Origin of the sequence: Aeromonas veronii bv. veronii (assembly GCF_000820225.1) — a bacterium.
In the GTDB taxonomy this organism is placed as follows: domain Bacteria; phylum Pseudomonadota; class Gammaproteobacteria; order Enterobacterales; family Aeromonadaceae; genus Aeromonas; species Aeromonas veronii.
On the sequence record NZ_CDDK01000024.1, the window covers coordinates 1 to 56,265 of the forward strand.

56 protein-coding genes (1 of these 56 only partly in view) are annotated in these 56,265 nt (G+C 59.1%); 19 read left to right on the forward strand and 37 right to left on the reverse strand.

Features of this window, described 5'->3' with window-relative positions:
- Positions 1–208: 208 nt before the first annotated feature.
- The 6 genes from BN1139_RS09780 to BN1139_RS09805 are packed head-to-tail and all read right to left on the reverse strand — an operon-like array spanning position 209 to position 5,036.
- Positions 209–1,387 (reverse strand): tetratricopeptide repeat protein, encoded by a 1,179-nt coding sequence (locus tag BN1139_RS09780; RefSeq protein ID WP_013724226.1) that lies wholly within the window; start codon positions 1,385–1,387, stop codon positions 209–211.
- A gap of 2 nt (positions 1,388–1,389) precedes the next feature.
- Entirely contained in the window at positions 1,390–2,052 is a 663-nt protein-coding gene (locus BN1139_RS09785) for an energy transducer TonB (RefSeq protein WP_005339371.1), read from the reverse strand.
- On the reverse strand, positions 2,049–2,450 hold the full coding sequence (locus BN1139_RS09790; protein WP_005339369.1) for an ExbD/TolR family protein: 402 nt from the start codon (positions 2,448–2,450) through the stop codon (positions 2,049–2,051). Before BN1139_RS09790 ends, BN1139_RS09785 begins: the two co-directional genes overlap by 4 nt.
- Positions 2,447–2,977 (reverse strand): MotA/TolQ/ExbB proton channel family protein, encoded by a 531-nt coding sequence (locus tag BN1139_RS09795; RefSeq protein ID WP_005339367.1) that lies wholly within the window; start codon positions 2,975–2,977, stop codon positions 2,447–2,449. Before BN1139_RS09795 ends, BN1139_RS09790 begins: the two co-directional genes overlap by 4 nt.
- Entirely contained in the window at positions 2,974–4,278 is a 1,305-nt protein-coding gene (locus tag BN1139_RS09800) for a MotA/TolQ/ExbB proton channel family protein (RefSeq protein ID WP_013724227.1), read from the reverse strand. Before BN1139_RS09800 ends, BN1139_RS09795 begins: the two co-directional genes overlap by 4 nt.
- Positions 4,275–5,036: a DUF3450 domain-containing protein gene (locus tag BN1139_RS09805; RefSeq protein ID WP_005357258.1), complete on the reverse strand. Its 762-nt coding sequence runs from the start codon at positions 5,034–5,036 to the stop codon at positions 4,275–4,277. Before BN1139_RS09805 ends, BN1139_RS09800 begins: the two co-directional genes overlap by 4 nt.
- A gap of 210 nt (positions 5,037–5,246) precedes the next feature.
- Here BN1139_RS09805 and BN1139_RS09810 point away from each other — a divergent pair, with 210 nt between their 5' ends.
- Positions 5,247–6,023 (forward strand): helix-turn-helix transcriptional regulator, encoded by a 777-nt coding sequence (locus BN1139_RS09810; protein ID WP_005339360.1) that lies wholly within the window; start codon positions 5,247–5,249, stop codon positions 6,021–6,023.
- Positions 6,024–6,082: 59 nt separating this feature from the next.
- Here BN1139_RS09810 and glmS read toward each other — a convergent pair whose 3' ends face one another.
- Both glmS and BN1139_RS09820 read right to left on the reverse strand, forming a co-directional pair.
- Positions 6,083–7,915 carry a glutamine--fructose-6-phosphate transaminase (isomerizing) gene (glmS, locus tag BN1139_RS09815; RefSeq protein ID WP_005355853.1) on the reverse strand — a complete coding sequence of 611 codons (1,833 nt, stop codon included), beginning with the start codon at positions 7,913–7,915 and terminating at the stop codon, positions 6,083–6,085.
- Between the two features lie 56 nt (positions 7,916–7,971).
- A complete protein-coding gene (locus tag BN1139_RS09820; protein WP_005355851.1) occupies positions 7,972–8,745 on the reverse strand; it encodes a DeoR/GlpR family DNA-binding transcription regulator in 774 nt (257 codons plus the stop codon).
- A gap of 122 nt (positions 8,746–8,867) precedes the next feature.
- Here BN1139_RS09820 and blrA point away from each other — a divergent pair, with 122 nt between their 5' ends.
- The 5 genes from blrA (at position 8,868) to creD (ending at position 13,883) form a co-directional block, all read left to right on the forward strand.
- Positions 8,868–9,542 (forward strand): beta-lactam response regulator transcription factor BlrA, encoded by a 675-nt coding sequence (gene blrA, locus BN1139_RS09825; protein ID WP_013724228.1) that lies wholly within the window; start codon positions 8,868–8,870, stop codon positions 9,540–9,542.
- Positions 9,539–10,960, forward strand: a complete 1,422-nt coding sequence (blrB, locus tag BN1139_RS09830) for a beta-lactam sensor histidine kinase BlrB (RefSeq protein ID WP_005355846.1) — start codon at positions 9,539–9,541, stop codon at positions 10,958–10,960. The genes blrA and blrB overlap by 4 nt, the downstream gene beginning before the upstream one ends.
- A gap of 81 nt (positions 10,961–11,041) precedes the next feature.
- Entirely contained in the window at positions 11,042–11,836 is a 795-nt protein-coding gene (gene blaOXA / locus BN1139_RS09835; protein WP_005355844.1) for an OXA-12 family class D beta-lactamase, read from the forward strand.
- Positions 11,837–11,909: 73 nt separating this feature from the next.
- Positions 11,910–12,389, forward strand: coding sequence for an Lcl C-terminal domain-containing protein (locus BN1139_RS09840; RefSeq protein WP_005355842.1), 480 nt, complete (start codon positions 11,910–11,912; stop codon positions 12,387–12,389).
- A 117-nt stretch (positions 12,390–12,506) separates the two neighbouring features.
- Positions 12,507–13,883, forward strand: a complete 1,377-nt coding sequence (gene creD, locus BN1139_RS09845; RefSeq protein ID WP_005355841.1) for a cell envelope integrity protein CreD — start codon at positions 12,507–12,509, stop codon at positions 13,881–13,883.
- Between the two features lie 52 nt (positions 13,884–13,935).
- Here the strand turns inward: creD and glmU are convergent, their stop codons facing one another.
- From glmU to mioC, 15 genes are all read right to left on the reverse strand, one after another.
- On the reverse strand, positions 13,936–15,297 hold the full coding sequence (glmU, locus tag BN1139_RS09850; RefSeq protein ID WP_005355840.1) for a bifunctional UDP-N-acetylglucosamine diphosphorylase/glucosamine-1-phosphate N-acetyltransferase GlmU: 1,362 nt from the start codon (positions 15,295–15,297) through the stop codon (positions 13,936–13,938).
- A 93-nt stretch (positions 15,298–15,390) separates the two neighbouring features.
- Positions 15,391–15,819, reverse strand: coding sequence for a F0F1 ATP synthase subunit epsilon (locus BN1139_RS09855; RefSeq protein ID WP_005339345.1), 429 nt, complete (start codon positions 15,817–15,819; stop codon positions 15,391–15,393).
- Between the two features lie 18 nt (positions 15,820–15,837).
- The gene (gene atpD, locus BN1139_RS09860) at positions 15,838–17,226 is read right to left on the reverse strand and encodes a F0F1 ATP synthase subunit beta (protein WP_005339344.1); all 1,389 of its coding nucleotides are present in this window, start codon (positions 17,224–17,226) and stop codon (positions 15,838–15,840) included.
- A gap of 33 nt (positions 17,227–17,259) precedes the next feature.
- A complete protein-coding gene (gene atpG / locus BN1139_RS09865; protein WP_005339343.1) occupies positions 17,260–18,126 on the reverse strand; it encodes a F0F1 ATP synthase subunit gamma in 867 nt (288 codons plus the stop codon).
- 43 nt (positions 18,127–18,169) lie between these two features.
- Positions 18,170–19,711 (reverse strand): F0F1 ATP synthase subunit alpha, encoded by a 1,542-nt coding sequence (gene atpA, locus BN1139_RS09870; protein ID WP_005339342.1) that lies wholly within the window; start codon positions 19,709–19,711, stop codon positions 18,170–18,172.
- Positions 19,712–19,726: 15 nt separating this feature from the next.
- Positions 19,727–20,260: a F0F1 ATP synthase subunit delta gene (gene atpH, locus BN1139_RS09875; RefSeq protein ID WP_005339341.1), complete on the reverse strand. Its 534-nt coding sequence runs from the start codon at positions 20,258–20,260 to the stop codon at positions 19,727–19,729.
- Positions 20,261–20,273: 13 nt separating this feature from the next.
- Positions 20,274–20,744, reverse strand: coding sequence for a F0F1 ATP synthase subunit B (atpF, locus tag BN1139_RS09880; RefSeq protein ID WP_005339336.1), 471 nt, complete (start codon positions 20,742–20,744; stop codon positions 20,274–20,276).
- Positions 20,745–20,798: 54 nt separating this feature from the next.
- Positions 20,799–21,041 carry a F0F1 ATP synthase subunit C gene (gene atpE, locus BN1139_RS09885; RefSeq protein WP_005307205.1) on the reverse strand — a complete coding sequence of 81 codons (243 nt, stop codon included), beginning with the start codon at positions 21,039–21,041 and terminating at the stop codon, positions 20,799–20,801.
- Positions 21,042–21,099: 58 nt separating this feature from the next.
- Positions 21,100–21,882, reverse strand: a complete 783-nt coding sequence (atpB, locus tag BN1139_RS09890) for a F0F1 ATP synthase subunit A (RefSeq protein ID WP_005339335.1) — start codon at positions 21,880–21,882, stop codon at positions 21,100–21,102.
- 8 nt (positions 21,883–21,890) lie between these two features.
- Complete coding sequence (locus BN1139_RS09895; protein WP_019445506.1) at positions 21,891–22,301, reverse strand: ATP synthase subunit I; 411 nt, start codon at positions 22,299–22,301, stop codon at positions 21,891–21,893.
- A 196-nt stretch (positions 22,302–22,497) separates the two neighbouring features.
- On the reverse strand, positions 22,498–23,400 hold the full coding sequence (locus BN1139_RS09900) for a ParB/RepB/Spo0J family partition protein (RefSeq protein WP_005355836.1): 903 nt from the start codon (positions 23,398–23,400) through the stop codon (positions 22,498–22,500).
- Positions 23,397–24,200, reverse strand: coding sequence for a ParA family protein (locus BN1139_RS09905; protein ID WP_005342341.1), 804 nt, complete (start codon positions 24,198–24,200; stop codon positions 23,397–23,399). Before BN1139_RS09905 ends, BN1139_RS09900 begins: the two co-directional genes overlap by 4 nt.
- 26 nt (positions 24,201–24,226) lie before the next feature.
- Positions 24,227–24,853, reverse strand: coding sequence for a 16S rRNA (guanine(527)-N(7))-methyltransferase RsmG (gene rsmG / locus BN1139_RS09910; protein ID WP_041202839.1), 627 nt, complete (start codon positions 24,851–24,853; stop codon positions 24,227–24,229).
- 21 nt (positions 24,854–24,874) lie between these two features.
- Positions 24,875–26,764, reverse strand: coding sequence for a tRNA uridine-5-carboxymethylaminomethyl(34) synthesis enzyme MnmG (gene mnmG / locus BN1139_RS09915; RefSeq protein WP_005355830.1), 1,890 nt, complete (start codon positions 26,762–26,764; stop codon positions 24,875–24,877).
- 508 nt (positions 26,765–27,272) lie between these two features.
- Entirely contained in the window at positions 27,273–27,722 is a 450-nt protein-coding gene (gene mioC, locus BN1139_RS09920; protein ID WP_005355827.1) for an FMN-binding protein MioC, read from the reverse strand.
- A gap of 396 nt (positions 27,723–28,118) precedes the next feature.
- Here mioC and BN1139_RS09925 point away from each other — a divergent pair, with 396 nt between their 5' ends.
- The 5 genes from BN1139_RS09925 to fhuB all read left to right on the forward strand — a co-directional run bounded on the left by BN1139_RS09925 (position 28,119) and on the right by fhuB (position 35,650).
- Positions 28,119–30,215: a TonB-dependent siderophore receptor gene (locus BN1139_RS09925; RefSeq protein ID WP_005355824.1), complete on the forward strand. Its 2,097-nt coding sequence runs from the start codon at positions 28,119–28,121 to the stop codon at positions 30,213–30,215.
- A gap of 79 nt (positions 30,216–30,294) precedes the next feature.
- Positions 30,295–31,941, forward strand: coding sequence for a multidrug ABC transporter permease/ATP-binding protein (locus BN1139_RS09930; RefSeq protein ID WP_005355821.1), 1,647 nt, complete (start codon positions 30,295–30,297; stop codon positions 31,939–31,941).
- A 46-nt stretch (positions 31,942–31,987) separates the two neighbouring features.
- Positions 31,988–32,752: an ATP-binding cassette domain-containing protein gene (locus BN1139_RS09935; RefSeq protein ID WP_005355817.1), complete on the forward strand. Its 765-nt coding sequence runs from the start codon at positions 31,988–31,990 to the stop codon at positions 32,750–32,752.
- A 34-nt stretch (positions 32,753–32,786) separates the two neighbouring features.
- Positions 32,787–33,671: an ABC transporter substrate-binding protein gene (locus BN1139_RS09940; protein WP_013724232.1), complete on the forward strand. Its 885-nt coding sequence runs from the start codon at positions 32,787–32,789 to the stop codon at positions 33,669–33,671.
- Positions 33,668–35,650 carry a Fe(3+)-hydroxamate ABC transporter permease FhuB gene (gene fhuB, locus BN1139_RS09945; protein WP_005355802.1) on the forward strand — a complete coding sequence of 661 codons (1,983 nt, stop codon included), beginning with the start codon at positions 33,668–33,670 and terminating at the stop codon, positions 35,648–35,650. Before BN1139_RS09940 ends, fhuB begins: the two co-directional genes overlap by 4 nt.
- 72 nt (positions 35,651–35,722) lie before the next feature.
- On the opposite strand, the gene mnmE is transcribed toward fhuB, so the two are convergent.
- The 8 genes from mnmE to BN1139_RS09980 all read right to left on the reverse strand — a co-directional run bounded on the left by mnmE (position 35,723) and on the right by BN1139_RS09980 (position 41,989).
- Entirely contained in the window at positions 35,723–37,084 is a 1,362-nt protein-coding gene (gene mnmE / locus BN1139_RS09950; protein WP_013724233.1) for a tRNA uridine-5-carboxymethylaminomethyl(34) synthesis GTPase MnmE, read from the reverse strand.
- A gap of 99 nt (positions 37,085–37,183) precedes the next feature.
- Positions 37,184–38,830, reverse strand: coding sequence for a membrane protein insertase YidC (yidC, locus tag BN1139_RS09955; protein WP_005355794.1), 1,647 nt, complete (start codon positions 38,828–38,830; stop codon positions 37,184–37,186).
- 5 nt (positions 38,831–38,835) lie between these two features.
- Positions 38,836–39,084 (reverse strand): membrane protein insertion efficiency factor YidD, encoded by a 249-nt coding sequence (yidD, locus tag BN1139_RS20985; RefSeq protein WP_010672280.1) that lies wholly within the window; start codon positions 39,082–39,084, stop codon positions 38,836–38,838.
- The gene (gene rnpA, locus BN1139_RS09960; protein WP_005339313.1) at positions 39,051–39,410 is read right to left on the reverse strand and encodes a ribonuclease P protein component; all 360 of its coding nucleotides are present in this window, start codon (positions 39,408–39,410) and stop codon (positions 39,051–39,053) included. Before rnpA ends, yidD begins: the two co-directional genes overlap by 34 nt.
- On the reverse strand, positions 39,410–39,544 hold the full coding sequence (gene rpmH / locus BN1139_RS09965) for a 50S ribosomal protein L34 (protein WP_005307156.1): 135 nt from the start codon (positions 39,542–39,544) through the stop codon (positions 39,410–39,412). The genes rnpA and rpmH overlap by 1 nt, the downstream gene beginning before the upstream one ends.
- A 270-nt stretch (positions 39,545–39,814) precedes the next feature.
- Positions 39,815–40,549, reverse strand: coding sequence for an amino acid ABC transporter ATP-binding protein (locus tag BN1139_RS09970; protein WP_005339311.1), 735 nt, complete (start codon positions 40,547–40,549; stop codon positions 39,815–39,817).
- A 12-nt stretch (positions 40,550–40,561) separates the two neighbouring features.
- A complete protein-coding gene (locus BN1139_RS09975) occupies positions 40,562–41,230 on the reverse strand; it encodes an amino acid ABC transporter permease (RefSeq protein WP_013724235.1) in 669 nt (222 codons plus the stop codon).
- On the reverse strand, positions 41,231–41,989 hold the full coding sequence (locus BN1139_RS09980) for an amino acid ABC transporter substrate-binding protein (RefSeq protein WP_005339308.1): 759 nt from the start codon (positions 41,987–41,989) through the stop codon (positions 41,231–41,233). It lies immediately after the preceding gene.
- A gap of 311 nt (positions 41,990–42,300) precedes the next feature.
- Here BN1139_RS09980 and dnaA point away from each other — a divergent pair, with 311 nt between their 5' ends.
- From dnaA to gyrB, 4 genes are all read left to right on the forward strand, one after another.
- Positions 42,301–43,671 (forward strand): chromosomal replication initiator protein DnaA, encoded by a 1,371-nt coding sequence (dnaA, locus tag BN1139_RS09985; protein ID WP_005339307.1) that lies wholly within the window; start codon positions 42,301–42,303, stop codon positions 43,669–43,671.
- Between the two features lie 83 nt (positions 43,672–43,754).
- On the forward strand, positions 43,755–44,858 hold the full coding sequence (gene dnaN / locus BN1139_RS09990) for a DNA polymerase III subunit beta (protein ID WP_005339306.1): 1,104 nt from the start codon (positions 43,755–43,757) through the stop codon (positions 44,856–44,858).
- A gap of 2 nt (positions 44,859–44,860) precedes the next feature.
- Positions 44,861–45,964, forward strand: coding sequence for a DNA replication/repair protein RecF (gene recF, locus BN1139_RS09995; protein ID WP_005355788.1), 1,104 nt, complete (start codon positions 44,861–44,863; stop codon positions 45,962–45,964).
- Positions 45,961–48,372: a DNA topoisomerase (ATP-hydrolyzing) subunit B gene (gyrB, locus tag BN1139_RS10000; protein WP_005355782.1), complete on the forward strand. Its 2,412-nt coding sequence runs from the start codon at positions 45,961–45,963 to the stop codon at positions 48,370–48,372. The genes recF and gyrB overlap by 4 nt, the downstream gene beginning before the upstream one ends.
- A gap of 112 nt (positions 48,373–48,484) precedes the next feature.
- Here gyrB and BN1139_RS10005 read toward each other — a convergent pair whose 3' ends face one another.
- Both BN1139_RS10005 and BN1139_RS10010 read right to left on the reverse strand, forming a co-directional pair.
- Positions 48,485–49,435 (reverse strand): helix-turn-helix domain-containing protein, encoded by a 951-nt coding sequence (locus BN1139_RS10005; RefSeq protein ID WP_005355781.1) that lies wholly within the window; start codon positions 49,433–49,435, stop codon positions 48,485–48,487.
- 91 nt (positions 49,436–49,526) lie between these two features.
- Complete coding sequence (locus BN1139_RS10010) at positions 49,527–50,297, reverse strand: MBL fold metallo-hydrolase (RefSeq protein WP_005355780.1); 771 nt, start codon at positions 50,295–50,297, stop codon at positions 49,527–49,529.
- A 280-nt stretch (positions 50,298–50,577) separates the two neighbouring features.
- Between BN1139_RS10010 and BN1139_RS10015 the strand changes: the two genes are divergently transcribed.
- Together BN1139_RS10015 and BN1139_RS10020 are read left to right on the forward strand one after the other, a co-directional pair.
- Positions 50,578–50,991 (forward strand): Hsp20 family protein, encoded by a 414-nt coding sequence (locus BN1139_RS10015; RefSeq protein WP_005339298.1) that lies wholly within the window; start codon positions 50,578–50,580, stop codon positions 50,989–50,991.
- Positions 50,992–51,083: 92 nt separating this feature from the next.
- Positions 51,084–51,524 carry an Hsp20 family protein gene (locus BN1139_RS10020; RefSeq protein ID WP_005355779.1) on the forward strand — a complete coding sequence of 147 codons (441 nt, stop codon included), beginning with the start codon at positions 51,084–51,086 and terminating at the stop codon, positions 51,522–51,524.
- A gap of 71 nt (positions 51,525–51,595) precedes the next feature.
- On the opposite strand, the gene BN1139_RS10025 is transcribed toward BN1139_RS10020, so the two are convergent.
- Positions 51,596–52,846 (reverse strand): valine--pyruvate transaminase, encoded by a 1,251-nt coding sequence (locus BN1139_RS10025; RefSeq protein ID WP_005355778.1) that lies wholly within the window; start codon positions 52,844–52,846, stop codon positions 51,596–51,598.
- A 292-nt stretch (positions 52,847–53,138) separates the two neighbouring features.
- Between BN1139_RS10025 and BN1139_RS10030 the strand changes: the two genes are divergently transcribed.
- Positions 53,139–53,372 (forward strand): hypothetical protein, encoded by a 234-nt coding sequence (locus BN1139_RS10030; RefSeq protein ID WP_005355777.1) that lies wholly within the window; start codon positions 53,139–53,141, stop codon positions 53,370–53,372.
- On the opposite strand, the gene BN1139_RS10035 is transcribed toward BN1139_RS10030, so the two are convergent.
- Positions 53,302–54,126, reverse strand: coding sequence for an AraC family transcriptional regulator (locus tag BN1139_RS10035; protein ID WP_005355776.1), 825 nt, complete (start codon positions 54,124–54,126; stop codon positions 53,302–53,304). The genes BN1139_RS10030 and BN1139_RS10035 overlap by 71 nt on opposite strands.
- A gap of 92 nt (positions 54,127–54,218) precedes the next feature.
- On the opposite strand from BN1139_RS10035, the gene BN1139_RS10040 reads away from it, so the two are divergent.
- Complete coding sequence (locus BN1139_RS10040) at positions 54,219–55,346, forward strand: multidrug effflux MFS transporter (protein ID WP_005355775.1); 1,128 nt, start codon at positions 54,219–54,221, stop codon at positions 55,344–55,346.
- 4 nt (positions 55,347–55,350) lie between these two features.
- Here BN1139_RS10040 and BN1139_RS10045 read toward each other — a convergent pair whose 3' ends face one another.
- Together BN1139_RS10045 and BN1139_RS10050 are read right to left on the reverse strand one after the other, a co-directional pair.
- A complete protein-coding gene (locus BN1139_RS10045; RefSeq protein ID WP_005355774.1) occupies positions 55,351–56,034 on the reverse strand; it encodes a response regulator in 684 nt (227 codons plus the stop codon).
- Positions 56,035–56,092: 58 nt separating this feature from the next.
- Positions 56,093–56,265 carry the end of a sensor histidine kinase gene (locus BN1139_RS10050; protein ID WP_013723343.1) on the reverse strand. 2,416 nt of this gene lie beyond the right edge of the window, so 173 of the gene's 2,589 nt are visible here — the last part of the coding sequence; the start codon falls outside the window, past its right edge; the stop codon is at positions 56,093–56,095.

Below are 56,265 nucleotides of genomic sequence, written 5' to 3' on the forward strand. Positions count from 1 at the left end.
CTCACTTCGAAAGTCAAGCGCTTGTTTTCGCTTTTCTTTCGGCGCCCACTTCACTAGTAAGCTGGCTCATCAGGTTGGCGTGTTCCGCCGTGCTGGTAGGGGCGCATTATAGGGCGCCACGCCGGGATGACAAGGGCTTTTTGCAAAAATGCGTTCGTTTGCTGAAAAAGCGAACTGAACGCCCCAAAACAACCCCTTGGCATCTCTTTTACGCCGCTTTTTTGCTCAATTCTTCGCTTTGTGCCCGGATATAGTTGACCCAGCTGGTTGCCTTCTGCTGCCAGTTATCCTGTTGCTGTAGCTCACGGGCCAGTTCCAGCGCCTGGGCATACTGCTCCTTATTAAGGTGTGCCTGCACCAGCAGCGCTTTGGCACGATTGCCTTGCTCGCCTTTTACCGACTTGATGGCGGCGAGCTGGGTCATGGCAGCATCTGTCTTGCCCTGTTGCAGCAGCAGTTCGGCGGCGCGCATGGCGGCTTTGGGCTGACCGTGCTGGTTGGCGAGCAGCTGCCAGCTATCGACCGCTTGTGACCACTCCCGGGCACCTTCCCACAATTGGGCAAGCAGTTGGCGGTTTTCAGCACTTTGCTTCATCTGTCCCTTGGCCATGGCCGCTTCCAGCAGACGGGCACCACGATAAGGCAGCCCTTGCCAGGCATAGAGACGGATCAGCTGATTGCGGGCAGACGCATCATCCATCAGTTTTCTGTCGATAGCTGTTTGCAACAGAGCCAACGCCTGATCGCCAAGTTTGGCGGAGAGGTTGAGCGACACCGCCTGCTGCCACCATTTGCTCTCTGTCGGCTCGTGACGGATCAGCTCGGCCGCCTGATCGGCCGCCACGCCATAACGTTGCTGGGCGGTGAGGGCGGAGAGACGAATGATGGCGGCCTGCTTCTGCCAACCCTTCTTCAACAACTGTTCGCTCTGGCTGGCGGCATCACCGTACTGTTTGTTGTGGTAATAGAGGCCAGCCAGACGCAGGCGCAGCCCATCGTCTTGCTTGAGCGCCAGCGCCGCCTTGTAGCTGGCGATGGCACCAGACCAGTTGGATTGCTGGGCCTGAATATCGCCGCGCAGTCGCAGCAGCTGGAGCTGTTGTTGCTCGGGCCACTCTTTATAGGCAAGGGCCTGTTCGACATAACGGCTCGCCTGGGCGGTCTGTTGCAGATTGGCCGCCAGCGAGGCTTGCAGCTGCGCCAGCCAGGCATGCTCGGGATCGCTATTTGGCTTGAGGCCGGACGCCTTGCTCTGGGCTTGTTGCCACTGACCGGACTGATAGAGCTTCATCACGGGTTCAAGCTGACGGGAGAAGTGAGGGCTGACCTCCATCGCCAGACAGGCTTGGCCGACCAGGGCCAGCAGACAGATCCAGATCCGCAACATAGTTATGACTCCAGTTTGAATTTGAGCGTGATGACTTGCACCAGCTTGTCGGTGGCGCCCGGTCTCGGCTGATAGCGCCACTTGTTGATCGCCTGAATGGCCGCCCGCTCGAACTGACGCTTGGGCTTGGCCTCGACCACTTCCACATCCTGCACGCCACCTTCAGCATTCACGCTAAAGCGCAGGGTGACGAATCCTTCGATCCCTGACTGCTGGGCACGATAGGGGTAGACCGGCTCGATCCGTTGCAGCGGCATCAGCATGTCACCTGCGCCGATACCCGCTCCCTGCTGCTGGCCGTGGTAGTTGCCACTCAATACCGGTGCGGTACTGGTCGCCACTCCGGGGGCATAGACCTGCACCGCGCTGAGGCTGGAAACCAGATCCAGACTCGGCTCAACGGCCGCCAAGGGGGCCGCGGCAGGCATCGGCAGCGGTGTCGAGGCCAATGCAGCGGGAGGCTCTGGCAGAGGCTCGGGTTCCTGCGGTACCGGACGCTCGCGTACCTGCACCTCGGTCACCTCGTTCTGCATATTGATGACGATGGGCTTCTGTTCGCTCGCCACCTTCTCGCCCCGGGGCGGTTCAACCAGCGTGGCCATGAACAGCAGGATGCCCAGACTGAGGGCGATCCCCAGCCCCAGGCTCATCAGCTTGTATTTCATTTCGGCGCCACCGCCACGGCGATATTGGCGATACCCGCCGCCTTGGCCTCATCCATCACCCGCACCACCTTGCCGTGGGGCACCCGCTCGTCGGCCTGGATCACCAGACTGGCATCGGGTTGCTCCGCCAGCAGACGGGCAATGGTGGCCTGCACCCGCTCCACATCGATCTGCTTGCGGTCGAGGAAGATCTGACCCTGAGCCCCGATCGCCAGCATGATGCTGGAGGATTTCTGCGCCTTGGCCTGACTGGCCTGGGGCCTGTGCACCTCGAGCCCGGCTTCACGCACGAAGGAGGTGGTGACAATAAAGAAGATCAGCATGATGAACACGATATCCAGCATGGGGGTCATGTCGATCTGCACTTCGTCACGCTGGCGTTTGGATTGCCGTCTCATTGCATTACCTTCTCTTCTCGCAGGCCGTCCCGGGTCTTGGCCAGCGCACGCTTGGCCTGACTCTCGAGCCGACTGAGTAACAACACGCCGGAGAGCGCCACCACCATGCCAGCCATGGTGGGGATGGTGGCGCGGGAGATCCCGCCCGCCATGCTCTCCGGGTTAAAGCGGTTGGCCGCAGCCAACGCATCGAATACGCCGATCATGCCGGTCACAGTGCCCAGCAACCCCAGCATGGGGCAGAGCACCACCAGGGTGCGGATGAAGATCAGATGACGGTTCAGTTCCAGCTCCGCCTGCGCCAGCCAGCGACTGCGGATCGCCCGGGCGTGCCAGCTGTGGCGCTCGCTGCGGGCTTGCCAGCGGCCGAGCAGCTGTTGCTGCAAGGGGCCAAAACCCAGATTGAGGTAGAGCAGCCGCTCGATCATCAAAATCCACATCAGCACCAGCAGGGCCAGAATGACCCAGAGCACAGGGCCGCCACGGCCCATGAAGCTCTGCAACTGTTGCCAGATGTCGAGCATCATGCTGCTCGCTCCATCCCGCCGTTATTGCTCTCGGCGCGCTCGGCCAGAATGCCGGCTACCTGCTGCTCCAGTACATTGGAGAGCTCGGTGAAGCGCGATTGCAGCAGGCTGTGAGCCAGGATCAGCGGAATGGCCGCAACCAGACCCTGTACCGTGGTAACCAGCGCCATGGAGATGCCGCCCGCCATGATCTTGGGATCGCCAGTGCCAAACTGGGTGATGGCCTGGAAGGTGCCGATCATCCCGGTCACGGTACCGAGCAGACCCAGCATGGGGGCGATGGCAGCGATTACCTTGACCATGCCGATGCCGCGCTCCATACGAGGAGTCTCCTGCAGGATTGCCTCATCAAGACGCAGCTCGAGGGTCTCCATGCTCAGCTCGGGGTGTTTGTCTGCCACCGTCAGCACCCGGCCGAGGGCGTTATCGGCGTGATACTCGCCGCTCTTGAGCTGGCGACGAACCCGACCCAGCTCACGAGAGAGACTCCACAGCCGTACTGCCGCAATTCCCAAACCGATAGCGGCCAGCAGCACGATAATGGCGCCGACCTGACCACCTTGCTGTACCTGCTGCCAGAAGGTAGGTGCCTGTGCCAGCATCGCCAGCAGAGTGCCATGCGAAGGATCCAGCGGCAGCGCTTCCCCTTCCTGACCCTGATAAGCCGCAACGGCAGAGAGCACGCTACCGGGCAGACCCAGTACCGGGCTCAAGCCTTCGGCGGTCGGTTGCAGGAAGCCTTCGCTCCCCAGCAGGGCAAAACTGCCAACCCGGGTCAGCGACTGCTCGCTGGCAGCCCCCTGGGCATCGAGCACCTTGCCGTTGAACCGGGCAATCCGGCCAGATTCGCGGATCTCCTGCAGCAGCGTGGCGGGCAGCAGGGCGAGAGCAGCGCGATCCGGCACCTGTTTATCCTGTGCCATGGCTTTCAGCGGGGCGAGACGTTCCGGGTACTGGCCCTCGACGGCGGATTCGCTCAGCAGCTTGACCGCATCGCTGGCGCCCTGACGGGTGACCGAGAAGATCTCGTTCATGTCGCCGGAGGCTTGCTCCCACTGGGCATTAAGCTCGACCAGCTGCTTCTCGTTGCTGGCGAACTTGCCAGCCAGCTCCTTGCTCAGGCGCTGGGCCTCGGCCAGTCTGGTGCGGGCAGTGCCGAGCTCCTTGGTAACGGTCGCCAGATCTTGCTGAGCCTGCTGTTCACGAGCCTGTTCCTGCTGCTGCCACTCATCGGCGACAGCGGCGTTGGTACCGCAGGAGAGGGCAATAAGGAGGGGGAACCACTTCATGGTGACTCTCATGATTGGGCCTCCTGACTGCGGCTGACAGAGAGGGGGACATTGAGCAACTGGGGAACTTTCTTGTCGGCGGCCACATCCATCGCCTCGGCGATGGGGGAGAGCCACTGGCTATCGAGGGCTTGCCACTGCTTCGCCTCGGCAGACCAGCGCCATGCCTGACTTCGATCGGCCGTCATTGCCAGCAGGGAGACCCGACCCAGCGCCAGCACATCGACCCGACGCGGAGCACCATCCAGCTCCAGCTCGGCGGAATAGCTGTCCATCCGGCTGCCGTACTCGGCTTCAATCTGATAGGCCTGCAGCAGCTGACGGAATTTCTCTGCCTCGCTAACGTCTGCGCGAGCCAGGGTCGCTTTTAACTGTTCAACCCGCGCCAGCCGATCTTCCTTGCGCAGCGGGATGTCGTTTTGCACCAGCTGTTCCAGATCTGCCTGCATCTGCAACATCAGCGGGATCAAGCCCTGACGGGTCTCTTGCACCGCTTCCAGCTGCTGGCTCAATTTACCCAGCTCATTTTGCTGATCGGCCACCAGAGATTGCATGTAGCGGTTGTAGGCTTCGAGGTCGCGCAGTTGCAGCTGGGCATTTTGCAGCTCCAGTCGTGCGGCAACGGCGGCATCGGCGGCTTTTTCCACCCGCTGCTGGGAGGCTTTCCCGGCAGCTATGCTGTTCTTGAGGGCGGGAGCAACCAGCTCATCCCCGATGGCAGCAAAGTGGACTGACAGTGGCAGCAGGGCCACACCCCATAATTTGTTCATTGAAATACATCTTACTAATGATAACTATTATCATTATCTCAAATGCAGGGCGGACTGGCAACGAGAGGATTTTCTTGGCCTTTATGCACAAAAACAGGATAATTTTTAAGCACGCACGGAATAAGTGGCGCCAATAGCCACAGCACAAATATAAATAACGATAAAAAATCTTTTCGATCAGTGTGATAGAGATCGAAAAAGGAGAAAGTAATGCTCAACGATGCGATCTGGGAACATATCGACAAGTTCACCAAGGCAACAAAAACCAGCGATATCCAGCAACTGCTGGAGCGCTTCAGTCATCAAATGGGCTTTGATTACTTTCGGCTGCTGATTATTTTCCCCATCAGCATGCAAAAATCCCACGTGGCACTGTTCAACAACTGTCCGACCACCTGGTTTGACGCCTACAGCGAAAACCAGTATCTGACCCAGGATCCGGTGGTCTATCTGGGGCTGAAACAGACCCAGCCGATCTTCTGGAACAAGCTCGACTGCGACTCGCCCTGGCTGCCCAGCGCCAGCCGCGACGTGATGAACCTGGCCGCCGATTTCGGTGTACGCAATGGCGTCTCCTTTCCGCTGCACACCCCGCAGGGGGAGCACGGCATCCTCTCATTCATCACCAAGGACAAATCCAACTCCGACCTGATGTTTGAAAATGTCCCGCTGCTGTCGTTCTGCGCCAGCTACATCTTCAACTCCGCGCTGCAACTAATCAAAAGCAGACCGGATATGATGAAATACCTGACCGAACTGTCGGATCGGGAGAAGGAGTGCCTGTTCTGGGCCAGCGAGGGCAAGACCTCCTGGGAGATCGCCACCATCCTCGGCATCAGTGAGCGGACGGTCAACTTTCACCTGACCCAGGTGACCAACAAGACCGACTCAAAGAACCGCAGTCAGGCCATCGCCAAAGGGATCACCAGCGGCATCATAGTGCCCTCCCTCGACGAGGTCACCATCACCAACCTGCGGCTGTCGTAACCCCTCAGCCGAAACAAAAAGAGCCGCAATTGCGGCTCTTTTTCATTTGAGAGAGTGACTTACTCGACGGTCACCGATTTTGCCAGGTTGCGCGGCTGATCCACGTCGGTGCCCTTGATGAGGGCGACGTGGTAGGAGAGCAGCTGCAGCGGTACGGTATAGACGATGGGGGCGATTACCTCTTCCACATGGTTGAGGTTCATGACCCGCATGGTCTCGTCGCTCTTGAAGCCGGTATCGGCATCGGCGAACACGTAGAGGATACCGCCACGGGCGCGCACCTCTTCCACGTTGGACTTGAGCTTCTCCAGCAGATCGTTGTTCGGCGCCACCACAATGATTGGCATCTCGGCATCGATCAGCGCCAGCGGGCCGTGCTTCAGTTCGCCAGCGGCATAGGCTTCGGCGTGGATGTAGGAGATCTCTTTAAGCTTGAGCGCCCCTTCCATGGCGATGGGGTACTGGCTGCCACGGCCGAGGAACAGGCTGTGCTGCTTGTCGGCAAACTCTTCGGCCAGGGTTTCGATATCCTTGGCCAGCGCCAGACTCTCTTTAATACGCAGCGGCAGGGCTTGCAGCGCCTTGACCAGTTCAGCCTCGGCGGCGGCGCTCAGGTGGCCACGGCAGTGACCGACCGAGGCCACCAGCATCAGCAGGCCAGCCAGCTGGGTGGTGAACGCCTTGGTGGAGGCCACGCCGATTTCGGCACCGGCGCGGGTCATGAAAGCCAGATCCGATTCACGCACCAGCGAGGAGCCCGGCACGTTGCAGATAGCCAGCGAGCTCATGTAGCCGGATTCCTTGGCCAGACGCAGCGCCGCCAGGGTATCGGCAGTCTCGCCACTCTGGGAAAGGGTCACCAGCAGGCTGTTGGGGCGCACTACCGATTTGCGATAGCGGAACTCGGAGGCGATCTCCACATCGCAGGAGACGCCAGCGATCTCTTCGAACCAGTAGCGAGCCACCATGCCGGAGTGATACGAGGTGCCACAGGCGACGATCTGCACGTGCTCGACCTTGTCAAAGATGGCGCGTGCGCCGTTTCCGAACGACTCGACCACCACGTGATCGCTGCCCAAACGCCCTTCCAGGGTGTTGGTGATCGCTTTGGGTTGCTCGTGGATCTCTTTGAGCATGTAGTGACGGTATTCGCCCTTGTCACCGGCATCGTGGGAGAGTTCGGACTCCTGCTCTTCACGCACCACGGCGTTGCCGTTGGTATCGAAGATATGCACGTCACGGCGGGTCACTTCGGCCACATCACCCTCTTCCAGGAAGATGAAACGACGGGTCACCGGCAGCAGCGCCATCTGGTCGGAGGCGATAAAGTTCTCGCCGATACCGCGGCCGATCACCAGCGGTGAACCGGAGCGGGCAACCACCACGCGGCTGTCGTCGCGGCTGTCCATCACCACGGTACCGTAGGCACCGCGCAGCTGCTTCACCGCAGTCTGCATGGCGGCCAGCAGGCTACCGGCGCTCTTCAGCTCGTGATGGACCAGATGGGCAATCACTTCGGTATCGGTGTCGGAGCTGAACACATAGCCCAGCGCCTTCAACTCTTCCCGCAGCTCTTCGTGGTTCTCGATGATGCCGTTGTGCACCACCACGATATGCTCGGAGACGTGGGGGTGGGCGTTGCGCTCGGAGGGCTCGCCGTGAGTGGCCCAGCGGGTATGGGCGATGCCGGTACCGCCGTGGACGGACTGCTCGTCGAGCGCCTTGGCCAGCTCGGCCACCTTGCCCAGACGGCGAACCCGCTGCAACGGCTGGTTGGCGCTGAACACGGCCACACCGGCAGAGTCATAACCGCGGTACTCCAGACGGCGCAGGCCCTCTACCAGAATTTCAGCCACATCACGTTGGGCGACAGCCCCGACGATGCCACACATACACTTCTCCTTGAGATACAAATCGTAAAGTCAGTTGGATGGTTCAGAGCTCGATGTCAGCAAGTGACCGGGGCGCAGATAAGCGTCACCCCCTGGGCTTGAATCTGTTCTCTGGCCTCGCTGGCCAGCCCCTCGTCGGTCACCAGGGTATGGATGCTCGACCAGGGAAGTTCGAGATTGGGGATCTTGCGGCCGATCTTTTCCGATTCGACCATCACAATGACCTCCCGCGACACCTCGGCCATCACCCGCGACAGGCCCACCAGCTCATTGAAGGTGGTTGTGCCCCGCTCCGGGTCGATGCCGTCGGCACCGATAAAGAGCTGGTCAAAGTCGTAGGATCGCAGCACCTGTTCCGCCACCTGCCCCTGGAAGGATTCGGAGTGAGGGTCCCAAGTGCCACCGGTCATTAACAGGGTAGGCTCATTTTCCAGCTCGCGCAGGGCACCGGCCACATTGAGGGAGTTGGTCATCACGATGAGGCCGCGCTTGTTGCCCAGCATGGGGATCATGGCGCTGGTGGTGCTGCCGCTGTCGATGATGACGCGGTTGTGATCACGCAGCCGCTCGGCCGCCGCACGGGCAATGGCTAACTTTCGGTTCGAAACTTGTTCAGGGTTGACCTCGACCACCATCTCGCTCGGCAAAGGGACAGCACCACCGTAACGGCGCAGCAGCAGACCACCGGTCTCCAGTACGGCCAGATCTTTACGAATGGTCACTTCGGAGGTAGAAAAGTGTTTGGCGAGGGCGTCGACGCTCACTTCACCCTGCTCTTGTACCAGGGTCACTATGGTGTGTCGGCGTTGTTGAGTATTACGTTTGGTCATTTTTAAGTTTCGATTCGAAAGAACATCGAAATATTAGCCCCTTTTTCGGAAAAATAAAACAGCAAATAGGATCCGATTTGGTTCGATGCCAGAATGGGGTGCCAATTTGCGACGAGGATGCCATGCAAAAGAGAGTCATCTGGCTGGTGGAGGATGAGGCCAGCATCGCCGACACCCTGATTTACGCCCTGCAGACCGACGGGTTCGAGGTGGAGTGGTTCATGCTGGGCCAGCAGTTGCTGACACGACTGGAACAGACGCGACCCGACTTCCTGATCCTCGATGTGGGGCTGCCCGACATCAGCGGCTTCGAACTCTGCAAGCAGGTGAGGGCGCTGACCGATATCCCCCTGATGTTCCTCACCGCCCGCAGCGAGGAGATAGACCGACTGATCGGGCTGGAGATCGGTGCCGACGACTATGTGGCCAAACCCTTCTCGCCACGGGAAGTGTGTGCCCGGGTGCGGGTCATCCTGCGCCGCAGCCAGCCCGTCGCCCCCCAGCCCAGCGCCCTGCTGGTACTGGATGAGGAGCGTGCCCGCATCCATTTTCGCGGTCAGCCGCTGGCCCTCACCCGTTACGAATATCTGCTGCTCAAGACCCTGATGCTGGCGCCGGGGCGGGTCTACTCCCGCCAGCAGCTGATGGATCTGGTGTGGCAGGATGCGGAGGAGAGTCTGGATCGCACCGTCGATACCCACATCAAGACCATCCGCGCCAAGCTGCGCGAACATGATCCCGAGGCCAACCTGATCCTCACCCACCGCGGGCTGGGCTACAGCCTGGAGCTGGCATGAGACTCGGGTTGCAACTGCTGTGCGGCCTGCTGCTGATCTTCGCGCTGGCCGCCTGGTTCGTGCTGGAGATCTTCGTCGAGGAGATAAAACCCGGGGTGCGCAGCGCCACCGAGGATACTCTGGTAGACATGACCCAGCTGCTGGCACCGCTCGCCCTCGATGATCTGCAAGAGGGCAATATGATGAACGGGCGGTTAGCCAGCGCCTTCGCCCGCCTCAACCAGAATCCCATCAATGCGATGATCGATGGCCACCTCAAGCAGCAGGCGGAGTACCGCATCTATGTCACTGACCAGAAGGGCATGGTGATTTACGACTCCGACGGCACGGATCTGGGCAAGGACTATTCCCGCTGGAACGATGTCTACCGCACCCTGCGCGGCCAATATGGCGCCCGCAGCACCCGCACCGATCCCGACGATGCCGCCAGCTCGACCATGTATGTGGCGGCGCCGCTGCGGGAGGGGGCAGAGATCATCGGCTCCCTCACCGTCGCCAAACCCAATCGCACCCTGATGCCCGCCATTGAGCGCGGGGAACAGGAGCTACTGCGGGCCGGCGGCCAGATGCTGCTCATCTCGCTGCTGATCGGCAGCCTGCTGGTGTGGTGGCTCAACCGCGCCATCGGCAAGCTGGTGCACTACGCCGACTCGGTCAGCAAGGGGGAGGCGGCACCGCTGCCACGGCTACACACCGTCGAGCTGGATCGGCTCGGCCGCTCGCTGGAGACCATGCGCCACCAGCTCGATGGCAAAAGCTACATCGAAGCCTATGTGCACAGCCTGACCCACGAGCTGAAGAGCCCGCTGGCCGCCATTCGCGGGGCAGGGGAGATTTTGGCCGAAACGCCGCCCCCCGAAGTTGCCAAACGGTTTATCGGCAACATCAATCAGGAAACCGCGCGCATGCAGCAGCTGATCGAGCGAATGCTGCAACTGGCGCGGCTGGAGTCGGGGCAGGGGCTGGATCGCCAGTCGGTGGAACCGGCAAAACTGGGCAAGCGCACCCTCGACGCCCGCCAGATCATCGCCCAGCGCCGTCAGGTCGAGTTGGTGGCCGAGCTGGCCAGCGCGCCGAAACAGAAGTGGGATCCGCTGCTGGTGGAGCAGGCCATCGGCAACCTGCTGGACAACGCCATCGACTTCTCTCCCGCCAACGGGCAGGTCACCCTGAGCGGCAGCCAGCAGGAGGAGGGCTACTGTTTTCGGGTCACCGACAGCGGCCCCGGCATTCCCGACTACGCCCTGCCGCGCATCTTCGAGCGCTTCTACTCCCTGCCGCGCCCGGACAAGGGCAAGAGCAGCGGTCTGGGGCTCAGCTTCGCCCATGAGGTGGCCCACCAGCATGGCGGCCGTCTGACCCTGAGCAACCGGCCGGAAGGGGGCGCGCTGGCGGAACTCTGGCTGCCGTTCGCCTAGCCCCCCCCGCAACTTCACATTCCCCACACAAAGCGGCATTAGACTGCCGCTTTCTCTCATCCATTTGCTCAAGGAAATGCTATGTCCCGCCTGCTTCTCTCCAGCCTGCTGGCTGCCGGTCTGCTCGCAGCCCTGCCTGCCTCCGCCGCCAGCGGCTGCTTTCTTTATGCTGACGGCAATGGCCAGACCCTCTCCAGCGAAGGGGACTGCTCCAGCCAGCTGCCACCCGCGTCCACCTTCAAGATCCCGCTCGCGCTGATGGGTTACGACAGTGGCTATCTGGTGGATGAAGAGCATCCGGCACTGCCCTACAAGCCGAACTACGATGGCTGGCTGCCCGCCTGGCGTGAAACCACCACCCCGCGCCGCTGGGAAACCTACTCGGTGGTCTGGTTCTCCCAGCAGATCACCGAATGGCTGGGGATGGAGCGCTTCCAGCAATATGTCGACCGCTTCGACTACGGCAATCGGGATCTCTCCGGCAATCCAGGCAAACATGACGGCCTGACCCAGGCCTGGCTCAGCTCCAGCCTCGCCATCAGTCCGGAGGAGCAGGCTCGCTTCCTCGGCAAGATGCTCAGCGGCAAGCTGCCGGTCTCGGCGCAAACCCTGCAATACACCGCCAATATCCTCAAGGTGAGCGAGATCGACGGCTGGCAGATCCACGGCAAAACCGGTATGGGCTACCCGAAGAAGCTGGATGGCAGCCTCAACCGCGATCAGCAGATCGGCTGGTTCGTCGGCTGGGCCAGCAAACCGGGCAAGCAGCTGATCTTCGTCCATACCGTGGTGCAAAAGCCCGGCAAGCAGTTCGCCTCCCTCAAAGCGAAAGAAGAGGTGCTTGCGGCCCTGCCTGCACAACTTAAAAAGCAGTGAGCTCGCTTCCCGCCAGATAACCACGGTCAGCCCACCAGCGACGGGCTGACCGCCATTCGTAAACGAGACAAACATGAAATTATTTCTATTGCTGCTCTGGCTTCCGGCCAGCATGGCGCTTGCTGCCTGTGATCTCTCCGACCGCCTGACGCGGCAGGGAGAAGTCATCCATGATCGGCTCAACCAGCTAGAATGGCAGGCGTGCAGCCTCGGCAGCCAGTGGCTGGAGGGGAAAGGGTGCGTGGGCACACCGGCCCTGCTGACGCTGCTTGAAGCCAAGGATGAAGCTGCCCGCCTTGGCGAGGGGTGGCGACTCCCCACCATCGAGGAGCTCTTCACCCTGCTCGACGAAGATTGCCGGGCGCCGATGACAGACCCGCGCTTCTTCTCCGATATCCATGACAACGGGGAAAATTCAGCCCCCTACTGGACCTCCAGCTTCATTGAGGAGATGCCGGAACTGGTCTATTACATCGATTTTATGCACGGGCTGATCGACGGCCACACCGATCGTTTCGCACAAGCCGCCCGGTTGGTGCGCTCCCGCCCCTGAACAATCCCACGGCGCCTGATGGCGCCGTTTTTCAACAGTTCACCGCCACTTCACACAAGCCCATCACCACTTCACGCTGGACTGACAGACTCACTCCATCCAACAAGGAGACGTGTCATGGTCAAACAGATATTCACCCACAAGATCTTTCTGCTGCTGTTGCTCAGCCTGCTGTTGATGGTGCCGGTGCAATCCATCATGGAGCTGAACCGGGAGCGTCAGGCTTACCGCAGTCAGGCCATTCACAGCATCATGGCCAGCAGCAGCGGCCCGCAACGACTGATGGGGCCCATTATCGTGCAGCCCTATACCCGTTCGGTGACGGTCGAGCAGGAGGGCAAGCGCTTCGTCCGTCAGGAGCAGATCTACCGCTACCAGCTGCCGGAGCAACTGGATATCAAGGCCAACATGGAGGTCACCCCGCGCAAGCTGGGCATCTATCAGGCGCAGGTCTATCAGACCCGGCTCTCCCTCTCGGGCCGCCTGCCAACCCGGCAGAGTCTGCTGAATGACGCGACCTCACCGCTCGGTGAAACGGCCGAGCTGGTGGCGGGCAAACCCTACCTGAGCCTGGTGCTCTCCGATGCCCGCGGTATCAACAGCGTCCCCGAACTGCAACTCGGCACCCAGCGGATTCCGTTTGCCCCCGGCGCCCGCCTCGGTGATGCGCTGGCGGGTATCCATGCCCCGCTCGACAGCCTGCCGCAACAGGATGGCACCTTTCATCTGGAGCTCAATCTGCAGGGGATGAACACCCTCGACATAGTACCGCTGGGCAAGGAGAGCACCCTGTTGCTGGCGGGCAACTGGCCCCATCCCAACTTTATCGGCGACTTTCTGCCGGGCAGTCGCACCCTGAGTTCGCAAGGGTTTGAGGCCAACTGGCAGACCAGCTGGTTCGCCAGCGACATGGAGACCCGCTTCAACCGGATGATGAACGGGGGCGATAGCCATCTCTCCACCTTCAGCGTCAGTCTGGTGCAGCCGGTGGATCACTATCAACTCAATGAGAGGGCGGCCAAATATGCCCTGCTGTTTATCGGCCTCACCTTTATCAGCTTCTTCATGTTCGAGCTGCTCAAGGGGCTGCGGGTTCACCCGATCCAGTACGCGCTGGTGGGCATGGGGCTGGCTATCTTCTATCTGGTACTGCTGGCGCTGACCGAGCACCTCGGTTTTGGCTGGGCCTATCTGGTAGCCACGCTGGCCAGCGTACTGCTCAACGGTTTCTACCTCAGTCATGTGCTGGGTGGCCCGAAACAGGGGATCGGCTTCGCGGCGCTGCTCGGGCTGGTCTATGCCATCCTCTACAGCCTGCTGCAAGCCGAAGAGATCGCCCTGCTGCTCGGCGCCCTGCTCCTGTTCGCCACCCTGGCGCTGATCATGATGCTGACCCGCAAGCTCGACTGGTATCAGGTGATGGACTACAGCGCACCCGCCACCACATGGGCGGCCCCCCAGTCATCGACCAGTGACACCAACCATCAGTCATAAGCCAAAAAAAACCGGCGCCATCAGGCGCCGGTTCTATTTTATTGATCGGGCATCACTTCTTCTTGACCGGACGAGCCCAGTTTTTGATGTGACGCTGGGGCACACGGGTGATCACCAGCTCGTTCTCGGCCACATCCTTGGTGATGGTAGAACCCGCCCCCAGAGTCGCCCCCTTGCCGATGCGCACTGGCGCCACCAGCTGGGTATCGGAACCGACGAACACATCATCCTCGATGATGGTCTGGAACTTGTTCACGCCGTCGTAATTGCAGGTGATGGTACCGGCACCGATATTTACCCCGGCTCCGATCTCGGCATCACCCAGATAGGTCAAATGACCGCACTTGGAACCAACCCCAAGACGGGCCTTCTTCATCTCGACGAAGTTGCCGACGTGGGCATCCTGCTCCAGCACGGCACCCGGGCGCAGACGGGCAAACGGGCCGACCGAACACTGATCCGCCACCTGAGCCCCTTCGACGATGGAGTAGGGCTTCACTTCTGTGTGATCGCCAATGACACAATCCTTCAGCACGGCACCGGCACCAATACGGACGTGGTTGCCGAGGGTTACCTTGCCTTCGATGATGACGTTGACGTCGATCACCACCTCTTCACCGATCTCGAGGGTTCCGCGCAGATCAAAGCGGGCAGGGTCAATCAGGGTGGCACCGGCGATCATCAGCTTCTCGGCCTGCATCTGCTGGTAGCTGCGCTCAAGGGCAGCCAGCTGGACCCGGTTGTTGGCCCCTTCCACCTCGGCGGCACGCTCCGGATGGACCGCCGCGATCGGACAGCCATCGCCGTGTGCCATGGCGATCACATCCGTCAGATAGAACTCCCCCTGGGCATTCTTGTTGTCGAGACGAGACAACCATTGACGCAACTGGCCCCCATTGGCCACCAGCACGCCGGTGTTCACCTCGCGGATCGCCAGCTGTTCGGCATTGGCATCCTTCTGCTCGACGATCCCGACCACCTGACCGTTTTCACGGACGATACGGCCATAGCCAGTGGGGTTGTCGAGCACCACGGTCAGCAGTGCCATCCCGTTTTCCGCCTTGGCAGCCAGCAGTCGCTGCAGGGTCTCTGGCTGGATCAGCGGGGTATCGCCGTAGAGCACCAGCACATCGTCTACATCCTTCCAGAACGGGATGGCCTGGGCGACGGCATGACCGGTCCCCAGCTGTTGCGCCTGCAGCACCCAGTTCACGTCGGCCGCCACGATCCGCTCTTTCAGCAGCTCGGCACCGTGGCCATAGACCAGATGCAGCTGCTCGGCGCCGACCTGACGGGCGGTATCGATCACGTGGGAAACCATGGGTTTGTTGGCTACCGGGTGCAGTACCTTGGGCAGAACGGAACGCATGCGGGTACCTTTACCCGCCGCCAGGATCACGACGTTGAGGGACATAAATTGGCCTTTGGAACATGAGAAATACTCGGCGGAGTCTATCCAACGGGTAAAAAAAAAGCGACCCGAAGGTCGCTTTTTACATCACCGTTATTAGCGGTAATTCTTTTTGACGATATCGATGACGCGCAGTTGCGCCATCGCCTTGGCCAGCTCGGTAGCGGCCTGGGCGTAGTCGATATCACCATGGGAGCTGTGGATCCGCTCTTCGGCTGCGCGCTTGGCTTCCTGGGCTTTCGCCTCATCCAAGTCATCAGCACGAATCGCGGTGTCCGCCAGCACGGTCACGGATTCAGGTTGTACTTCCAGCATACCGCCGGAGATGTACAGCACCTCTTCAGTTCCGTTCTGCTTCACCAAGCGGACCAGGCCCGGCTTGATGGCAGTCAGCAACGGAGCATGACCGTGGCGGAGACCCAACTCACCTTCGGAGCCTGATACCTGAGCGGATTGCACGCGACCGGAAAACAGTTTTCCTTCGGCGCTCACCACGTCCAGGTGAAAGGAGATCATCTCTGCCATGGGCCCTCCTGTCGAGGCTTACAGTTTCTTGGATTTCTCGACGACTTCGTCGATACCGCCAACCATGTAGAACGCCTGCTCGGGCAGATCGTCATACTCGCCTTTCAGGATGCCCTGGAAACCACGGATGGTCTCTTTCAGCGGCACGTATTTACCCGGAGAACCGGTAAACACTTCTGCTACGAAGAACGGCTGGGACAGGAAACGCTCGATCTTACGGGCACGGGCTACGGTCAGTTTGTCTTCTTCTGACAGTTCATCCATACCCAGGATGGCGATGATGTCCTTCAGCTCTTTGTAGCGCTGCAGTACGGTCTGAACGCCACGAGCGGTCTCGTAGTGCTCTTTGCCAACCACCAGCGGATCCAGCTGACGAGAGGTAGAGTCCAGCGGGTCAACGGCCGGGTAGATACCCAGTGCCGCGATTTGACGGGACAGTACCACGGTCGCATCCAGGTGGGCGAAGGTGGTCGCCGGAGACGGGTCAGTCAAGTCATCCGCAGGCACGTAAACGGCCTGTACGGAGGTGATGGAACCGGTCTTGGTGGAGGTGATACGTTCTTGCAGAACACCCATCTCCTCGGCCAGGGTCGGCTGGTAACCTACTGCGGAAGGCATACGGCCCAGCAGTGCGGATACTTCAGTACCGGCCAGGGTGTAACGGTAGATGTTATCTACGAAGAACAGTACGTCACGACCTTCGTCACGGAACTTCTCGGCCATGGTCAGGCCGGTCAGCGCAACGCGCAGACGGTTTCCGGGCGGCTCGTTCATCTGACCGTAAACCAGAGATACTTTGTCCAGTACGTTGGACTCCATCATCTCGTGGTAGAAGTCGTTACCCTCACGGGTACGCTCACCTACACCGGCAAACACAGAGTAACCACTGTGCTCGATCGCGATGTTACGGATCAGCTCCATCATGTTTACGGTTTTGCCTACACCGGCACCACCGAACAGACCAACCTTACCACCCTTGGCGAACGGGCATACCAGGTCGATAACCTTGATGCCGGTCTCCAGCAGATCGTTGCTGTTGGACTGATCTTCGTAGCTGGGGGCAGCGCGGTGGATAGACCAGCACTCTTCTTCACCGATCGGACCTTTTTCGTCGATTGGCTCGCCCAGTACGTTCATGATCCGACCCAGAGTCGCAGTACCGACCGGAACCTGGATGGATTTACCGCTATTCACTACTTCCAACCCACGACGCAGACCGTCGGAGGAGCCCATGGTGATGCAACGAACGACGCCGCCACCGATCTGTTGCTGAACTTCCAGCACCAGACCCTGGCCTTGACCTTCGCTAACGACCTTCAGTGCATCGTACACCTGGGGCACGGCATTCTGCGGGAACTCGATGTCCACCACAGCGCCGATGATTTGGACGATGAAACCGTTACTCATGTCAAATCCTCTAAACCTTTGATAACCCTTGCCTTACACCGCAGCAGCACCGGATACGATCTCTGTCAGCTCCTGGGTAATACTGGCCTGACGGGCCTTGTTGTATACCAGTTGCAGATCGTTAATCAGGTTACCGGCGTTGTCAGTCGCGGCTTGCATGGCAACCATTCGGGCTGCCTGTTCACTTGCCAAGTTTTCCACTACGCCCTGGTAAACCTGAGATTCGACGTAGCGAACCAGCAGGGTATCCAGCAGCTTCTTGGGATCCGGCTCATAGAGGTAATCCCAGTGGTGTTTCTTGGCGAGCTTGCTGTCTTCAGTTACGGGCAAAGGCAGCAGTTGATCGACCCGTGGTTGCTGCACCATGGTGTTGACGAACTTGTTGTACACCAGATACAGCTTGTCAATCTCACCGTTGTCGTAAGCCTTCAGCATGACCTTGACTGAACCAATCAGGTCATTGACGCTCGGACTATCGCCCAGTCCTGCGACATGAGCTTTAACCTTGGCGCCGTGCCGTTCAAAGAAGTTGGAGGCCTTGTTACCGATCAGTGCCAGGTCAACCTTGGCACCTTTCGCGCTCCATTGCTTCATATCATTGAGGGCAGCCTTGAACAGGTTGATGTTCAGACCACCACACAGGCCACGGTCGGTGGAGACGACGATGTAACCCACTCGCTTGACCTCACGTTCGATGAGGTAGGGGTGCTTGTATTCCAAGTTCCCCTGAGCGATATGGCCGATCACCTTGCGCATGGTTTCAGCGTACGGACGGCTGGCAGACATGCGTTCCTGCGCACGGCGCATTTTGCTTGCTGCCACCATTTCCATAGCGCCGGTGATCTTCTGAGTGTTTTTCACACTCCCGATCTTGTTACGTATCTCTTTTGCGCCGGCCATCTCTTACTCTCCATCAAGTGGCAGCTCACGCTGCCACACACGCTTACCAGGTCTGGGTTGCTTTGAAGCTATCCAGCAACGCAGTCAGCTTGCCAACGATCGCGTCGTTGTAGTCGGCTTTGGCATTGATTTCTGCCATCAGCTCGGCATGCTGGGTATTGGCGTAAGAGAGCAGAGCGGCTTCGAAGTCGACGATCTTGTTCAGCTCGACATCGGAGAGATAGCCTTTCTCGGCGGCGAACAACACCAGAGACTGGTGAGCCACGCTCAGCGGAGAGTACTGCTTCTGCTTCATCAGCTCGGTCACTTTCACACCGTGATCCAGCTGCTTGCGAGTCGCCTCGTCCAGATCGGAAGAGAACTGGGCGAATGCCGCCAGTTCGCGATACTGGGCCAGCGCGGTACGGATACCACCGGACAGCTTCTTGACGATCTTGGTCTGAGCAGCGCCACCTACACGGGATACAGAGATACCCGGGTCAACCGCCGGACGAATACCGGAGTTGAACAGCTGTGAAGTCAGGAAGATCTGACCATCGGTGATGGAGATCACGTTGGTCGGAACGAACGCAGATACGTCACCCGCCTGGGTTTCGATGATCGGCAGCGCGGTCAGAGAGCCGGTCTTGCCTTTCACTTCACCCTTGGTGAACTTCTCTACGTACTCGGCGTTAACGCGAGCAGCACGCTCCAGCAGACGGGAGTGCAGATAGAAAACGTCACCCGGGTAAGCTTCACGTCCTGGCGGACGGCGCAGCAGCAGGGAAATCTGGCGATAAGCTACGGCCTGCTTGGACAGGTCATCATAGATGATCAGCGCGTCTTCACCGCGGTCACGGAAGTACTCACCCATAGAGCAACCGGCATACGGAGCCAGGTACTGCAGAGCTGCAGCTTCGGAGGCAGAGGCAACCACCACGATGGTGTTGGCCAGGGCGCCGTGCTCTTCCAGCTTGCGCACCACGTTGGCGATGGTGGAGGCCTTCTGGCCAATCGCAACGTAGACACACTTAATGCCGGAATCTTTCTGGTTGATGATGGTGTCGATCGCGATGGCGGTCTTACCAACCTGACGGTCACCGATGATCAGCTCACGCTGGCCACGACCGATTGGGATCATGGCATCGATGGCTTTCAGACCGGTCTGGACCGGCTGGTCAACAGACTTACGCTCGATAACGCCCGGTGCGATCACTTCGATCGGCGAGAAGCCGTCGTTGTCGATCGGACCTTTACCGTCGATCGGCTGACCCAGGGTGTTCAACACCCGGCCCAACAGACCACGACCTACCGGCACTTCCAGAATGCGGCCAGTACCTTTTACTTTCATTCCTTCTGACAGACCGTCATAGGAACCCATAATCACCGCACCGACGGAGTCACGCTCCAGGTTCAATGCCAGAGCGTAGCGGTTGCCCGGCAGCTCGATCATCTCACCCTGCATGGCATCAGCCAGGCCGTGAATACGAATGATACCGTCGCTCACAGAGACGATAGTACCTTCGTTACGCGCTTCGCTCTTTACATCAAACTGCGCAATGCGCTGCTTGATCAGCTCGGCGATTTCAGTGGAATTCAGTTGCATGCTCTAATACCCCAATCAAGATTGCAGCGCGTCAGCCATGCGATCCAGCTTACCGCGGACTGTGCCGTCGATTACCAGATCACCGGCCTTGATGAGCACCCCGGCCATCAAGGACGCATCGATGCTGCAATTCAGCTTCACTTTGCGCGCGAGACGTTGTTCCAGAGAAGCCTGAATATTGGCTTTCTGCTGGTCGGTCAGTTCGATCGCCGAAATCACGTCAGCCTGAACCTCTTTATCCAGTTCAGCTTTGAACGCTACAAATTCAGCAACGACCGCCGGCAGCACACCCAAGCGACCATTCTCGGCCATCACCCTGATCAGGTTCTGGCCATGCACGTCGAGTTGCTCACCGCAGACACCGACAAACAGCGTTGCCAGCTCTTCGGCGGCCACAGAGCCGTTTACCAGGTTGTGCATGGTCTCGTTTTCCACTACTTGCGCAGCGAAACCGAGCATACCCAGCCACTGGTCAACCGCCTTGTGCTCAACGGCAAACTCGAAAGCAGCCTTGGCGTAGGGGCGAGCGATTGTAGTCAGTTCAGACATAGCCCCGTTCCCGTTACAGTTCTGCTACCAGTTTGTCGACGATGTCGCTGTTGGCAGCCTGGTCGATTTGACGCGCCAGGATCTTCTCTGCACCAGCAATGGCAAGAGCAGCAACCTGCTTACGCAGTTCTTCTTTGGCACGATGACGTTCAGCTTCGATCTCGGCACGGCCCTGAGCCAGGATTTTTTCCCGCTCAGACTGGGCACCAGCGGCAGCTTCATCAATGATCTGGGCTTTACGTTTGTTAGCCTGCTCAATGATTTCAGCAGCCTGCAGCTTGGCTTCTTTCAGCTGATCGGTGGCGTTGGCCTTGGCCAAATCCAGATCTTTCTTGGCACGTTCGGCAGAAGAGAGACCGTCAGCAATAGCTTTCTGACGGGCTTCGATGGCAGCAATCAGCGGCGGCCATACGTACTTCATGCAAAACACTACGAAGAAGAAAAAAGCAATTGCTTGGCCGAGGAGGGTGGCATTGATATTCACAGCCGATGTCCTCTTAAGTTAGTTAATGGGTTATGCCTGGAGAGTCGTAACGACTTAGCCAGCAACCGCAAACATCACGTACAGACCCAGACCAACGGCGATCATCGGGATCGCATCCACCAGACCCATTACGATGAAGAACTGGGTACGCAGAACAGGGATCAGATCCGGTTGACGAGCAGCACCTTCCAGGAACTTGCCACCCAGGATACCGATACCGATGGAAGCGCCGATAGCAGCCAGACCCATCATCATTGCAGCAGCGATGTACAGCAGGTCCATGTTCAAGTTTTCCATGAGGATCTCCAGTTATTTAGATGTAATTGATTGTATAAAAAGGATTATTTGAGTTGCATCAACCATGGTCTTCCTGCGCCATCGACAGATAGACGATGGTCAGAACCATGAAAATGAATGCCTGCAAAGTGATGATCAGGATGTGGAAAATTGCCCAAGGCACGGACAGGATCCACTGTGACCACCAGGGTAACAAACCAGCAATCAGGATAAAGATCAGTTCGCCAGCATACATGTTGCCGAACAGTCGAAGACCCAGAGAAACAGGTTTGGAAATCAGCGTAACAGTTTCCAGGATGAGGTTAACCGGGATGGCCGCCGGGTGGTTGAAAGGCTGAAGCGTCAGCTCCTTCACAAACCCGCCGATACCCTTGACCTTGATGCTGTAATACAGGATCAAGAAGAACACGCCCAAAGCCATGGACATGGTGATGTTAACGTCAGCAGAGGGAACCACACGCAGATAGGGAATACCCATCAATTGTGCAGCGTGAGGGATAAAGTCAACGGGGATCAGATCCATGAAGTTCATCAGGAAGATCCACACAAACACCGTCAGCCCCAAAGGTGCGATGACCTTGTTGCGACCGTGAAAGATGTCTTTGACGTTACCATTCACAAACTCGACCAGCATCTCCACAAAGCACTGCAGCTTACCCGGCACCCCGCTGGTAGCGTTAACGGCTACTTTGCGGAACAGCAGGATAAACAGGGCGCCTAGCACGACGGAAAATACCATTGAGTCGATATTGACCGTCCAGAACCCGGACCCGACTTGAAGGTGGGTCAGGTGGTGGGAGATATATCCCTGAGGAGTCAGGACTTCTCCGGTTGCAGACATGAGTTTTCCTAATAGTGGTTGTTAAGCGTGAATGAAACCATCCACTGTACAACGAGGGCGAGGATATAAGTGGCGAAAAACGAGACGGTAACGACCTCGACTCCCGCACCAAACATCAGGGCGAATAGACCTGTTGTAGAAATGAGCTTAATCCCTGCCCCACCATAAAAGTCCCGCAAAACCAGGCCCACACTCTCGGTTGTCACCTTGCGGCGCAGCACCCAGACAGTAAACAAGGCTTGAGGAACCCAGTACATCCCCCCTCCGTAGAGGGCGGAATAACCGGCGCTGGCACCAGTCAGGTAAAACCAGACGGCACTCATCGCCAGGATCAGGATGAGCTGACAAACGAGCATAACCAAGGCCAGTGTCAAACCTTCCAAGGCTATTTTCTGCTTCACCAACCTACCCCTGAACATTACAGAACTGTAAAAAATCGGGATCCGAAGACCCCATGTTAACAGCTCTTAAAGCCGGTCAAATTATACCCTTGAGGGCAGCTATTGCAATATGACAAAAATCCTTAATTTTTGCGGCTTTCCGCGGCAAATCAGGGTTATGGTCATATCAAAAGGAATGGATGTTTTATTACTACAAAAAGCGTAAAAATCACGATTACGACACGCCAAAATAGCCCAATATACGGTCCAAATCGGACAAATTCTCGTAACTTATTACTAACTTCCCGCTATCCCGCTTGCCAGGCTGAAGTTGCACCTGATTACCAATTTTTTCTGCCAGTTGGCGCTCCAGGTAGCCGATCTGCGGATCACGAGCCGGTTCGACCCTGGCTTTTGCCGGTTCGAGCGCTTTTTGCACCAGCTTCTCGGTATCGCGTACGGTCAGCCCTTTCTGGGCAACCAGCTTGGCTAGTTCAGACTGGGCTTGGCCGCTCAGTGCCAGCAGGGCACGGGCATGGCCCATGTCGAGGTCGCCATGCTCGACGAAACGCTTCACATCGTCGTTGAGCTGGTTGAGACGCAACAGGTTGGTCACCGTGGTGCGGGACTTGCCCACCGCCTCGGCCACCTGCTGGTGGGTGAGTTCGAATTCGGTCAGCAGTCTTTGTAAAGCGACCGCCTCTTCGATGGCATTGAGGTCTTCCCGCTGAATATTCTCAATCAGCGCGATGGCGACAGCAGCCTCGTCGGGTACATCCTTGACGATGCAGGGCACCACCTCGAGCCGCGCCAGCTGGGACGCGCGCCAACGCCGCTCACCGGCGATGATTTCGAAGGATTGTTCGCCGAGAGGGCGTACCACGATGGGCTGGATCACCCCCTGGGCGCGGATGGAGTTGGCAAGCTCTTCCAGTGCATCCTGAGACATGTCCTTGCGGGGCTGGTACTTGCCGGACTGCAACCACTCCACCGGCAGCTTGCGCAGCTCGCCCTGATTGGTGGGGGCCATGGCCTCTTCAGTACGTTGATCGCTCATCACCTGTTTCTGGCGGGCAGCCGTGCTGGTACTGAGCAGGGCATCCAGCCCCTTGCCCAGTCCACGTTTTTTCGGAGTCATATGCTCTCTCGGTCTGCGATGGTCGCCTGACGTTCCTGCTCCTGGCGGCGCAGGATCTCGCCAGCCAGTGCCAGGTAGGCCTTGGCGCCCACCGATGATTTGTCATAGTGCATGGCCGGGGCACCGAAACTCGGGGCCTCCGCCAGTCTAACGTTGCGGGGAATGATGGTGCGGTAGACTTTGTCGCCAAAGTGCTGTTTTAGCTGATCGGACACATCATTGGCCAGCCGGTTGCGGTGATCGAACATGGTGCGCAGCACCCCTTCGATCTTGAGATCCGGATTGACCACAGCGGCCAGCTTGCTGATGGTGTCGACCAGGGCGGTGAGCCCCTCCAGCGCGTAATATTCGCACTGCATGGGCACCAACACGGAGTCGGCGGCGGCCATGGCGTTCACGGTCAGCATGTTGAGAGAGGGCGGGCAGTCGATGAATACGTAGTCGTATTTGTCCCGCACCGAAGCCAGCGCATTGCGCAGGCGGATTTCGCGGGCGAAAAATTCCATCAGACGGATTTCGGCCGCGGTCACGTCGGCGTTGGCGGCAATCAGGTGATAGCCCCCGGTGGTTTCGGGGATGATCACTTCGCTGATGGGGGCATCCTCGATCAGCAGCTCATAGGCGGTGCGCTCGACGTCATACTTGTCGACACCACTGCCCATGGTGGCATTGCCCTGCGGATCCAGATCGATCACCAGCACCTTGCGCCGGGTGGCAGCCATGGAGGCGGCCAGATTCACACAGGTGGTGGTTTTACCCACTCCACCCTTCTGGTTGGCTATGGCGATGACTTTTCCCACACGATCCCCTAAATGAAACTGCGACCCTATTCGGGCTGGATATGTTTGAATTCCAGCAGATGACGTTCGCCTTCCAGCTCCGGCACCCGCAACTCATGACAGGCTACCAGACGGATATTGGCAGGCAACTGGGCCAGCTCCTGCTCGGGATATTGTCCCTTGAGTGCCAGGAAGCAGCCCTGTTCTGACGGCAGGTGGTGACACCAGCTCAGCATGTCCTCCAGCGAGGCAAATGCCCGACTCAGTACACCATCAAATCCCACCTCGGGTTGATACTCTTCAACCCGGGATTTGACCGGCGTCACATTGGTCAGACCCAGCTCCTGGATCACCTGACGGATGAAGTTGATCCGCTTGCCCAGACTGTCGAGCAGGACGAACTGCTTGTCCGGATTGATGATCGCCAGCGGCAATCCCGGCAGGCCGGGACCTGTCCCCACGTCGATGAAGCGCTCACCGTGCAAGTGGGGGCTTACCACCAGGCTATCGAGGATATGCTTGACCAGCATGGCGTCCGGATCTCGCACCGAGGTGAGATTGTAAGCCTTGTTCCACTTGTGCAGCAACTCGACCAACTGCACCAGTTGGCTCTTTTGGGTATCGGTGATAACAATTCCGGCCTGCATGAGCAGGCCGTTCAATCTTTCCAGCATATTTTCCAACGGTAAGAATCCTCAGGCGGTTTTACGCAGCAGGCCGTGTTTTTTCAGGTGAACCAGCAGGATGGAGATGGCCGCCGGGGTGATGCCGGAGATGCGGGAAGCCTGACCGATGGTCTGCGGCTTGGCATCGTTCAGCTTGGCTTTCACCTCGTTGGAGAGGCCGTTCACCTCGCGATAGTCCAGATCCAGCGGCAGCAGGGTGTTCTCGTTGCGCAGCTGCTTTTCCACTTCATCGTGCTGACGCTCGATGTAACCGGCGTACTTGATCTGGATCTCAACCTGTTCGGCCGCGGCAGGATCGGTCACGGATGGGCCGACCCCTTCGATGTCCATCAGCGCATCATAGGTCACCTCGGGGCGACGCAGCAGCTCTTCCAGACTCTGTTCGCGGGTCAGCGGGGTGTTGACCAGGGCGTTGACCGCTTCCAGTGACGGGTGTTGCGGGTGGATCCAGGTTGAACGCATGCGCTGACGCTCCAGCTCGACCTGTTCCATCTTGGCGTTGAATTTGCTCCAGCGCTCGTCATCCACCAGACCCAGCTCGCGACCGATGGCAGTCAGGCGGATATCAGCGTTGTCTTCCCGCAGCAGCAGGCGATATTCGGCGCGGCTGGTGAACATGCGGTAAGGCTCGCGGGTCCCCAGGGTGGAGAGATCGTCCATCATCACGCCCATATAGGCCTGATCCCGACGCGGGTTCCAGGGATCCTTGTCCTGGGCACGCAGGGCCGCGTTCAGGCCGGCCATCAGGCCTTGTGCCGCCGCCTCTTCGTAACCGGTCGTCCCGTTGATCTGGCCGGCGAAGAACAGGTTTGGAATGCACTTGCTCTCCATGTTGGCCTTGAGATCCCGCGGATCGAAGAAATCGTACTCGATGGCATAGCCGGGGCGGGTGATGTGGGCGTTCTCGAAGCCGCGCACAGAACGGACGATCTGCACCTGCACATCAAACGGCAGGCTGGTGGAGATCCCGTTCGGGTAGAGCTCGTGGGTGGTCAGGCCTTCCGGCTCGACGAAGATCTGGTGCGCCGTCTTGTCGGCGAAACGGGTGATCTTGTCTTCGATCGACGGGCAGTAGCGCGGGCCGATCCCCTCGATCACCCCGGCGTACATGGGGCTGCGATCCAGGTTATTGCGGATCACCTCGTGGGTACGCTCGTTGGTGTGGGTGACGTAGCAAGGCACCTGACGGGGATGCTGGCTGGCATTGCCGATAAACGAGAAGACCGGACGCGGATCGTCGCCGTGCTGTTCCTGCATGACGGAGAAATCGACGCTGCGAGCATCGATGCGCGGCGGGGTGCCCGTCTTGAGACGATCGATGCGCAGCGGCAGTTCGCGCAGGCGCTGGGCCAGGGCGATCGAGGGAGGATCCCCGGCACGGCCGCCCTTGTAGTTTTCCATCCCGATATGGATCAACCCGTTCAGGAAGGTACCGACCGTCAGCACCACAGTTTTGCCGCTGATGCGGATCCCGCTCTGGGTGACCACACCGGCAACACGATCCCCATCCATGATCAGATCGTCACAAGCCTGCTGGAAGATCTTCAGGTTCGGGTAGTTCTCCAGCATCTGGCGAACGACAGCCTTGTAGAGCAGGCGATCCGCCTGGGCACGAGTGGCTCGTACTGCCGGGCCCTTGGAGGAGTTGAGGGTGCGGAACTGGATCCCGCCAAGATCGATGGCACGCGCCATGATCCCGCCGAGTGCGTCAACTTCCCTGACCAGGTGTCCCTTGCCGATCCCGCCGATCGCCGGATTACAGGACATGTGTCCCAACGTATCGATATTGTGGGTCAGCAACAGGGTGTTCATGCCCATACGGGCTGCCGCTGTTGCTGCTTCGGTTCCGGCATGACCGCCACCGACGACGATCACATCAAATTGTTCATGGTATTGCATTGGGATCACCTTGATCTGCACGCCTGAAGATCTTTATTTGCCTGGGCTAAAGGGCGGAACATTCTATCTGTTTCGCGTCCTGAGGGGAACGTCTACTTAACGTTCAGTATGAAGGGAGGATCCACTAATTAGATCTTAAGGATCTTTAGATCGATCTTTTACTGGATCTCTTATTAGGATCCGCCCTTTCTGTTGATAAGCACTTTTTGATCATAAAGATCATTAATTTAAGGACGATCCTAGCTTGTGGAAAAGCTTGGATCCTGGCCCGGTGAACGAGGGGATAACCAGGACTTTTATACACAGAGGTCTGTCGGTCTGGATCTAATACATGGATAACTATAGGTTTTGCAGAGCTTTACACCGTAGTTATGCACATTGCCCCTGGGCGTTGTGGGTAACCTTGTAGAACAACTCCCCCGGATCAATCTGTTAATAACATGGTGGATAGTCGATCTGGGGATAAGTGGGGAGATCAAGCTTTTTTTCAGGATCTCCCGCACGCTGATCAGGCGATCATCGTCATCCAGTCGCGGATCCACACTTCTGCGGCATCTTCGGGGATCTCGTGTTGGGTCACATCAATGTCGAGCCGCTCGCCGATCCGGCTGGCACCGCACTCGGCCAGCAGCCGATCCAGCGTCTTGCCACCCTGGCAAAAGGTGTCATAACTGCTGTCACCAAGGGCGATCACGCCATATTTCAATGAATTAAGATCCGGATGCTGCTCGGCAAGATCCTTGGAGAAGGGTTGCAGGTTGTCGGGCACATCCCCGGCACCATGGGTGGAAGTGACCACTAGCAGGATGGATCCCGCATCATCCAGCACCTCTGCCAGCTTGGCCGGGTTGTGGATCCGGGTCTGGTGGCCAGCCTGTTCCAGCAGGTTGGCGACGTGGTCTGCGACATATTCGGCGGCGCCCAGCATGGAGCCGACGACGAGATTGAGTTTGGCCATGGAATGGATCCTGATTTCAGACAAAGAAACGGAAAGCCGGATTCTACCGCCAAAGGGTGTGGATAAATATGGATAAAGCTTGGGGATAATGGATCCAGTCAGATAATGCCACCGGATCCATCCTGCCGATCTTTTTTCTGCTTCTTTATATTCCTCTCAATTTTCTTCTCCGCTCATAGCTCTCCTTATGGCTCCCATCTCCCGCGAAATCCTGCCAACGATGCAGCTAGATAACAATGTAGATGCAAATGATTAGCAATTATTGAATCGATTCGATCACGACTCCTGTAGTAGGATTGCGCTGCTTTATTCGCCCATGGAACAGGGTGATGTCGTGACAAACGACCACAAATAACAATTAAAACAACATAACTCATTGATAAACGAGACTTTAATATGATTGCGCAAAAATACACTACAGGACCCGGCAAGAAGGGCGCCTTCGGCGTGCTTTCGCTCTCCGGTTTGCTCGTCTCCCTGCCGCTGATGGCCGAACAAACCACAGCTGAACTGCCCAAAGCCAGCGAAACCATGGTGGTGACCGGTACGGCCATGAAGGTGGAAGTGCCGATGGCCGAGACCCCTCGCGCCGTCTCCGTGGTTAATCGCGAGGAGCTGGATCAGCACGCCGTGTTGCAGCTGGATGAAGCGATTCGCTACCGTTCCGGCGTATTGACCGGCCTCTATGGCTCAGACAACAACACCGACTGGTTCAAGGTGCGTGGCTTCGATGCCGCCTCTTATCTGGATGGCAACCGCTTGTTTGGCACCGGCTACTACGTCTGGACGCCGGAACCGTTCGGTCTGGAGAGTGTGGAAGTGCTGAAGGGGCCAGCCTCGATCCTTTACGGTGAGGCGCCTCCGGGCGGGGTGATCAATGCCATCAGCAAGCGGCCGGCCGCCACGCCGCAAGGGCAGGTGGATCTGCAGCTTGGCAGCCGGGATCATCGTCAGGTCGGGGTGGACGTCTCTGACGCGCTCTCCGACAACAGCCGCTACCGCATGGTTGCTCTTTATAAAGAGCGTGATGGCGTGCTTACCGGCACCTACAACGATCGGGTTTATCTGGCGCCGAGCGTCACCTTCGATCTTTCGGATCGTACCAGCCTGACCCTGCTGGCCAGTTTTCTGCACGACGAAGGGGTCCCGACCAACGGCTTCTTCCCGGTCTATGGCACCCTGAATACGTCAGGTGGCCAGATTGATCCCTCCACCAACCTGAGCCAGCCGGATTACGATCGCAACCGCAATACCCAGATCTCCACCGGTTACGAGCTGGCCCACCAGCTCAACCAGACCTGGGAGTTCAAGCAGAACGTCCGCTTCAATTACAACGATCTGCTGCTGCGCCAGACCTATATCTTCCCGACCTATGAAGGCACAACTGCCAGTCGTGGCCTGGTTTACCGTGATGGCAATACCAAGAGTGCCACCATGGACAACCAGATGGTGGGCTACTGGAACACCGACAGCACCGAGCAGACCTTGTTGCTGGGGGTTGATCTGCAGCGTCATGTCAATGAAGGGGTCGAGGCCGACAACTACGCCATGGGCACCATCAATACCATGAACCCGGATTACAGCGGCTTCCCCGGTTTTGACGAGTCGACCGCCACTCACCAGAAGAGCAGCAAGGGCCAGAGCGGCCTCTATGCCCAGCACCAGGTCCGCTGGGACGATCGCTGGTTGCTGACTACCGGTGGCCGTTTTGACTATGTGGAGACCCACAATACCAATACCAGCAAGGACGAGCGCCAGTACGATCACGAGCTCTCCCTCTCGGGCAGCCTGATGTATCTGGCTGACAACGGCCTCTCTCCCTACTTTGCCTATGCAGAGTCGTTCGAAGTGCTGCCGGGGATCGATCCTAACACCCGAAACTCCTACAAGCCGCTCAAGGGCAAGCTCTACGAGACTGGCGTGAAGTATGCGCCAGCCTTCCTCGACGGTTACATCAATCTGGCGCTGTTCGATCTGGCCCAGACCAACTCGCTGGTCTCTACCGGTTCCGGCCAGCAGACCCAGGCGGGTGAAGTGACCTCTCAGGGGGTTGAGCTGGAAGGGAGCGTGCAGGTGACCGATGCGCTGCGTCTGACCGCTGCTTATACCTACACCGATGCCAAAACCAACGACACCGGCAGTGGCGATCGCCGTGCCAGCCTGATCCCGCGCCACCAGGCCTCCTTCTGGGGTAACTACAAGGTGCAGCAAGGGGTGGCTTCAGGTCTGGAGCTGGGTACCGGTGTGCGTTATATCGGTTCCAGCGTGGGTATTGGCGCAGTGAATGCGGACTACACCCCCATCTACGGCTCTGCCGAGGTGCCGGCCCATACCGTCTGGGATGCGATGATCGGGTATGACTTTGCCAAGAACTGGCGTGCCCAGCTCAACGTCAACAACCTGCTGGGTGAAACCTACGTGGCCAGTTGTGACTATTACTGCTACTACGGCGAGCCGCGCAGCGTAGTGGGCAGCATCAACTACCGCTGGTAATCGAAGTCGGGCGGGAACCGGATTCCCGCCCTTCTTTTCACCCGCAGTTGTTCTGATCTCTCTGGAATACCGGTCCGTTATGGAACTCTTGTCTCTGGTTTATCGTCAATATCGTTGGCCCTTTATCGCCATTACCCTGCTCAGTCTGCTCAGTGCAGTCAGCGGGATTGGCGTCATTGCCTTTATCAATCAGTCTCTTATCGAATCTATAGGTGATCCGCTGCCGATCCTCGGTCAGCTGGTCGGCCTGATTGTGCTGCTGCTGGTGATCACACTCGGATCTCAGCTGGCCCTGACCACTCTCGGTCACCATTTTGTCTACCGGTTGCGCGGACGCCTGCTCAAGCAGTTGCTGGATACCGATGTCGCCCGCATCCGCCAGATTGGTCAGGGGCCGCTGCTGGCTTCCCTCTCCAGCGATATCGGCCAGATCACCATTGCCTTCGTGCGCCTGCCTGAGCTGGTGCAGGGGCTGGTGCTCACGCTGGGTTCTGCCCTCTATCTCGGCTGGCTCTCTCCGGCCCTGCTCGGGGTGACCGCGCTCTGGGTCACCGTCACCATGGTGGTGGGCTGGCTGCTGGTGAACCGTGTTTATCGCCATCTCTCCCACATGCGTCAGGCCGAAGATCGGCTCTATCAGAACTATCAGGCCATCATCGCTGGCAGCAAGGAGCTGGCGCTCAACCGCGAGCGGGCTCACTTCGTTTACCACCAGCTCTATGAGCAAAATGCCCGTGACTACCGCCAGCAGATCATTCGCGCCGACACCTATCACCTGAGCGCGGTGAACTGGTCGAATATCATGATGCTGGGGGCCATCGGTCTGGTCTTCTTTCTGGCCAACGGCCTTGGCTGGGCCAACACCAATGTGGCCGCCACCTTCGCCCTGACCCTGCTGTTCCTGCGCACCCCTCTGTTGCAGGGGATTGGCGCCCTGCCGACCCTGCTTGCCGCTCAGGTGGCGTTCGACAAGATCGCCGCCCTCAATCTGGCCGAGCCGGATGCGGACTTCCCGCTGCCGCCCGCCATCCGCCCCTGGCAGCGTATCGAGCTGGAGCAGGTGAGCTTTCACTATCAGGGGGAGGGCGGTTTTGCCGTTGGCCCCATCGATCTGGTCATCGAAAAGGGGGAGCAGATCTTCATCATCGGTGGCAATGGCTCCGGCAAGTCGACGCTGGCCATGCTGCTGACCGGCCTTTACCAGCCGGTATCGGGCCGGATCCTGCTGGATGGTGAGCCGATCACCGATCGCAACGGCTATCTGGCGCTCTTCTCCGCCATCTTCACCGACTATCACCTGTTCCAGCACCTGCTGGGGCCGGAACCCAAGGATGAGCTGGTGGCCGAGTGGCTGGAGCGGCTGCAGATGGGCAGCAAGCTCACCATCGAGGATGGCTTTATAGCCGATATCGATCTCTCCCAAGGGCAGCGCAAGCGGGTCGCCCTGCTGCTGGCGCTGGCCGAGCAGCGCGAGGTGATGCTGTTTGACGAGTGGGCCGCGGATCAGGATCCCCAGTTCCGCCGCATCTTCTATCAGGTGCTGCTGCCGCGCCTCAAGGAGATGGGCAAGACGGTGATTGCCATCAGTCACGATGATCACTACTTCCCGCTGGCCGATCGCCTGTTGGAGATGCGTCAGGGCCAGCTCACCGAACTGACCGGCGCGCGCCGTGCCGCAGTGAGCCGCGATGCGATCGCCCATCTGGATTGCGAGGTGCCGGCTTGATGCCGGCACCGATGAGACTGGCGGCAAGCCAGCACAGGAATTGCTTATGTTCGAGATGAAATCAGCCAGCTTCACGGTCAATGACCGCACGCTGCTGCACCCCACCGACCTGCGTTTCGAGCAGGGACAGGTCTATGGCCTCATCGGCCACAATGGGTCGGGCAAATCGACCCTGCTCAAGCTGCTGGCACGCCAGCAACCCCTCAGCGACGGCGAGATCCTGTTCGATGGCAAGCGGCTACCCGACTGGGGCAATCGCGAGTTTGCCCGTCAGGTGGCCTATCTGCCCCAGCATTTGCCGAGCGCGGAGAACCTGCTTGGGCGGGAGTTGGTGGAGATGGGCCGCTACCCCTGGCGCGGCTTACTGGGCCGGATGGGGGCGGAGGATCACCGTCAGGTCGATCGGGCCATCGCCCTTACCCATACCGAACGCTTTGCCGATCGGCTGGTGGATACCCTCTCCGGCGGCGAGCGGGGCAGGGTCTGGCTGGCGATGCTGCTGGCCCAGGAGAGCCGCTTTATCCTGCTGGACGAGCCGCTGGCCGCGCTGGATGTGGCCCATCAGGTGGAGGTGCTGACGCTGGTCAAGCAGTTGAGCCGTCAGCTCAACCTTGGGGTCATCATCGTCATTCACGACATCAATATGGCCTCCCGCTTCTGCGATCGGCTGGTGGCGCTTCACTCCGGCCGCCTGCTTACCCACGGCGAACCTGAGGGGATCATGACCAGCGAGACCCTGCATGCCATCTATGGCATTCCGATGGAGGTCATTCGCCACCCGGCTCATGCTCATCCCATCGCCATCGTCTGACTGGGGGGCTCTCTTGAACCGTTTATTGAAGAAGATGGCACTCTGCCTTATTAGCCTGCTGCTGCCACTTGCGGCGCAGGCTGACACATCCCCGATCTCTTCTGTGCCGCTACCCCGTATCGCCACCGTCGACTGGACCATCGCCGAGACCCTGCTGGCGCTCGGGGTGACACCGCTGGCGGTGGGGGATGCTGGCCCCTATCAGGCATGGGTCGGCGAGCCACGGCTACCCGCCGGGGTGGTGGATATCGGCCTGCGTACCCAGCCCAACCGTGAGCTGCTGGCGGAGCTCAAACCCGATCGTATCCTTATCTCGCCGCTGGCGGCCCCGCTGGCGCCAACTCTTTCCCGCATCGCGCCGGTGAGCACCATTGCCCTTTATGATGGGCAAACCGATCTGTGGCAGCGGCTGCACGAGGTGACCCTGACCCTCGCCCGTATGGTGGGCAAAACCGCCGAGGGCGAACGGCTGCTGGTCGGGCTGGATCGGGATCTCGCCAGCATGCAGGCCAGATTGCCTGCAGATCTGCCGCCCCTGTTGGTGGTGCAGTTTATCGATGAGCGCCATGTGCGGGTGTTTGGTCGCCACAGCCTGTTCGATGCGGTGGTGACGCGGCTCGGGCTGCGTAATGGTTGGCAGGAGCAGACCAATGACTGGGGTTTCTCGGTGGTCAGCATCGAGCAGTTTATGACCTTGCCAACCGCGCGGCTGGTGGTGGTCGATCCCATCCCGGTCGGGGTGAGCGAACGGCTGCAGGAGCCTGGGCTGTGGCAGCATCTGCCGCAGGTAAGGCAGGCGCCCGTGCTGCATCTGCCTGCGGTCTGGAGTTTTGGCGGCGTACTGGCAGCCCGCCGTTTCGCCGGTCTGCTCAGCGATGTATTGCTGCAAGATGCCGAGCGTATGGAGGCGAGCCGATGAAGCGACTGCTCACATCGCCGCTGCTGCGGCCGGTCTCGATCCTGCTGGGGTTGACCCTCTCGCTCGCGTATTGGGAGCTGGCTCGCCAGCTGCCCGGTGCGCTCTGGTGGCAGAGCCTCTTCGCCCCCAATCTGGATGACGTCAGCCAAGCAGTGGTGCATTTCAGCTGGTTGCCCCGCTTGGCGGTCACCCTGTTGGCCGGGGCGGCGCTCGGGCTGGCGGGCATCCTGATGCAGCAGGTGCTGCGCAACCCGCTCGCGTCACCGACCACCTTGGGGGTGGCCTCCGGTGCCCAACTGGCGTTGATGATGGTGACCCTGTTTGCCCCCTCCTGGTTGCTGTTGGGGCGGGAGTGGATCGCCATGGCCGGTGGCAGCCTCGCGATGGCACTGGTGTTTGCCCTGGCCTGGCGTCGCCAGCTCAATCCGGTGGTCATCGTCTTTGCCGGGCTGGTGATCAACCTCTATCTGGCGGCCATCAGCATGGGGCTCTTGCTGTTCTTTCAGGAGGAGCTGAAAGGCTTGCTGGTGTGGGGTAGTGGCTCGCTAGTGCAGAACAGCTGGAGCGGGGTGAGTTACCTGTTGCCCCGCCTGCTGGCAGCTGCTGCGTTGGCCGCGGTACTGGTGCGCCCGCTGGCGGTGCTGGAGCTGGATGATGCCAGCGCCCGCAGTCTGGGGGTCTCCCTGCAGCATCTGCGTTTTGCCGGACTGGGGCTGGCGGTGTTTGTCACCGCTTGCGTGGTGAGCGTGGTGGGGCTGATCGGCTTTATCGGGCTGGCGGCACCAGCCATGGTGCGGCTGCTCGGGATCCGCCAGCTTGGCCAGCGGCTGCTGTGGGCACCGATCCTCGGCGCCCTGCTGCTGGCGGCCACCGATTTGCTGCTGCAGAGCCTGAGCCGCTTCTGGCCAGTCTTGATCCCCACCGGCGCAATGACCGCCCTGCTGGGGGCGCCGCTGCTGCTCTGGTTGATCCCGCGCCTTGGCATCAAGTCGGGTACGCCGAAGGCAAACGCCGGCCTGCTGGTGGCTCGCCATCTGGCTCCGGCTCGCCTTATTGGCCTGTTGCTGGTCGGGCTGCTGCTGGCCGTGGTCGCCTCCCTGCTGTTTGGGCAGGGAATGACGGGCTGGAGCTGGCCAAGCTGGCTCCGCTGGCAGGCCCAGCTGGAGTGGCGGCTGCCGCGCACTGTGGCGGCGGGGGCGGCTGGCGTGCTACTGGCGCTGGCGGGCACCCTGTTGCAACGGGTCAGCAACAACCCGATGGCGAGCCCGGAGCTGCTGGGGGTGAGCGGCGGCACCTTTATGGGGGTGATAGCGACGGCGTTGTTGCTGCCTGCATTGCCCCTGCCGCTGATGCTGGTCGGTGGCCTGCTCGGTGCCTTCGTTTGTCTCTTGCTGCTGGTGGTGGTTAATTGCAAGCACGGCTTCCAGCCGGAGCGGATCCTGCTCTCAGGTATCGCCATCACGGCGTTGTTTGAGCCGCTGCAGGCCATCGCGTTGGCCAACGGTGACCTGCGGGTGCAGCAACTGCTCTCCTGGATGTCCGGTTCTACCTATTACGTCACCCTGCCGGTGGCCTATGGGCTGGTGGGGCTGGCGCTGTTGATGCTGGCCGCCTGCCTGCTTGTCAGCCGCTGGCTCGATCTGCTGCCAATGGGGAGTGCGGTGGCGACCGCGCTGGGCATTCGCCTCAACCGTGCCCAGCTCGCCATCCTGCTGCTGGTGGCCGTGCTCACTGCCAGCGCCACCCTGGTGGTGGGGCCGCTTTCCTTCGTTGGTCTGCTGGCACCACATATGGCCAAGCTGATGGGGTTGGTGCGGGCACGCTGGCACCTGCTTGGGGCCGCCGCTTCCGGCGCCCTGTTGATGGTCTCGGCGGACTGGGTCGGTCAGCAGATCCTCTTCCCGCAGGAGGTGCCGGTTGGGCTGGTATCCACCTTGTTAGGGGGCGCTTACTTCATGTGGTGTCTGCGCCGCCTCTAAGTTTGTGGACAAAAAAATAGACAATAAAAAGCCCGGGATGAACCCGGGCTTTTTATTGTCTGTCGTGCGGCGTTACTTGCCGATGCAGAAGCTGGAGAAGATACGACCCAGCAGATCGTCGGAGCTGAATTCACCGGTGATCTCGGAGAGGGACTCCTGCGCCAGGCGCAACTCTTCGGCCACCAGCTCGCCAGCCACGAACACTTCCAGCTGCTCTTTGGCCACCAGCAGCCGCTCGGCAGCACGCTCCAGCGCATCCAGATGGCGGCGACGGGCCATAAAGCCCCCTTCGGTGTTGCCCTGGAAGCCCATGCAGGCTTTCAGGTGCTCGCGCAGGGCAGGCAGTCCCAGCTCGGTCTTGGCGGAGATGCGGTAGACGGCGTGGCCCAGCTCCTGACTCGGAGCCAGATCCTCGCCTGTCAGATCGGCCTTGTTGCGAATGACGGTGAGGCCGATGTTTTTTGGCAACCGATCAACAAATTCCGGCCAGATCTCCCGCGGGTCAACCGCATCTGTGGTGGTGCCATCCACCATAAACAGCACCCGATCGGCCTGTTCAATCTCGGCCCAGGCGCGTTCGATACCGATCTGCTCCACCTTGTCCTGAGTGTCGCGCAGACCGGCGGTGTCGATGATGTGCAGCGGCATGCCATCGAGATGGATGTGTTCGCGCAGCACGTCGCGGGTGGTGCCGGCAATCTCGGTGACGATGGCCGACTCACGGCCCGCCAGAGCGTTGAGCAGGCTCGATTTGCCGGCGTTGGGACGACCGGCGATCACCACCTTCATCCCTTCCCGCAGCAGAGCGCCCTGTTTGGCTTCCCCGCGGACATCGTCCAGCTCGGACATGATGGCGTAGAGGTCGCCCGCCACCTTGCCGTCGGAGAGGAAGTCGATCTCCTCGTCCGGGAAGTCGATGGCCGCTTCCACATAGATGCGCAGCCGGATCAGGCTCTCCACCAGTTGCTGGATTTTGCTGGAGAACTGCCCCTGCAGGGAGTGCATGGCGCTGCGGGCGGCCTGTTCGCTGGAGGCTTCGATAAGGTCAGCGATAGCTTCGGCTTGGGCCAGATCCAGCTTATCGTTGATGAAGGCGCGCTCGCTGAACTCGCCGGGGCGGGCAGGACGAATGCCGTCGATTTTCAGAATGCGGCGGATCAGCATGTCCATGATGACGGGGCCGCCGTGGCCCTGCAGCTCCAGCACATCCTCGCCGGTGAAGCTGTTGGGGGCTTTGAACAGCAGGGCGATGCCCTGATCCAGTACCTGGCCTTGCTCATCCCTGAACGGCAGATATTCGGCGTAGCGCACCCGCGGGAGCTTGCCGAGCACTATCCCGGCGACCTGTTCGGCGGCGGGGCCGGAGACCCGGACTATGCCGACGCCACCACGGCCTGGCGCGGTGGCCTGGGCCACGATCGTATCTGTTATCATCTTGCTTGGCTCGTTTGTTCGCTGATAGGAAAACGTAGTGGGAGACATTGTAATAAAAAAGGCGGCCCGAAGGCCGCCTCTTTTGTCATCACGGGAAGATTAGCTGCGTGAATGCAGTCCTTTCTTCTCCAGCTGACGATAGATGATGGTCTGCTGGATGATGGAGATGACGTTGCTCACCAGCCAGTAGAGAGTCAGGCCAGCCGGGAACCAGAGGAACATGAAAGTGAAGATGATCGGCATGAACTGCATCACTTTCTGCTGCATCGGGTCGGTTACGGTGGTCGGGCTCATCTTCTGCAGATACCACATGGAGGCACCCATGAGGATTGGCAGAACGAAGAAGGGATCCTTCACTGACAGGTCAGTGATCCACAGGGCAAACGGCGCGTGACGCAGTTCAACGGACTCCATCAGTGCCCAGTAAAGGGCGATGAAGATCGGCATCTGAACCAGGATCGGCAGGCAGCCACCCAGCGGGTTGACCTTTTCCTTCTTGTACAGCTCCATCATGCCCTGAGACATCTTCTGGCGGTCATCGCCGAAGCGCTCGCGCAGGGCCGCAATCTTGGGTTGCAGCATGCGCATCTTGGCCATGGAGGTGTACTGGGCCTTGGTCAGCGGGAACATGATGCCGCGCACCAGCAGGGTCAGCATGATGATGGCCAGACCCCAGTTCTGGACGAAACCGTGGAACACTGTCAGCAGCCAGTGCAGCGGTTGGGCGATGAACCACAGCCAGCCGTAGTCGACGGTCAGGTCGAGGTGGTTAGCCACCTTGGCCATCTGGTCTTGCAGCTTGGGACCAACCCACAGCTTGCTGGTCACTTCAGCCTGTTGGCCGGCAGCCACGTCAACCAGCGGCGCCTTGTAACCGATGATGGCCTGGCCTTTACCAGGGATCACGCGGCTGTAGAAGCTGTTGGTATCGTCGGCATTCGGTGCCCAGGCAGAGACGAAGTAGTGTTGCAGCATGGCGACCCAACCACCCTTGGTGGTCTTGTTCAGGTCGGCATCCTTCATCTCGTCGAAGGTGTACTTCTTGTAGCGGGTATCTTCAGTGGAGAAGGCACCACCACGGTAAGCGCTGGCTACCATGGCATGACCTTCCTGATCCTTCGGCGTTGCTACGGTCTGTTTCAGCTGACCATAGAACTGCACCTGAACCGGCTCGGCAGATTTGTTGTCGATCTTGTAATCAACGCCAACGGCATAGTCGCCACGCTTGAGGATGAACTCCTTGGTGAAGACCACGCCCTTGCTGTCGGTCCAGGTCATCGGAACGACGACTTGATCCTGACCATCGGCCAGCTGATAGCTGGTCTGGGCGGCTTCATAGGTAGGACGACCTTCGGCCTGACTGTCCGGACCGTTGCGACCCACCAGACCGCTCTGGGCGATATAGAGGTGCTCAGGCTTGCTGGTCAGCAGCACGAACGGTTGGTCCTTGCCCTCTTCCAGTTTGTGAGACAGCAGTTCAGCAGACACGACGTCACCACCCTGGGTATCCAGGGTCAGCTTGAGCACGTCAGAGGAGACGGTGATCAGCTTGCGTGCGGCAGTCGCGTTGGCTTGCTCGGAAACCTGAGGAATATCACCGGTCTGACCGGCTTCAGGTACGAAATGTTCGGTTTGGGCCACGGTAGTCGGGGCCGGCTTCGGAGCCTTGTCGGACTCCCACTGTTGCCAGAGCAGAAAGCTCACGAACAGCAAACCGATCAGGAGTAGATTGCGTTGTGATTCCATAGTCTTCAGTTTCTTCGCTTTGGTTGCGGAACCGGGTCATAACCACCCTCGGATAAGGGATGGCATTTTAATAGACGTTTGCTAGCTAACCAAACGCCTTTTATGAAACCGTGAAGTCGGATGGCTTCTATCGCAAATTGGGAACAAGTTGGAGTAAAACGGCAGCGCGGCCCGAGCAGAGGGCTAATGATTAGCTGATACAGGCGTATCAGTTTGATAGCTACCCATTGCAACGGCGTGACAGAGTGCGCCATAGCTTTTCCAGTAACTTGAACAGTTCCTCGTTATCCATCTCTTTCACACCGGCCTTGGCGATCACCACGATGTCGATAGCGGGCAGCTGATGTTGTTTGAGGCGGAAACTTTCCCGGACCACCCGTTTGACACGGTTACGCCAGACGGCACGCTTGAGTGCTTTTTTGGGCACAGCGAGACCAAGACGAGAGTGTTCGAGTGAATTGGGGCAGGCGAGAAGCGTAATTTGCGGGGAAGCAGCCCGGACAGGCTCGGCGAAAACGCGTTTGAAGTGTTCGGGAGTTAACAGACGTAACTCCCGAGAGAAGGTGTGCTGGGTAGGCATTAAACTACCAGACGGGCACGACCCTTGGCACGACGAGCGGCCAGAACTTTACGACCGTTGGCAGTTGCCATGCGGGCGCGGAAACCGTGAGAGCGCTTGCGCTTCAGGTTGGACGGTTGAAAAGTACGTTTCATGATTCGATTCCGTATTTCTGTACAGTTTTGATTGTCACACTTAGCCGACGCGCCAGCTATAGCGTGTGACGACTAGCAAAAGAGGCCGAATTCTAAACAGAGTTCGGCTTTTAGTCAATCCGCCGTTCCCTCTCATCCTGCCATGGTCTTGAAAAGGCCACTGCCGAGCGTGAGGATCCAGAGGATCAAGGGCTCCGGATTATACTGGCAACCCGGGGTTAAACAAGGGATCCCTCAATAAAAAAGGCGGCCAGGCCGCCAAAGAGAGAGCTATTTAAGGACTTTCCGCAAGAACTCCCGGGTACGGGGATCCTTGGGATCGACCAATATCTGATCCGGCGGGCCCTGCTCGACGATCCGCCCTCCTTCCATGAAGATCACCCGATCGGCAACATCACGAGCAAATTCAATCTCATGAGTCACCACCACCATGGTCTGGTGCTGGCGGGCCAACTCTTTCATCAGTCCCAAAACCTCGTCGACCCACTCGGGATCGAGGGCCGAGGTGGGCTCATCAAACAGGATCACCTTGGAGTGGGCCGCCATGGCGCGGCCAATGCCGACCCGTTGTTGTTGGCCACCGGAGAGAGAGGCCGGATAGGCATCCTGCTTGTCGGCGAGGCCAATGTCCTTGAGGATGCCGAGCGCTGTGGCGCGGGCCTCCGCTTTTGGCTGCTTCCAGACGGTGATCAGCCCTTCGGCGATGTTGTCGAGCGCTGTTTTGTTGGCAAAAAGGGCGTAGTTCTGGAACACGAAGGAGGCCCGCTTGCGCAGCTCGATCGCCTGCTGTTCACTGGCTTTGGCCAGATTGAGCTCGAGATCGTCGATGGCCAGGGTGCCCGCATCCGGGGTCTCCAGCAGGTTCAGGCAGCGCAACAGAGTCGACTTGCCGGTGCCGGAGGGGCCGATGATGACGACAATTTCCCCCTTTTTGACCTCCAGATCGATACCGTTGAGCACCTGATTGCCGTGATATGCCTTGGAGAGGCCGGTTAGCTTGATCATGAACGCCCTCCTTTAATAGGCACGGTTGAGACGAATTTCCAGCAGATGCTGCAAGCGGGTAAAGAAGATCACCACTACCCAGTAGATCAGCGCCACCGCCATAAAGCTCTCGAAGAACTTGAAGGAGGAGGAGGCTTCCATTTGCGCCTTGCCCATGATCTCGGCCACTCCCAGCGTGAAGGCCAGCGAGGTGCTCTTGATCATGTCGATGAAGTAGTTCATCAGCGACGGGGTGGCGATACGGGCCGCCTGCGGCAGGATGATCCGCTGCATCGCCTGATAACGGCTCATGCCGATACTGAGCGCCGCTTCCATCTGGCTTTTGTGAATGCCGAGGATGGCTGCGCGGATCGACTCGGCCATGTAGGCGGCGAAGTGCAGGGTCAGACCGACGATGGCGGCGGTAAAGGCATCCATTCCCACGAAGATCGGGAACAGTTGCGGCAGTCCGTAGTAGAGCAGGAACAGCTGAACGAGTAGCGGTGTACCCCGAAAGAACGAGATATAGAGCATCGCCAGCCAGTGAATCGCAGGGACGCGAAACACCCGTACTATCGCCAGGGCCAGCGAGAGTACGAGTGCCAGCACGAATCCCCACAGGGCCATCTCCATCGTGGTGCCCAGGTATTTGAGCAGGATGGGAAACAGCCCCAGCGTGTATTCGAGGTCAAATTCCATCATTTATTTGTCGGTGATGTCGGAAGCGAACCATTTCTCGGAGATCTGACGCAGGGAGCCATCCTTGCGCATGGCGGTCAGGGCCTCGTCGACCTTCTTCAGCAGCGCCTGTTTCTCCGGGGTCTTCAGGAAGGGCAGGGCGTTCTCGATAGTCTCGAACGGTGCGCCAGCCTGTTGCAGCGGCAGCTTGGACTCTTTGATCAGCTGGGCGGTGGAGACGCGGTCCATCACGAAGGCATCGATGCGACCCAGGGCGACATCCTGCTCGAAGGCGGAGTCATAGGTGCGGATATCGATCTTCTTGTTCGGGTCATTCTTGCGCAGCAGCTCTTCAAAGTTGGAACCCAGGTTCACGGCCACCTTCTTGCCTTCCAGATCCTTGATGCCATGAATGGTGCTGTTGCCCTTGCGTACTACAATCTGGGCGCCGTCATAGACGTAAGGCTGGGAGAAGTCGTACTTCGCCTTGCGCTCGTCGGTGATGGTGATCTGGTTGGAGATGGTATCGATGCGGCCGGTTTCCAGCATGCCGAACAGGCCGGAGAAGCTGGCGGTCACGAATTCGACCTTGTAGCCGGTGCGCTCGCCGATCTGGTTCCACATATCCACTTCAAAGCCCTGCAGCTTGTCCTGCTTGACGAAAGTGAACGGGAAATATTTGCCAGACATGCCGACCTTGATGGTCTCCTGGGCGATGGCCTGACCGGACAGGGTGGCGAGCAGGATGGCTGCGCCGGAAATCAGTTTGATGGATGTTTTCATGGTGTTTCTCTCTCTCAATGTCTTGTATTTGTAGTTGTAATAACTGCTTTGGCCCTGATGTTATTGGAATAAAATTTAAAAAATAAATGACATTTGGTTATATGAAATAACAGGAGAGAAGCTCGGGATCGACCAATCCGGACGGTGGATCAAGCTGTGGGTAACTTTGGGGATGAAATCCGATCCAAAGGCGCTGGATCCTTGAAAGTCAAGGATCTTATTTGCTGGATCCACCGGGCGATGGCTGGAGATCCGGCGGCTAAAAACGTAGAATAGCCGGTCTTTAGTTAATCAATCGACAGGAGTTTAGAGTGACTGCTTCGCTATGGCAGCAGTGCCTTAACCGGCTGCAAGATGAGTTGCCCTCGGCAGAATTCAGCATGTGGATCCGGCCGCTTCAAGCGGAGTTGAGTGACAATACTCTGACCCTGTATGCACCGAATCGCTTTGTTCTGGACTGGGTACGAGACAAGTATCTCATCCGGGTTAACGGCATCATCAACGAACTCTGCGGGGTCGACGGCCCCGCCCTGCGTTTTGATATAGGTAATCGTCCCCATCCTGTTGCTGTCGCCAGAGCGCCGGTACAGGGTGCCGCGCCTGTGAATAACTTGCAGAAGAGCTGGGAAAGCAAGGCTGAAGCCAAGCCCGAGCCGAACCACAAGAGCAACACCAACGTGAACTATACCTTCGAGAATTTCGTCGAGGGTAAGTCCAACCAGTTGGCGCGTGCGGCTGCCCGTCAGGTAGCGGACAATCCGGGTGGTGCTTACAACCCGCTGTTCCTCTATGGCGGCACCGGCTTGGGTAAAACCCACCTGCTGCACGCCGTTGGCAATGCCATCAAGGAGAGTAAAAAAGATGCCAAAGTCATCTATATGCACTCCGAGCGGTTTGTTCAGGACATGGTGAAAGCGCTGCAAAACAACGCCATTGAAGAGTTCAAGCGTTACTACCGCAGCGTCGATGCCCTGCTCATCGATGACATCCAGTTTTTCGCCAACAAGGAGCGCTCCCAGGAGGAGTTCTTCCATACCTTCAATGCCTTGCTGGAAGGTAACCAGCAGATCATCCTGACCTCGGATCGCTATCCGAAGGAGATCAACGGTGTCGAGGATCGCCTCAAGTCCCGCTTCGGCTGGGGCCTGACCGTGGCGATCGAACCGCCGGAGCTGGAGACCCGCGTCGCGATCCTGATGCGCAAGGCAGACGAGAACCAGATCCATCTGCCGGACGAAGTGGCCTTCTTCATTGCCAAACGTCTGCGATCCAACGTCCGTGAACTGGAAGGCGCCCTCAACCGGGTGATCGCCAACGCCAACTTCACCGGCCGTGCCATCAACATCGATTTCGTGCGCGAAGCGCTGCGCGACCTGTTGGCACTGCAGGAGAAGCTGGTCACCATCGACAATATCCAGAAGACGGTGGCGGAGTACTACAAGATCAAGCTGGCGGATCTGCTCTCCAAGCGTCGTTCCCGCTCTGTTGCCCGTCCGCGCCAACTGGCGATGGCACTGGCCAAGGAGCTGACCAACCACAGTTTGCCGGAGATAGGTGATGCCTTTGGTGGCCGTGACCACACTACCGTTCTTCATGCCTGCCGCAAGATCGAGCAGCTGAAGGAGGAGAGTCACGACATCAAGGAGGACTATTCCAACCTGATCCGTACCCTTTCTTCCTGATAACGGAATCGAGTGGACAGATGCAGCGCGAATATTCCAACCTGATCCGAATCTTTTCCTCCTAATCACAACGGAGAGCACAGATGCAGCTCGAAATTAGCCGTGAGGCCCTGTTACGTCCTCTGCAACTGGTGTCCGGCGCCCTCGGCGGCCGACCGACCCTGCCGATCCTCGGCAACGTGCTGCTTGATGTCAGCAACGGTCTGCTGTCACTGACCGGTACCGATCTCGAAGTAGAGATGATCGGTCAGGTCTATCTGAACGGGGCCAGCGAAGATGGCCGCACCACAGTACCGGCGCGCAAGCTGCTGGATATCTGCCGTGGTCTGCCGGAAGGCGCCGAGATCCGTCTCAATACCGAAGGCGAGCGCCTGATCATCCGGTCCGGTCGCTCCCGCTTCAACCTCTCGACCCTGCCGGCGACCGAGTATCCGAACATCGAGGATTGGGAATCTGTGCTCGAGTTCGATATCAGCCAGCTGGAGCTGAAGAAGCTGATCGATGCGACCCAGTTCTCCATGGCCAGCCAGGATGTTCGTTACTACCTGAACGGTATGCTGTTCGAGAGCGAAGGTCACGGTCTGCGCACCGTGGCGACCGACGGTCACCGTCTGGCCACCTGCCGCCGCGAGGTAGTAGGGGAATCGCTGCCCGATCATCAGGTTATCCTGCCGCGCAAAGGGGTACTGGAGCTGGTGCGTCTGCTGGAGGCGGAAGACAAGCCGGTGCGGCTGCAGATCGGTCGCAGCAACCTGCGTGCTGCGCTGGACGGCTTCATCTTCACCTCCAAGCTGGTGGATGGCCGCTTCCCGGACTGGCGCCGCGTCATTCCGCGCAACAGCGACAAGGCCCTGATCGCCGGCCGTGAGGATCTGCGTCAGGCGTTTGCCCGTGCCGCCATCCTCTCCAACGAGAAATTCCGTGGGGTGCGTCTCAATCTGCAGGAAAACCTGCTGCGCATCACCGCCAACAACCCGGAACAGGAAGAAGCCGAAGAGCTGCTTGACGTACAATATGCCGCTGGCGAGATGGAGATCGGCTTTAACGTCTCTTATGTGCTCGACGTGCTGAATACGTTAAAATGTGACCAAATTCGGATTAGCCTGAGCGATTCCATCAGCAGTGCCATTATTGAGGATTTTGAACATCAGGATGCTCAGTACGTGGTGATGCCGATGCGGATCTAGTCGTGTCCCTGGTCAAACTCCAGCTCAGCGACTTTCGCAATATCCAGCAAGCCAGTCTCAAGCTGTCGCCCGGCCTCAACATTCTGGTCGGGTGCAATGGCAGCGGCAAGACCAGCGTACTGGAAGCCATTCACTACCTTGGTCTGGGGCGCTCCTTTCGCACTCATTTGACCGGGCGGGTCATCCGCCAGGGGGAGAGGGCATTTACCCTGTTTGCCCAGTGCGAGCTGGAGGGGCGTCAGGTTCCGATCGGTCTTGCCAAAGACAAGAGTGGCGAGACCCAGCTCAAGATTGCCGGGGCGCAGGCCCAGCGGCTTGCTGATTTGGTGGAGCTGTTGCCGGTGCAGTTGATCCATCCCGATGGCTTCAACCTGCTGACTGGCGGGCCTCAGGCTCGCCGCGCCTGGCTCGATTGGGGTGTTTTCCATCAGGAGCCGACCTTCTTTGCCCTGTGGGGGCGAGTGCGGCGGCTGCTGAAACAGCGCAATGCGCTGCTGCGCCAGAGCACCCAGTACCGCCAGCTGGCGTTCTGGGATCAGGAGCTGGTGCGGCTGGGTGGTGAGCTGGCCGAGTTTCGCGCCAGTTATTGTCAGGCCATTACGCCCTTGATCAAGGAGATGACGGCGGATTTTCTGCCGGAATTCGATATCAGTCTCGGCTTTTACCGGGGCTGGGAGAAAGACACTCCCCTCGGCGATCTGCTGGAGGCGGGGTTTGAGCGGGATCGGGCGCTGGGCTATACCGGTGTCGGTCCACAAAAAGCCGATGTGCGCCTCAAGGCGAACGGGGTGCCCGCTCAGGATATTTTGTCCCGGGGTCAGCTGAAGTTGCTGGTCTGCGCCATGCGGTTGGCCCAAGGGCTCTATTTGAATCAACATAGCAGCCGTGGCTGTATTTTTTTAATTGACGATTTTGCCTCTGAACTGGATGTCGACAAGCGCCGCTTGCTGGCCGCAAGGCTAAAGCAGTGTGCGTCCCAGGTGTTTATCACCGCCATCGACACCGGTCAGCTCGCAGACATGATGGATGCGAATGACTGCAAGTTGTTCCACGTGGAACAGGGTAAAATCTCCGAAACGTTAGAGAAGGCAGAGAGTAAGCTATGAGTGAAAATACTTACGACTCCTCGAATATCAAGGTGCTGAAGGGCCTGGATGCGGTCCGCAAGCGCCCGGGGATGTATATCGGCGATACGGATGATGGCTCGGGTCTGCACCACATGGTGTTCGAGGTCGTCGATAACTCCATTGACGAGGCGCTCGCTGGCTACTGCTCCGATATTCTGGTCAAGATCCATTCCGACGGTTCTGTTTCTGTGCGTGACAATGGCCGGGGTATCCCGGTAGACATGCACGAGGAGGAGGGCCGCTCCGCCGCAGAGGTCATCATGACCGTGCTGCACGCTGGCGGTAAGTTTGATGACAACTCCTACAAGGTATCCGGCGGCCTGCATGGCGTGGGTGTCTCGGTAGTTAACGCCCTCTCTGACAAGCTGTTGCTGACCATTCGTCGTAACGGCCACGTCTACGAGCAGACCTATCATCTGGGTGAGCCGCAAGCGCCGCTCAAGCAGATTGGCGACAGCACCGGCACCGGTACTGAAGTTCGCTTCTGGCCGAGCCCTGCCATTTTCAGCGATACCCTGTTCCACTACGAGATCCTGGCCAAGCGCCTGCGCGAGCTCTCCTTCCTCAACTCCGGTGTCTCCATCCGTCTGCAAGACGAGCGTGATGGCCGCGAGGCGCATTTCTGCTACGAGGGTGGCATCAAGGCGTTTGTTGAATACCTGAACCAGAACAAGACCCCGATCCACCCGAAGGTGTTCCATTTCACCACCGAGCAGGATGGTATCGGCGTTGAAGTGGCGATGCAGTGGAACGACGCCTATCAGGAAGGGGTCTACTGCTTCACCAACAACATCCCGCAGCGGGATGGTGGTACTCACCTCGTTGGCTTCCGTACCGCGCTGACCCGTACTCTGAACTCCTATATGGACAAAGAGGACTACAGCAAGAAGGCCAAGTCTGCCGCCAGTGGCGACGACGTGCGTGAAGGTCTGATTGCCGTTATCTCCGTCAAGGTGCCGGATCCCAAGTTCTCATCCCAGACCAAAGACAAACTGGTCTCTTCCGAAGTGAAGACCGCCGTTGAACAGGCGATGGGTGAGAAGCTGGCTGACTTCCTGCTGGAAAACCCGGGCGATGCCAAGATCGTGGTCAACAAGATCATCGATGCGGCCCGTGCCCGCGAAGCGGCCCGCAAAGCCCGCGAACTGACCCGCCGCAAAGGCGCGCTGGATATCGCCGGTCTGCCCGGCAAGCTGGCTGACTGTCAGGAAAAAGACCCGGCTCTTTCCGAACTCTACATAGTGGAAGGGGACTCTGCTGGCGGTTCCGCCAAGCAGGGTCGCAACCGTAAGAACCAGGCCATCCTGCCGCTCAAGGGCAAGATCCTGAACGTGGAGAAGGCCCGTTTCGACAAGATGATCTCCTCGCAAGAGGTGGGCACCCTGATCACCGCACTGGGTTGCGGTATCGGTCGCGACGAGTACAACCCGGACAAGCTGCGTTATCACAACATCATCATCATGACCGATGCGGACGTCGATGGTGCGCACATCCGAACCCTGCTGCTGACCTTCTTCTATCGTCAGATGCCGGAAATCATCGAACGTGGCTACGTCTACATCGCCCAGCCGCCGCTCTACAAAGTGAAGAAGGGCAAGCAGGAGCAGTATCTGAAAGACGAAGACGCGCTGCTGCAGTACCAGACCGCCATGGCGCTGGATGGTGCGACCCTGCACGTCAACGAGTCTGCTCCGGCTATCGGTGGCGAAGCATTGGAGCGCCTGGTCAACCAGCACCGCTCGGTGAGTCACCTGATCACCCGCATGTCTCGTCGTGCGCCGGAAGCCGTGCTGACCCAGCTGATCTATCAGCCGGAGTTGAACGAAGCGCTGCTGAACAGCGAGAGCGATCTGCTGGTCTGGTGTCAGGGGATGGAAGCCGTGCTCAACGAGAGCAACCACGGTATCCAGTACCAGATCCAGGTTCGTCGTGACGAAGAGCGCAGCCTGTACGTGCCGCACGCCGTGGTACGTCAGCACGGTGTCGACCGCGAATATCCGCTCAGCTACGACTTCCTGCAATCTGGTGAGTACCGTCAGCTGGTTTCGCTGGGCAAGGAGATCGCCAACCTGATCGAGGAAGGTGGTTTCATCAAGCGTGGCGAGAAGGTCAAACCGGTTGCCAACTTCGTGGAAGCCGTCGAGTGGCTGATGGGCGAAGGCAAGCGCGGCATCTACATCCAGCGCTATAAAGGGCTGGGTGAGATGAACCCGGACCAGCTGTGGGAAACCACCATGGATCCGGAAGCCCGCCGCATGCTGCGCGTCACCATCGACGACGCCGTCGGCGCTGACCAGCTCTTTTCCACCCTGATGGGTGATGCCGTTGAGCCCCGTCGCGACTTTATCGAGACCAACGCCCTGCGCGTAGCCAACCTCGACGTCTAATCGATGCTGTCAGCTCGATATACAAAAGCCGCTCCCTGTGAGCGGCTTTTTGTTTTTGGGCGGAAGAAGTTGCACGTTCCACGTGAAACATCGTGCTTTGGTATCAGGGGTTTTAGCCGCGAAAAGATCGTCGCCACTCGCTGGGGGAGATGGAAAAGCGGGCGCGGAAGTGGTTGCGCAGGGAGGTGGCACTCTTGAAGCCAACCAGCTCGGCAATGCGGTCGATAGAATGACCGCTTACCTCCAGCAACTCCTGACTGCGCCTGAGCCGCTCCGCCAGCAGCCATTCACCCACCGAGAGGCCGGTAGCCTGATGAAAACGGCGGGTAAAGGTGCGGCGGCTCATCAGGGTATGGGCCGCCAGAGAATCCAGGGTGTGGGGTTCGGCCAGATGGGCACGCAGGTGATCGAGCAACTGGTTCATCCGGACATCGCGGGTGGAGGTGGGCACCGGCTGCTCGATAAACTGGGCCTGACCCCCTTCCCGGTGAGGCGGGATCACCAGCCGCCGCGCCACTTTGTTGGCGATGGCCGAGCCGTGGTACTGGCGTACCAGATAGAGGCAGCAGTCCAGCCCGGCGGCGGTGCCTGCCGAGGTGACCAGCCCTTCGTCATCCACATAGAGGGCGTTGGTATCGAGCTGCACGCAGGGAAAGCGGTGGCAGAAATCCTGCTCATACTCCCAGTGGGTCGATGCCTTGCGACCATTGAGCAGCCCGGCGTAGGCGAGCACATAGGTGCCGAGACAGAGCCCGACCAGCCGGGCACCTCTGGCTCTGGCGGCAATCAGAGCATTGAGCAGCTGTGCTGGTGGTCGTGCTGCCGGGTCGTGCCAGAAGGGAATGACGATGATCTCCGCCTCGGCCAGCACCTCCAGCCCATGGGGAGCCTGAATGGTGAAGCCTTGCGCCGAGCGTGAATGAGGGTTGCCATCACCGCAGCAGATCATGAGCTCGAACAGCGGCTGGCCCGGCAGGATGTCGCCGAAGATGAGGCAGGGGACGGCGCAGTGAAAAGGACTGAAGTGATCGAAGGTCACCACGGCAACGATCGGGGTGGGCATTATGTTGGCTCCTCTCTGCGCGCAGACCACTCATCATAAACGTCAGGCTGTGAAAGCCGAAGGGCCATGTCTGGCATGGCCCCCCTGCGGGTCACAGTGATATCGCCTCGCCATCTTGCGGCACCCGTACCCGATCCGTCATGCCCCGTTTCGCCAGATAGTTGCGCAGCTCCTGGCGTGACAGCACGGCGTGGTTGACCGCCTCCATATGGCTGGCGATCAGCGTGGCTTGCGGTGCCGCCTGATATACGGCGGCGACATCCTCCTTGCCCATGATGATGGAACCGAGTCCGGGCACCTGTGCATCGCCGCAGTTGAGGATGATGACCTCGGGTTGATGCTGTTGCAGGGCTTGTTCGACCGAGGGATGCCAGATGGTATCACCGGCCAGATAGAGGCTCTGTTCATTGGGGTGGGAGAAAACCACGCCGCATACCTCTCCCATGCGCTCGCCCAGTACCGCCATCAACGGGTCGCTGCCGTGCTGGCCACCGGTCTGCTGCAGGCGAATGCCGGCAAACTCGGGCTGGTCGCTCAGCAGCCGCACATCCTCAAAGCCACTGGCACGAATGGCATCGGCATCTTTTTTATGTTGTACCAAGAGCGGCAGATGTTTGGGGATCAGGGCTCTGGCGGCGTCATCCCAGTGGTCGGGATGGTCGTGGGTGACGATAACGGCGTCCACATCGACCAGCTCATCGATCGGTAGCGGCAGCTCGACCAGCGGATTGCGCAGATGGCTGTTGGCGGTGCCCTCAAAGCCGGGGAAGGCCCCCTTGGCAGAGAGCATGGGGTCGATCAGAAAGCGGGTACCGGCATAGTCGAGCAGCAAGGTGGCGTTGCGAACCAGGGTAATCTTCATGGGGTGGCTCCATGTTGGCTGGTGGATATGCAACCAATTATGGGAGACGGAGCGAGTTGCCATCAGTGGCCCACGGGTCGATTATCATCACTATCGGGCCAACAGGTTGATGTTCTACAGGTCGGCGCGGCCATTTAAAAAATTTGAAAAAATCCCCTTGAAAGGAAAAAGTGAGCCCCTATATAGGTAACAAGGCCGGAACGCTCGACAGAGGTTTCGACCAGGCGCCCGTCCATAAGGAGGGCAAATAATCCGTTATCGCTCACAAGAGGGTAATACTATGCGTTCTATCGACTTTTCTCCGCTCTATCGTTCTGCCATCGGTTTCGATCGTCTGGCCAATCTCATCGAATCTGCGGCCAGCAATGGCAATGCCGGTTATCCCCCCTACAACATCGAGCAACTGGGTGACAACGACTACCGCATCAGCATGGCGGTGGCGGGCTTTACCCAGGAAGAGCTGGAGCTGAGCTTTCAGGAAAATCTGCTGACTGTGAAGGGCAACAAGCAGGCCGACACCGGGCGCAACTATCTCTATCAGGGGATTGCCGAACGTGGTTTCGAGCGCCGCTTCCAGTTGGCCGACTATGTGCGGGTGAAAGGGGCCGACCTGAAAAACGGTTTGCTGCACATCGAACTGGTGCGTGAAGTGCCCGAGGCGATGAAGCCGCGCAAGATCGAGATCAACGGCTGATAGCTCGAATTCACTGAAATTTTAAAATTTCCCGGGTGCCGATGACGGGCCTGTGGAGAGTTGAACCTGTTGCTTATTAGAAGGATAGGATTATGCGTAACCTCGATTTTTCTCATCTCTATTCCAACGCCGTTGGCTTCGAGCGGATGGCCCGTGAGCTGGAAGGTCTGTTCGAGCAGAAGACCGTAGCTTACCCCCCGTACAACATTGAAAAGCGCGATCAGGATGGCTATCGCATCACGGTCGCCGTGGCTGGCTTCGAGCGCGAAGAGCTGGAGCTGGAGACCGAAAACGGCACCCTCAAGGTGAAGGGGCGCAAAGGGGCTGCGGCTGGTGAGCGTCAGTTCCTCCATCAGGGGATTGCCGAGCGCGACTTCGAGCTCGCCTTCAAGCTGAGCCAGCACGTGGAAGTGCAGGGCGCCAAGCTGGAGCATGGTCTGCTGACCATCGACCTGGCCCGCGAACTGCCGGAGGCGCTCAAGCCCCGCGCCATCCCGATCGGTAAACCCGACCAGCTGGCGCTGCCCGGTTAAGCAAACCGGATCGCGATAAACAACAAAGGCCTGCATCTGCAGGCCTTTCTGTTTTGTATCGCTGGATTGGATTAACCAGCGTAGAGGGTGTTGATCTCGTCGGCCAGAATGGCGATACCGCGGCGCACCAGCTCCTCGCTCTGGGAGTAGTTGAGGCGGATGCACTCCTGGCTGTGACGCCACTCGGGGTCATCAATGCCGGGAAAGAAGTAGTGACCCGGCACGATCAGCAGGTTCTTCGCCTTCAGTCGCTCGTACAGTTCCTGACAGTGGAGCGGTAAGCCTTCAAACCAGAGCCAGAGGAAGAGGGCGCCTTCCGGCTTGTGGATATGGAAGCGCTGGTCGGGGATCGCTTCACGCAGCAGCTGTACCGCCAGCTCCGCCTTCTGTTGATAGAAGGGTTTTACTACTTGCTCGCTGAGGGTGATGATATCGCCGCTCTCGATCATCGGGATGGTGATGGCGGGCCCCAGACTGCCCGGCGCCAGATTGATGATGCCGCTCAGGTTGGTGATGGCCTGGATGATCTTCTCGTCGGCAATGACGATGCCGCAGCGGGTGCCTGGCAGGCCGAGCTTGGAGAGGCTCATGCAGAGGATGGTGTTGGCGTTCCAGAATGGCTTGGCTTCGCTGAAGATGATGCCCGGGAAGGGGACGCCGTAGGCGTTGTCGATCAGCAGCGGAATTCCCTTGTCGCGGGCGATCTGATCGAGGTGCTCGATCTCTTCGTCGGTCAGCACATTGCCGGTGGGGTTGGTCGGGCGGGAGACGCAGATCACCCCGATATCGTCACCTACCTGCAGGCTCTCGAAATCCACGTGGTATTTGAACTGGCCATCGGGCAGCTTCTCGATGGTGGGTTTGTAGGCCACGAAGTAGTCGTCGGTCAGCGCCGAGTCGGCATAGCCGATGTATTCAGGGGCGAGCGGGAACAGCACCTTCTTCTTGCGGCCATCGGCAAATTCGCCAGCCAGCAGGTTGAACAGGTAGAAGAAGGCATTCTGACTGCCGTTGGTCAGGGCGATATTGCGGGCCGAGATATCCCAGCCCAGCTCCTTGCTGAGCAGGGAGGCCAGCGCTTTGGTGAACCTGTCTTTGCCCTGTGGGCCGTCGTAGTTGGCCATCGCTTTGACCAGCTCGCCGTTGTCGAGCAGGCTCTTGGCCTCGGCCTGAAAGCGTTCCAGCATGGCGGGGATCGGGGCCGGATTGCCGCCACCCAGCATGATGGCGTCCGGATTGGTCAGCCCCTGATTGAGGTCATCCATGAGTTGGGTAATACCGGCGTGGCGAGTGAACTTCTCGCCGAACAAGGAAAATTCCATTCGGTGGCAGATCCAGAGTCAGTTACGAAGATGTAGCACCATAGCTCAGTTTAAAAGCAGGTGTCGATCAAAAAGATGGGACGTTCCACGTGGAACATGGTGCAAAAATCAAGCGTGGTTAAAAGCACCAACTGTTGGTTTAAAAATGACCGAGCGGGATGCATTTTGCGACTCAATTTGGTATCGAGATATAGTTAATTTAAACGAAATCATCATGTTATGAATTGCGTGAGGATTGGCACAACTATTGGAATAGCTATCTGGTCATCTCAACCATACCGGAGCAAACCAGATGAAAAGCCTGATCGCTACCCTGATTGTGAGTGCCCTGAGCCTGAACGTGATGGCCAACGAAAACCCGCGGCCCGAGCTGGAGAGTGTCCAGCTGGAGCAGGATGTGCAGAGCGAATTGCAACAGGCATCCCATGCCGTGGTGCAGGATGCGCTGCACAATCTCAAGCCGCTGGCGCTGGATACCCTGGTGGTGGAAGCGAGCCAGGCTGTGGCGACTCACCCCGAGAGCTGAGATAGCGCAGGGGCGTCTGTCCCGTATGTTGTTTGAAGAAGCTGATAAAGGCGCTGTCGCTGGAGAACTCCAGCGCAGCGGCAATCCGGCTGATGGACTCGCTTTCTGCCAGCAGCTCCATGGCGCGCAACAGCCGCCACTGCTGACGCCACGCCTGATAGCTCATGCCTGTTTCCCGCATAAAGATGCGGCCAATGGTCTTGTCACTGGCACCCACCCGTTCGGCCAGCCGGTTGAGCCGATCGGGCAGGGCATTCCCCCGTTTCAACTGCTGTAGCCAGTCGCCCAGTCTGGGATCGGTCGGTAGCGGCAACTGCCACGACTCCCGTGGCGCCAGCCCCAACTCCTCCATAAACAGTGCAATCGTCCGTTGCAGCTGCTCTTGCGGTTTGTCCCACGGCCAGAGCGCCATCCGCTCGATCAGTTCGTGCAGCAGCGGATTGACCGCCAGCACCTCCACCGTGCCGGGCAACTCGGGGTGCGGCTGGAAGTAGAGGGAGCGGTAGGCCACCACACCACGCATCAATACTCGATGAGCTGTGCCCGCTGGCAGCCAGGCGGCGCGGGTGGGCGGCAGCAAGCAGACCCGACCTTCCAGCTCCATGGTCATGCAGCCGGATTGGGCGAACAACAGCTGATGGCGTTGATGTTGATGCAGACCCGAGTCGTGCCAGCCAAGAGCGGAGGCGATGCCGATCACGCTGCCCGTCAGCTGGTCGGGGTCAAAAGGGTGATCGGGAAGAATAAAGGCCATATGTCCGATTTTTGATGTTTATAGTCCCACTTATTGTAATCAGACAAATGGCATCTCTCTAGAATGGCGACCTCTTGTGAAGGAGGTTTGTCATGAACAACAAGTTGCCACCGCTCTGGCTGGTGGTGGGATTGATGATGTTTCCCCAAATTGTGGAGACCATCTACAGCCCGGTCCTGACCCACATCGCCACCCAGTTTCGGGTGAGCGAGGGGCAGGCATCCCAGACTCTGTCGGTCTATTTTCTGGCGTTTGCGGTGGGCGTGGTCTGCTGGGGACGGCTCTGCGATCTGATTGGGCGGCGTCCCGCCATGCTGGCCGGTCTGCTCACCTATGGTGTAGGCACCCTGCTGGCGCTGCTGGCCAATCAGTTTGAAACCCTGCTGCTGGCCCGGGTTATCTCGGCCTTTGGCGCTGCGGTGGGCTCCGTGGTGACCCAGACCATGCTGCGCGATAGCTATCAGGGCAGCGATCTGGCGCGGGTCTTCTCGGTGATGGGCATTGCGCTCTCACTGAGCCCAGTGCTGGGGCTGCTCAGTGGTGGCCAGCTGGCGAGCGGGTTCGGCTATCTCGGAGTGTTCAGCGGTCTGCTGGTCCTGGCGGTAGGTTTGCTGCTGGTGACCTGCTGGCAGCTGCCGGAAACCCGCCCGGTTACTACCCAGCGAGTCGCACTCTGGCCGCTGGCGTGCCGGATGATGAAGGATGGCGGACTCTGGCGCAGTGCCATGCTGGTCGCCCTGTTCAACACCATGCTGTTTGGCTACTACAGTCTGGCCCCATTCCTGTTTGCCGGATTGGGATTGAGCACCGGCGAGTTTGGCTATTCGGGGATCTTGCTGGCGCTGGCGACTCTGCTCGGCAGCCTGCTCAACAAGCATCTGCTGGGGAGGGGGTGGCTGCCGTCCTCTCTGGTCAGGTTGGCTTGCGCTCTGGCGTTGGTCGCCGGGCTGCTGGTCTGGGCGACTCAGGCCAGCCTCTGGTTCCTGTTGCCCATGATGGGTGTAGTCATCGCTTTTGGGCTGGCGATCCCCAATGTGCTGAGTCAGGCGCTGCTGGCCTATCGCGAGGTGGCAGGCAGCGCTGGCGCCCTGTTCGGGCTTGGCTACTACCTGCTGCTCAGTCTGGGGTTGGCGGTAGCGGCCGGATTGCAGGATCTCGGCCTGTTGCTGAGTGGCTGCGGTCTATTGGCGCTGATTTGCAGTGGGCGTCGTTCCACGTGAAACATCAGTTGCCGATAAAACGGTAGCCGATACCGGATTCGGTCTCGATAAGCGTCGGTTGCTGGGGGTTATCCCCCAGCTTTTTGCGCAGGCTGGCGATGACGATGCGCAGGTAGTGGGTGTCTTCCTTGTGGCTCGGCCCCCAGATGTCATTGAGCAGCTGGGTCTGCATCACCAGCTTGCCGGGGTGGCACACCAGCGCCTGCAGCAGGGCGAACTCCTTGCGGGAGAGGGGGATCTCCTCCTCCTTCATGGTCACCTTGTGGCTGCTGATATCGAGCGTCAGGCCGCATTGGGGGAAGTGGCGCCGTTCGCCACTGCTGACACCAGCCCGCTGGCGCAAGAGCACGCGAATGCGGGCCATCATCTCGCCGATGCCAAACGGCTTGCTCATGTAGTCGTTGGCACCGGCATCCAGCAAGCGCACCTTCTCCTGCTCCGAATCACGGGCCGACAGCACCAGCACAGGATTGGGGTGGTGTTCGCGAATGGCCTGCAACACCTGAATGCCATCGCCATCCGGCAGACCGAGATCGAGGATCACCAGATCGGGGTTGAGGTGGCGATACTGCTCCAGCCCTTCATTGACCCCCACCGCCTCACTCACCTGATGCCCCTCGGCAATCAGGCTGATCCGCAGAAAGCGACGGATCGCCGCTTCATCATCTATGACCAGAATGTGCGCCATCGAACCTCCAGAGGCGAATGGTGGGAGGGGCTGAGTGACCCGATCTGGCGGTCAGCCATCAGACCTCCGGTGAATTGAGAGCGAGCGGCAGGGAGATGCGCATGCAGGTTCCGTTGCCATTGGGGCCGGAGAAGGCCCAAATCTTGCCGCCGTGGGCCTCTATCATAGCGCGGGAAATGGCGAGGCCAAGTCCGGTGCCACGGCTACCGCAATCGCCCACCGGCTGGGTGT

Coding starts and splice junctions, on each gene's coding strand:
- BN1139_RS09780 (WP_013724226.1), bottom strand. CDS start 1,387: ATGTTGCGGATCTGGATCTGTCTGCTGGCCCTGGTCGGCCAAGCCTGT.
- BN1139_RS09785 (WP_005339371.1), bottom strand. CDS start 2,052: ATGAAATACAAGCTGATGAGCCTGGGGCTGGGGATCGCCCTCAGTCTG.
- BN1139_RS09790 (WP_005339369.1), bottom strand. CDS start 2,450: ATGAGACGGCAATCCAAACGCCAGCGTGACGAAGTGCAGATCGACATG.
- BN1139_RS09795 (WP_005339367.1), bottom strand. CDS start 2,977: ATGATGCTCGACATCTGGCAACAGTTGCAGAGCTTCATGGGCCGTGGC.
- BN1139_RS09800 (WP_013724227.1), bottom strand. CDS start 4,278: ATGAGAGTCACCATGAAGTGGTTCCCCCTCCTTATTGCCCTCTCCTGC.
- BN1139_RS09805 (WP_005357258.1), bottom strand. CDS start 5,036: ATGAACAAATTATGGGGTGTGGCCCTGCTGCCACTGTCAGTCCACTTT.
- BN1139_RS09810 (WP_005339360.1), top strand. CDS start 5,247: ATGCTCAACGATGCGATCTGGGAACATATCGACAAGTTCACCAAGGCA.
- glmS (WP_005355853.1), bottom strand. CDS start 7,915: ATGTGTGGCATCGTCGGGGCTGTCGCCCAACGTGATGTGGCTGAAATT.
- BN1139_RS09820 (WP_005355851.1), bottom strand. CDS start 8,745: ATGACCAAACGTAATACTCAACAACGCCGACACACCATAGTGACCCTG.
- blrA (WP_013724228.1), top strand. CDS start 8,868: ATGCAAAAGAGAGTCATCTGGCTGGTGGAGGATGAGGCCAGCATCGCC.
- blrB (WP_005355846.1), top strand. CDS start 9,539: ATGAGACTCGGGTTGCAACTGCTGTGCGGCCTGCTGCTGATCTTCGCG.
- blaOXA (WP_005355844.1), top strand. CDS start 11,042: ATGTCCCGCCTGCTTCTCTCCAGCCTGCTGGCTGCCGGTCTGCTCGCA.
- BN1139_RS09840 (WP_005355842.1), top strand. CDS start 11,910: ATGAAATTATTTCTATTGCTGCTCTGGCTTCCGGCCAGCATGGCGCTT.
- creD (WP_005355841.1), top strand. CDS start 12,507: ATGGTCAAACAGATATTCACCCACAAGATCTTTCTGCTGCTGTTGCTC.
- glmU (WP_005355840.1), bottom strand. CDS start 15,297: ATGTCCCTCAACGTCGTGATCCTGGCGGCGGGTAAAGGTACCCGCATG.
- BN1139_RS09855 (WP_005339345.1), bottom strand. CDS start 15,819: ATGGCAGAGATGATCTCCTTTCACCTGGACGTGGTGAGCGCCGAAGGA.
- atpD (WP_005339344.1), bottom strand. CDS start 17,226: ATGAGTAACGGTTTCATCGTCCAAATCATCGGCGCTGTGGTGGACATC.
- atpG (WP_005339343.1), bottom strand. CDS start 18,126: ATGGCCGGCGCAAAAGAGATACGTAACAAGATCGGGAGTGTGAAAAAC.
- atpA (WP_005339342.1), bottom strand. CDS start 19,711: ATGCAACTGAATTCCACTGAAATCGCCGAGCTGATCAAGCAGCGCATT.
- atpH (WP_005339341.1), bottom strand. CDS start 20,260: ATGTCTGAACTGACTACAATCGCTCGCCCCTACGCCAAGGCTGCTTTC.
- atpE (WP_005307205.1), bottom strand. CDS start 21,041: ATGGAAAACTTGAACATGGACCTGCTGTACATCGCTGCTGCAATGATG.
- atpB (WP_005339335.1), bottom strand. CDS start 21,882: ATGTCTGCAACCGGAGAAGTCCTGACTCCTCAGGGATATATCTCCCAC.
- BN1139_RS09895 (WP_019445506.1), bottom strand. CDS start 22,301: ATGTTCAGGGGTAGGTTGGTGAAGCAGAAAATAGCCTTGGAAGGTTTG.
- BN1139_RS09900 (WP_005355836.1), bottom strand. CDS start 23,400: ATGACTCCGAAAAAACGTGGACTGGGCAAGGGGCTGGATGCCCTGCTC.
- rsmG (WP_041202839.1), bottom strand. CDS start 24,853: ATGCTGGAAAGATTGAACGGCCTGCTCATGCAGGCCGGAATTGTTATC.
- mnmG (WP_005355830.1), bottom strand. CDS start 26,764: ATGCAATACCATGAACAATTTGATGTGATCGTCGTCGGTGGCGGTCAT.
- mioC (WP_005355827.1), bottom strand. CDS start 27,722: ATGGCCAAACTCAATCTCGTCGTCGGCTCCATGCTGGGCGCCGCCGAA.
- BN1139_RS09925 (WP_005355824.1), top strand. CDS start 28,119: ATGATTGCGCAAAAATACACTACAGGACCCGGCAAGAAGGGCGCCTTC.
- BN1139_RS09930 (WP_005355821.1), top strand. CDS start 30,295: ATGGAACTCTTGTCTCTGGTTTATCGTCAATATCGTTGGCCCTTTATC.
- BN1139_RS09935 (WP_005355817.1), top strand. CDS start 31,988: ATGTTCGAGATGAAATCAGCCAGCTTCACGGTCAATGACCGCACGCTG.
- BN1139_RS09940 (WP_013724232.1), top strand. CDS start 32,787: ATGGCACTCTGCCTTATTAGCCTGCTGCTGCCACTTGCGGCGCAGGCT.
- fhuB (WP_005355802.1), top strand. CDS start 33,668: ATGAAGCGACTGCTCACATCGCCGCTGCTGCGGCCGGTCTCGATCCTG.
- mnmE (WP_013724233.1), bottom strand. CDS start 37,084: ATGATAACAGATACGATCGTGGCCCAGGCCACCGCGCCAGGCCGTGGT.
- yidC (WP_005355794.1), bottom strand. CDS start 38,830: ATGGAATCACAACGCAATCTACTCCTGATCGGTTTGCTGTTCGTGAGC.
- yidD (WP_010672280.1), bottom strand. CDS start 39,084: ATGGCGCACTCTGTCACGCCGTTGCAATGGGTAGCTATCAAACTGATA.
- rnpA (WP_005339313.1), bottom strand. CDS start 39,410: ATGCCTACCCAGCACACCTTCTCTCGGGAGTTACGTCTGTTAACTCCC.
- rpmH (WP_005307156.1), bottom strand. CDS start 39,544: ATGAAACGTACTTTTCAACCGTCCAACCTGAAGCGCAAGCGCTCTCAC.
- BN1139_RS09970 (WP_005339311.1), bottom strand. CDS start 40,549: ATGATCAAGCTAACCGGCCTCTCCAAGGCATATCACGGCAATCAGGTG.
- BN1139_RS09975 (WP_013724235.1), bottom strand. CDS start 41,230: ATGATGGAATTTGACCTCGAATACACGCTGGGGCTGTTTCCCATCCTG.
- BN1139_RS09980 (WP_005339308.1), bottom strand. CDS start 41,989: ATGAAAACATCCATCAAACTGATTTCCGGCGCAGCCATCCTGCTCGCC.
- dnaN (WP_005339306.1), top strand. CDS start 43,755: ATGCAGCTCGAAATTAGCCGTGAGGCCCTGTTACGTCCTCTGCAACTG.
- gyrB (WP_005355782.1), top strand. CDS start 45,961: ATGAGTGAAAATACTTACGACTCCTCGAATATCAAGGTGCTGAAGGGC.
- BN1139_RS10005 (WP_005355781.1), bottom strand. CDS start 49,435: ATGCCCACCCCGATCGTTGCCGTGGTGACCTTCGATCACTTCAGTCCT.
- BN1139_RS10010 (WP_005355780.1), bottom strand. CDS start 50,297: ATGAAGATTACCCTGGTTCGCAACGCCACCTTGCTGCTCGACTATGCC.
- BN1139_RS10015 (WP_005339298.1), top strand. CDS start 50,578: ATGCGTTCTATCGACTTTTCTCCGCTCTATCGTTCTGCCATCGGTTTC.
- BN1139_RS10020 (WP_005355779.1), top strand. CDS start 51,084: ATGCGTAACCTCGATTTTTCTCATCTCTATTCCAACGCCGTTGGCTTC.
- BN1139_RS10025 (WP_005355778.1), bottom strand. CDS start 52,846: ATGGAATTTTCCTTGTTCGGCGAGAAGTTCACTCGCCACGCCGGTATT.
- BN1139_RS10030 (WP_005355777.1), top strand. CDS start 53,139: ATGAAAAGCCTGATCGCTACCCTGATTGTGAGTGCCCTGAGCCTGAAC.
- BN1139_RS10035 (WP_005355776.1), bottom strand. CDS start 54,126: ATGGCCTTTATTCTTCCCGATCACCCTTTTGACCCCGACCAGCTGACG.
- BN1139_RS10040 (WP_005355775.1), top strand. CDS start 54,219: ATGAACAACAAGTTGCCACCGCTCTGGCTGGTGGTGGGATTGATGATG.
- BN1139_RS10045 (WP_005355774.1), bottom strand. CDS start 56,034: ATGGCGCACATTCTGGTCATAGATGATGAAGCGGCGATCCGTCGCTTT.